Annotated in this window: 41 protein-coding genes and 1 riboswitch; of the genes, 18 read left to right on the forward strand and 23 right to left on the reverse strand. The window is 44.2% G+C overall.

Annotated elements, in window-relative coordinates:
* The first annotated feature begins 395 nt into the window (after positions 1 to 395).
* Entirely contained in the window at positions 396 to 905 is a 510-nt protein-coding gene (locus tag FFM77_RS12005; protein ID WP_137636006.1) for a VanZ family protein, read from the forward strand.
* A gap of 45 nt (positions 906 to 950) precedes the next feature.
* Here FFM77_RS12005 and FFM77_RS12010 read toward each other — a convergent pair whose 3' ends face one another.
* Positions 951 to 1,937, reverse strand: coding sequence for a serine hydrolase domain-containing protein (locus FFM77_RS12010; RefSeq protein ID WP_379893407.1), 987 nt, complete (start codon positions 1,935 to 1,937; stop codon positions 951 to 953).
* Positions 1,938 to 2,381: 444 nt separating this feature from the next.
* On the opposite strand from FFM77_RS12010, the gene pflB reads away from it, so the two are divergent.
* The 6 genes from pflB (at position 2,382) to FFM77_RS12040 (ending at position 9,556) form a co-directional block, all read left to right on the forward strand.
* Entirely contained in the window at positions 2,382 to 4,640 is a 2,259-nt protein-coding gene (gene pflB, locus FFM77_RS12015; protein WP_137636008.1) for a formate C-acetyltransferase, read from the forward strand.
* Positions 4,641 to 4,670: 30 nt separating this feature from the next.
* Positions 4,671 to 5,489 carry a pyruvate formate-lyase-activating protein gene (gene pflA, locus FFM77_RS12020; RefSeq protein WP_137636009.1) on the forward strand — a complete coding sequence of 273 codons (819 nt, stop codon included), beginning with the start codon at positions 4,671 to 4,673 and terminating at the stop codon, positions 5,487 to 5,489.
* A gap of 1,623 nt (positions 5,490 to 7,112) precedes the next feature.
* Positions 7,113 to 7,301 (forward strand): helix-turn-helix transcriptional regulator, encoded by a 189-nt coding sequence (locus FFM77_RS12025; protein ID WP_137636010.1) that lies wholly within the window; start codon positions 7,113 to 7,115, stop codon positions 7,299 to 7,301.
* Between the two features lie 2 nt (positions 7,302 to 7,303).
* The gene (locus FFM77_RS12030) at positions 7,304 to 7,834 is read left to right on the forward strand and encodes a DUF3278 domain-containing protein (RefSeq protein WP_137636011.1); all 531 of its coding nucleotides are present in this window, start codon (positions 7,304 to 7,306) and stop codon (positions 7,832 to 7,834) included.
* A gap of 126 nt (positions 7,835 to 7,960) precedes the next feature.
* Complete coding sequence (locus tag FFM77_RS12035; protein ID WP_137636012.1) at positions 7,961 to 8,881, forward strand: aldo/keto reductase; 921 nt, start codon at positions 7,961 to 7,963, stop codon at positions 8,879 to 8,881.
* 231 nt (positions 8,882 to 9,112) lie between these two features.
* Complete coding sequence (locus FFM77_RS12040; protein WP_137636013.1) at positions 9,113 to 9,556, forward strand: hypothetical protein; 444 nt, start codon at positions 9,113 to 9,115, stop codon at positions 9,554 to 9,556.
* A gap of 720 nt (positions 9,557 to 10,276) precedes the next feature.
* On the opposite strand, the gene FFM77_RS12045 is transcribed toward FFM77_RS12040, so the two are convergent.
* Positions 10,277 to 11,947, reverse strand: coding sequence for a BCCT family transporter (locus tag FFM77_RS12045; protein ID WP_137636040.1), 1,671 nt, complete (start codon positions 11,945 to 11,947; stop codon positions 10,277 to 10,279).
* Positions 11,948 to 12,925: 978 nt separating this feature from the next.
* Here FFM77_RS12045 and FFM77_RS12050 point away from each other — a divergent pair.
* Together FFM77_RS12050 and FFM77_RS14045 are read left to right on the forward strand one after the other, a co-directional pair.
* Positions 12,926 to 14,764, forward strand: a complete 1,839-nt coding sequence (locus FFM77_RS12050) for a heavy metal translocating P-type ATPase (protein ID WP_137636014.1) — start codon at positions 12,926 to 12,928, stop codon at positions 14,762 to 14,764.
* A gap of 61 nt (positions 14,765 to 14,825) precedes the next feature.
* A complete protein-coding gene (locus FFM77_RS14045; protein ID WP_171001625.1) occupies positions 14,826 to 15,002 on the forward strand; it encodes a hypothetical protein in 177 nt (58 codons plus the stop codon).
* Positions 15,003 to 15,038: 36 nt separating this feature from the next.
* Here FFM77_RS14045 and ade read toward each other — a convergent pair whose 3' ends face one another.
* Positions 15,039 to 16,712, reverse strand: a complete 1,674-nt coding sequence (gene ade, locus FFM77_RS12055; protein ID WP_137636015.1) for an adenine deaminase — start codon at positions 16,710 to 16,712, stop codon at positions 15,039 to 15,041.
* A gap of 75 nt (positions 16,713 to 16,787) precedes the next feature.
* Positions 16,788 to 16,886: riboswitch (purine riboswitch) on the reverse strand.
* Positions 16,887 to 17,477: 591 nt separating this feature from the next.
* On the opposite strand from ade, the gene FFM77_RS12060 reads away from it, so the two are divergent.
* Positions 17,478 to 18,590, forward strand: a complete 1,113-nt coding sequence (locus FFM77_RS12060) for an SIS domain-containing protein (RefSeq protein ID WP_223876836.1) — start codon at positions 17,478 to 17,480, stop codon at positions 18,588 to 18,590.
* A gap of 49 nt (positions 18,591 to 18,639) precedes the next feature.
* Here the strand turns inward: FFM77_RS12060 and nhaC are convergent, their stop codons facing one another.
* Both nhaC and FFM77_RS12070 read right to left on the reverse strand, forming a co-directional pair.
* Entirely contained in the window at positions 18,640 to 20,064 is a 1,425-nt protein-coding gene (gene nhaC, locus FFM77_RS12065; protein WP_137636016.1) for a Na+/H+ antiporter NhaC, read from the reverse strand.
* Positions 20,065 to 21,013: 949 nt separating this feature from the next.
* Positions 21,014 to 21,670, reverse strand: a complete 657-nt coding sequence (locus FFM77_RS12070; RefSeq protein WP_137636017.1) for a CPBP family intramembrane glutamic endopeptidase — start codon at positions 21,668 to 21,670, stop codon at positions 21,014 to 21,016.
* A gap of 229 nt (positions 21,671 to 21,899) precedes the next feature.
* On the opposite strand from FFM77_RS12070, the gene FFM77_RS12075 reads away from it, so the two are divergent.
* Positions 21,900 to 23,123: a peptidoglycan recognition protein family protein gene (locus tag FFM77_RS12075; RefSeq protein WP_137636018.1), complete on the forward strand. Its 1,224-nt coding sequence runs from the start codon at positions 21,900 to 21,902 to the stop codon at positions 23,121 to 23,123.
* Positions 23,124 to 23,386: 263 nt separating this feature from the next.
* Here the strand turns inward: FFM77_RS12075 and FFM77_RS12080 are convergent, their stop codons facing one another.
* Together FFM77_RS12080 and FFM77_RS12085 are read right to left on the reverse strand one after the other, a co-directional pair.
* Entirely contained in the window at positions 23,387 to 24,364 is a 978-nt protein-coding gene (locus tag FFM77_RS12080) for a 2-hydroxyacid dehydrogenase family protein (RefSeq protein WP_137636019.1), read from the reverse strand.
* Positions 24,365 to 24,425: 61 nt separating this feature from the next.
* Positions 24,426 to 25,319: an alpha/beta hydrolase gene (locus tag FFM77_RS12085; protein WP_223876837.1), complete on the reverse strand. Its 894-nt coding sequence runs from the start codon at positions 25,317 to 25,319 to the stop codon at positions 24,426 to 24,428.
* Positions 25,320 to 26,003: 684 nt separating this feature from the next.
* Here FFM77_RS12085 and FFM77_RS12090 point away from each other — a divergent pair.
* Positions 26,004 to 26,504, forward strand: coding sequence for a phosphatidylglycerophosphatase A family protein (locus FFM77_RS12090; protein ID WP_137636021.1), 501 nt, complete (start codon positions 26,004 to 26,006; stop codon positions 26,502 to 26,504).
* Between the two features lie 116 nt (positions 26,505 to 26,620).
* Here FFM77_RS12090 and FFM77_RS12095 read toward each other — a convergent pair whose 3' ends face one another.
* Both FFM77_RS12095 and FFM77_RS12100 read right to left on the reverse strand, forming a co-directional pair.
* Positions 26,621 to 27,025 carry a Spx/MgsR family RNA polymerase-binding regulatory protein gene (locus FFM77_RS12095; protein ID WP_137636022.1) on the reverse strand — a complete coding sequence of 135 codons (405 nt, stop codon included), beginning with the start codon at positions 27,023 to 27,025 and terminating at the stop codon, positions 26,621 to 26,623.
* A gap of 230 nt (positions 27,026 to 27,255) precedes the next feature.
* Positions 27,256 to 27,624, reverse strand: coding sequence for a DUF488 domain-containing protein (locus FFM77_RS12100; RefSeq protein WP_137636042.1), 369 nt, complete (start codon positions 27,622 to 27,624; stop codon positions 27,256 to 27,258).
* 39 nt (positions 27,625 to 27,663) lie between these two features.
* Between FFM77_RS12100 and FFM77_RS12105 the strand changes: the two genes are divergently transcribed.
* Entirely contained in the window at positions 27,664 to 28,299 is a 636-nt protein-coding gene (locus tag FFM77_RS12105) for a DNA-3-methyladenine glycosylase (protein ID WP_137636023.1), read from the forward strand.
* A gap of 487 nt (positions 28,300 to 28,786) precedes the next feature.
* Here the strand turns inward: FFM77_RS12105 and FFM77_RS12110 are convergent, their stop codons facing one another.
* On the reverse strand, positions 28,787 to 29,107 hold the full coding sequence (locus FFM77_RS12110; RefSeq protein WP_137636024.1) for a hypothetical protein: 321 nt from the start codon (positions 29,105 to 29,107) through the stop codon (positions 28,787 to 28,789).
* A 286-nt stretch (positions 29,108 to 29,393) separates the two neighbouring features.
* Between FFM77_RS12110 and FFM77_RS12115 the strand changes: the two genes are divergently transcribed.
* Entirely contained in the window at positions 29,394 to 30,710 is a 1,317-nt protein-coding gene (locus tag FFM77_RS12115) for a serine hydrolase domain-containing protein (protein ID WP_171001626.1), read from the forward strand.
* A gap of 253 nt (positions 30,711 to 30,963) precedes the next feature.
* On the opposite strand, the gene mutY is transcribed toward FFM77_RS12115, so the two are convergent.
* The 6 genes from mutY to FFM77_RS14050 all read right to left on the reverse strand — a co-directional run bounded on the left by mutY (position 30,964) and on the right by FFM77_RS14050 (position 34,774).
* A complete protein-coding gene (mutY, locus tag FFM77_RS12120) occupies positions 30,964 to 32,064 on the reverse strand; it encodes an A/G-specific adenine glycosylase (RefSeq protein ID WP_137636026.1) in 1,101 nt (366 codons plus the stop codon).
* A gap of 61 nt (positions 32,065 to 32,125) precedes the next feature.
* Positions 32,126 to 32,500, reverse strand: a complete 375-nt coding sequence (locus tag FFM77_RS12125) for a hypothetical protein (protein WP_137636027.1) — start codon at positions 32,498 to 32,500, stop codon at positions 32,126 to 32,128.
* A gap of 32 nt (positions 32,501 to 32,532) precedes the next feature.
* Entirely contained in the window at positions 32,533 to 33,039 is a 507-nt protein-coding gene (locus tag FFM77_RS12130; protein WP_137636028.1) for a putative immunity protein, read from the reverse strand.
* Between the two features lie 522 nt (positions 33,040 to 33,561).
* Positions 33,562 to 34,008: an Hsp20/alpha crystallin family protein gene (locus FFM77_RS12135; RefSeq protein ID WP_137636029.1), complete on the reverse strand. Its 447-nt coding sequence runs from the start codon at positions 34,006 to 34,008 to the stop codon at positions 33,562 to 33,564.
* A 90-nt stretch (positions 34,009 to 34,098) separates the two neighbouring features.
* Entirely contained in the window at positions 34,099 to 34,437 is a 339-nt protein-coding gene (locus tag FFM77_RS12140; protein ID WP_137636030.1) for a hypothetical protein, read from the reverse strand.
* Positions 34,438 to 34,630: 193 nt separating this feature from the next.
* Positions 34,631 to 34,774, reverse strand: a complete 144-nt coding sequence (locus FFM77_RS14050; protein WP_171001627.1) for a hypothetical protein — start codon at positions 34,772 to 34,774, stop codon at positions 34,631 to 34,633.
* Between the two features lie 164 nt (positions 34,775 to 34,938).
* On the opposite strand from FFM77_RS14050, the gene FFM77_RS12145 reads away from it, so the two are divergent.
* Complete coding sequence (locus tag FFM77_RS12145) at positions 34,939 to 35,577, forward strand: SDR family oxidoreductase (protein ID WP_137636031.1); 639 nt, start codon at positions 34,939 to 34,941, stop codon at positions 35,575 to 35,577.
* A 198-nt stretch (positions 35,578 to 35,775) separates the two neighbouring features.
* Positions 35,776 to 36,228 (forward strand): GNAT family N-acetyltransferase, encoded by a 453-nt coding sequence (locus FFM77_RS12150; RefSeq protein ID WP_137636032.1) that lies wholly within the window; start codon positions 35,776 to 35,778, stop codon positions 36,226 to 36,228.
* An 8-nt stretch (positions 36,229 to 36,236) separates the two neighbouring features.
* Here the strand turns inward: FFM77_RS12150 and FFM77_RS12155 are convergent, their stop codons facing one another.
* The 7 genes from FFM77_RS12155 to FFM77_RS12185 form a co-directional block, all read right to left on the reverse strand.
* Complete coding sequence (locus FFM77_RS12155; protein WP_137636033.1) at positions 36,237 to 36,863, reverse strand: uracil-DNA glycosylase; 627 nt, start codon at positions 36,861 to 36,863, stop codon at positions 36,237 to 36,239.
* Positions 36,864 to 36,995: 132 nt separating this feature from the next.
* Entirely contained in the window at positions 36,996 to 37,886 is an 891-nt protein-coding gene (locus FFM77_RS12160) for a DMT family transporter (protein WP_137636043.1), read from the reverse strand.
* 172 nt (positions 37,887 to 38,058) lie between these two features.
* Positions 38,059 to 38,751: a VIT1/CCC1 transporter family protein gene (locus tag FFM77_RS12165; protein WP_379893412.1), complete on the reverse strand. Its 693-nt coding sequence runs from the start codon at positions 38,749 to 38,751 to the stop codon at positions 38,059 to 38,061.
* A 24-nt stretch (positions 38,752 to 38,775) separates the two neighbouring features.
* On the reverse strand, positions 38,776 to 39,453 hold the full coding sequence (locus tag FFM77_RS12170; protein WP_137636035.1) for a VIT1/CCC1 transporter family protein: 678 nt from the start codon (positions 39,451 to 39,453) through the stop codon (positions 38,776 to 38,778).
* A 220-nt stretch (positions 39,454 to 39,673) separates the two neighbouring features.
* Positions 39,674 to 40,660 carry a choloylglycine hydrolase family protein gene (locus FFM77_RS12175; RefSeq protein ID WP_137636036.1) on the reverse strand — a complete coding sequence of 329 codons (987 nt, stop codon included), beginning with the start codon at positions 40,658 to 40,660 and terminating at the stop codon, positions 39,674 to 39,676.
* A 709-nt stretch (positions 40,661 to 41,369) separates the two neighbouring features.
* Entirely contained in the window at positions 41,370 to 43,424 is a 2,055-nt protein-coding gene (locus tag FFM77_RS12180) for a heavy metal translocating P-type ATPase (protein ID WP_379893395.1), read from the reverse strand.
* 176 nt (positions 43,425 to 43,600) lie between these two features.
* Entirely contained in the window at positions 43,601 to 44,032 is a 432-nt protein-coding gene (locus tag FFM77_RS12185; protein ID WP_137636037.1) for a CopY/TcrY family copper transport repressor, read from the reverse strand.
* 248 nt (positions 44,033 to 44,280) lie between these two features.
* Between FFM77_RS12185 and FFM77_RS12190 the strand changes: the two genes are divergently transcribed.
* Together FFM77_RS12190 and FFM77_RS12195 are read left to right on the forward strand one after the other, a co-directional pair.
* A complete protein-coding gene (locus FFM77_RS12190; RefSeq protein ID WP_137636038.1) occupies positions 44,281 to 44,931 on the forward strand; it encodes an EAL domain-containing protein in 651 nt (216 codons plus the stop codon).
* A 39-nt stretch (positions 44,932 to 44,970) separates the two neighbouring features.
* Complete coding sequence (locus FFM77_RS12195; protein WP_137636039.1) at positions 44,971 to 46,101, forward strand: GGDEF domain-containing protein; 1,131 nt, start codon at positions 44,971 to 44,973, stop codon at positions 46,099 to 46,101.
* Positions 46,102 to 46,186: the final 85 nt, after the last annotated feature.

The raw sequence follows: 46,186 nt of genomic DNA on the forward strand, positions 1-46,186 counted from the left end.
GACCCTACACATTTGATTCGTCGAAACTTTGTTCAGTTTTCAAAGGTCTAAGTTCGTTCGTTGATTTCCTCAACGCAGCTTAATTATCATAACATCTTAAGTATTTCATGTCAACATCTTTTTTTCAAGAAGCAACAACTCAATTTGTTATGTGTTGCCGTTGCGACAACAGAAACTATCTTACCAATTATTGAAGTGGTTGTCAACAACTACTTTCAATTAATTATTTTCAAGCTTTTGCCCTGCCGTAGCAGCAACGTGTACTAATATACCAATTACAGAGAGACCTGTCAACGGTTTTTCACAACTTTTTTCATAAAGCCACTGATACCGGTCGCATCCCAGCGCTCGGTTGCTTATAATAGTACCTAATCTAGTCTAAGGAGTCCACTGCTATGCTCGCTTGGTTACCATTCTTACTATTATCTTGTTTTATGATTGGTCTCACTATTTATCTTTGGCAACAACCTCAATCAGCTTTAAAAAAGTTAAAACAACTTGCCTTGCTCGGATTCATCTGGGTACTTACAGCCTTTTGCTATACACCGACTGCCTACAACTTCGGTGGTAACGTCACGTTGCAATACATTCAGTGGGGACCCGTTAAACTAATTCTTAATCCTTTCCGACATCTTGACCTTGAATTTTGGCTCAACGTCTTATTAACTATGCCGCTTGGTTTTTTAATTGGTTGGAACAAGCCGACTTGTACTTGGCGGCGACTCATCTCGCTCGGACTGCTCACCGGACTATCTTTAGAGACCGGTCAGTTCATCTTAGACTGGCTAGTAAATCTGCAGCGTTGGGTTGAAGTCGATGATGTGTTGACTAATTGGACCGGTGTCATCATCGGATTTGCCGTCTATCAATTGCTGCATAAGCGATTACGCTGGTCTTGGTTGTAGCAAAAAAACGTTTAGCTTCTATATAAAGAAGCTAAACGTTTTTTATTATGCTTCATCGAAAAATAAGTTAAAGACATGGGCACGATCGCGATTCCAAATCTGATTATCACTCGTTGGATAAACGCGATTTGTTAACACAACCAACCCGCATTGACGATCTAAGTCAAAGGCAATTGCCGGACCAGTATAACCAGTATGGAAGTACTGATGTTTACCAGCTCGACGTTCCCAGCCAAGGGTCCGGCCTTCAACATCGTATTCGCCTAACCAATCAAAGACGTTTTCATCCAAAACCCGTTTGCCTTGGTACTCACCAAAGTTCAACATCATTTCAACAAAGACGGTTAAATCAGTTAGTGTTGAGAATAGACCAGCATGACCACTCTCGCCATTCAACAAGAACGCTTTATAATCATGAACTTGGCCTTGGATTTGTCCCCGGCGTGGATCGAACTCAGTTGGCACAAACCGGATCTTGGGCCGATTCAAATTATACCCAGTATTAGTCATCGCCAACGGATAACAAACATGATCCTGGATGCTACGCGCCAAAGCCCCATCGACCGTACGGATAATCCAACCTAAAATAATGTAACCCAAGTCGGAATAAACGACTTTTTCACCTGGTTTGTTAATCAGCTCGGCATCATAGACCGCCGTAATCAAGTCTTCACGATTCATCGCCGTCAAATTATCAATATCAGCTGGTAAGCCACTATTATGAAGCAAAAGTTCTTTAATCGTTATTTCAGTATGCTTAAACCCAGGTAAAAACCGGGCTACGGAGTCATCTAAGCGAATCGTATGATCGGATAATAGCTGGAAGATCCGGGTCGTCGTCGCCACGACTTTTGTGACAGACGCCAAATCATAAATCATCGACGCATCTAAACCGATACCAAACTCGGCGTTACCTTGTTTACCATGGTAGTACTGATTAATCCCTTGGGGCGTAATAATCCCCACTGAAGCACCATAAATGTCGCCAGCTTGAATACAACTGTCAATATATTGTGTTAGTTTCTCAATCACTAGTCTGAGCCACCCTTTCATCATTGCACATTCGCAAAAGCTGAATGCTTGCAGACTGTTGTCCCCCTTTATCATAACGAAATTCATCACAAAAGCAACGGCAAACCGCTCTGGATTAAAAATCAATTCAACTTGTTAATCAAATTATTAATCCCCCATTCGATTTCTATATTAAATTATTGATATCTAAAATTGGCATATTATCAACACTTTGGTCAATATAATTTCTGAATTTATTTAAGTCGTCTTACGTTCTTAAATTAAGCTTATAAATCCTTGATATAGCTAAACTTAAGCGTTTTCGATAGTTTTTTATTTTTATTAGTGATTTTATTTTTAAAAATATTTCATGGAATCGCTTACAATATTGCTCAAATATGGTATGATTCAATTGTAAAAGTTTTTATATAATCCAATTGGATTTTAATTATGGAGGCGAAACAAATGATCACATTTGATAAAACTACAACTCCAAAAGCTTGGAAAGGCTTTAAGGGCGGTCATTGGCAAGAAGAAATCAACATTCGTGATTTCATTCAACAAAACTTCACACAATACAACGGTGATGAAAGTTTCTTAGTTGGACCAACTGCAGCAACTAAGACTTTGAATGACAAAGTCTTAGCCTTAAAGAAAAAAGAACGTGAAGCTGGCGGCGTTTTAGATGCTGACACTAAAGTTGTTTCAACCATTACGTCACATGGTCCTGGCTACATTGAAAAAGACCTTGAAAAGATTGTTGGTCTCCAAACTGACAAACCTTTGAAACGTGCTTTCATGCCATTTGGTGGGATCCGGATGGCTGATGATGCCCTTAAGTCATACGGCTTTACTCCTGATGAAGAAAACGACAAGATTTTTAATGACTATCGTAAGACACATAACCAAGGGGTCTTTGATGTTTATACCCCAGACATGCGTAAAGCACGTCACTACAAGATTGTTACTGGTTTACCAGATGCTTATGCACGTGGCCGGATTATTCCTGACTTACCACGGGTTGCCGTTTACGGGATCGACCGCTTAATGGCCGAAAAAGCTAACGACTTCGCACACATTGGCGATGGCGAATTAACTGACAAAGTTATCCAACTTCGTGAAGAAGTTCAAGAACAATATCGTGCCTTAAACGACATGAAGAAGATGGCTGCTAGCTATGGCTACGACATTAGCAAGCCAGCCGAAACTGCTCAAGAAGCTGTTCAATGGATGTACTTCGGCTACTTAGCAGCTATCAAGACTCAAAACGGTGCCGCGATGTCTGTTGGTCGGATTGATACCACCATGGATATCTTTATCCAACGTGATTTGGACAACGGCGTTATCGACGAAACCCAAGCCCAAGAAATCATCGACCAATTCGTCATGAAACTACGGATGGTTCGCTTTATCCGGACTGAAGAATACAATGCCCTCTTCTCAGGCGACCCAATCTGGGCAACCTTATCAATGGGTGGTGTTGGTCTTGACGGCCGTCATCACATTACGAAGACTGCTTTCCGTATTTTGAAGACTTTGGACAACATGGGTGCTGCTCCAGAACCAAACATCACTATTCTTTGGACATCCAACTTGCCAGAAGACTTCCAGCGTTATGCAACGGAAGTTTCAATCGACAGTTCAACCATCCAATACGAAAATGATGACTTAATGCGGGTACAATGGGGTACCGACTACTACGGCATTGCTTGCTGTGTTTCTGCACAACCAGTTGCCGATGGGATTCAATACTTCGGTGCACGGGCTAACTTAGCTAAGGCCATCCTTTACACCATCAACGGTGGGAAAGATGAAATCGCTGAAGCACAAGTTGGACCAGCCTACGAACCAATTACTTCAGAATACATCGATTACGATGAATTCATGAAGAAGTTCGACAAGATGATGGATTGGTTAGCTGACGTTTACGTTAACTCACTGAATGCCATTCACTACATGCATGACAAGTATTACTACGAAGCTGCTGAAATGGCTTTGAAGGATACTAACTTAGACCGGACCTTCGCTACTGGGATCTCTGGCTTATCACATGCTGCCGACTCAATCTCAGCTATCAAGTATGGTCATGTTAAAGTTATCCGGGACGAAAAAGGCATCGCGGTCGACTTCAAGGCTGACAACGATTACCCACGTTATGGGAACAACGATGACCGTGTAGATGACATTGCTAAATGGTTAGTCAAAGAACTTTATACGAAGATGAACACCCATCATCTCTATCGTGGGGCTAAACTTTCAACTTCAGTTCTGACCATCACTTCAAACGTTGTCTATGGTAAGAACACTGGGACTACGCCTAATGGCCGTCAAAAAGGCGAACCATTCTCACCAGGTGCTAACCCAGCTTACGGCGCTGAAAAGAACGGGGCTTTGGCTTCACTCCTTTCAACTGCTAAGATCCCTTATCGTTACGCAACTGACGGGATTTCAAATACCTTTGGCGTTACACCTAACACCTTAGGCCATGATATGGAATCACGTAAAGACACCCTTGTAAACATGTTAAATGGTTACATGGATAACGACGGGATGCATTTGAACATCAACGTCTTCAATAAAGCAACTTTGATTGACGCTCAGAAACACCCAGAAGAATACCCTACCTTGACTGTTCGGGTTTCCGGCTACTGTGTCTACTTCGCCGACTTAACCAAGGAACAACAAGATGATGTTATTTCACGGACATTCTTCGAAACAATGTAATTAATCTTTAAACGTAAGAGGGCAAGGCTCATGGAGAATAAAACAGTTACAGCGGATCAAACCACTAATGAACCAGTCAAGGGCTATGTCCACTCTATTGAAACTTTTGGATCAGTGGATGGACCGGGAATTCGGTATGTGGCGTTCTTACAAGGATGTCATATGCGGTGCCAGTACTGTCACAACCCTGACACTTGGAAACTAAATGTTGGTGATGAAATGACCACCGATGAAATTTTAGCGGACGCGGCTAAATACCGTAAGTTCTGGGGCAAAACAGGTGGTATCACCGTTAGTGGCGGCGAATCACTGGTACAAATTGACTTTATTTTGGAACTCTTCGAAAAGGCTAAAGCGATGAATATCAGTACTTGTCTAGATACGTCTGGCCAACCATTCACCCGTGAACAACCTTTCTTCGGCAAGTTTGAACGTTTGATGGAAGTCACCGATATTTCGTTGGTCGATATCAAGCACATCAACTCCGCTGAACATAAGAAGTTGACCCAATACGGCAACGAAAATATTTTGGACATGATTCAGTACATGGCCCAACACCACGACGATATGTGGATTCGTCACGTACTCGTACCGCAACGCACCGATTACGACAAGTATTTGACTGAACTTGGCGATTACATCGCTAAGATTCCAAATAATGTCGTTCAAAAGGTCGAAGTATTGCCATACCACACTTTAGGAGTTAAAAAGTATCATGAAATGAAGATCAAATATCGCTTGGAAGGTATTGATTCTCCAACTCCTGAACGGGTCGCTAATGCTGAAAAGTTGTTGCATACTGCGGACTACACTGGCTACAAGAAGTGGATGCCATTGCCAAAACTGTGATAACCAACGTTATTCGTTAGTGAGTTTTGTCAGAATATTCGCGTTATTAAAGGAGTCGAGATTAAATTCTCGGCTTCTTTTTTTATTCCTTTATTGGGATGAGTTGGGATTGGCGTGACTTCCCACTCCGGTTGGGCTGGATTGATGCTGGAACGTGGTGGCCACGTTTTTGAGCCATGGAGCCGTCTCAAAAGCCGGGCTTTGACTAAGGCCGGGACAAATCACCCGGTCTAAGTCAAACGACACCACTGAGCATCATCCAGCCCGCCTACGCTAATCAACACTTAACTATAAACTATGGCGTTGAAATGCCTTTAGAACAAAGACACCTTAGTTACGGCTTTGAAAAGGCATTAAAACTAACTACACTGACTTGCCGTATCGACATCGACGACCCTGTCCTATTCAGCCAAGTCCAACTTAGCAAAAAATAATCGTTCATGTTTAAATACTCAGTCATTAACGCCGGGCGGTCCAGAATTGGCTCAGTGGTGTCGTTTATCTTAGTCGTGGTTTTCGACTTAGATAAAGCCCGATTTTCGAGACCGCCCTTTGGCTCGAAAACGTGGCCACCACGTTCCAGCCAATTCTGGACCAACCAGAGTGGCAATTTAATCCAACTAGTTACGACTTATTTAAAAATAAAATCATTTTAAGAACACCGGTATATCAGTCTTTCTAAAAAAATGTTAAGTCAACTAAAAAAAGTAGGGTCTTTCTATTGCAACCGCTTACAAAAACTGTTAGTATACTAAGTGAGGAAAGGAATTACAACCTCGTTAGCAAGCTTCTCAATAAAGAGTTTGATAGATGTCGCCAACACGTTAGACATCTAAGTTCCACAGGTTATGGTCGTTACCGAGACCAGTTCAGGCATTGCTTAGCGTTATCGGTTCAGCGAGTGTCGGGAGATTTGCGTTGGATGACTGAACGTTGATCCTTGAATAAACGGTAACCGCATCACGTTTTAATTGGTGTTATCAAGACTATCTAGATTTAACTTTAAGAGTTGGAAACAGGTGTCGCCGATGACCAGATTTAAGTTCCACTAGTACCATGGTTCCTGAGATTTAAGTACCATTAGTACCAGTTCCATTGTAGGCTTAGGCATTAAAAGTTTAAACGGAGGTGCATGTCTGTTACGAAGACATTACCAAGTTATAAACGCGAGTTCGACTTTCGTTAAAACCCGTTTGAAGAGTCACGAATCAAGTAAGGATTTACTTTTGATCGACTAAAGCAGATAGATACAATAAGTACGGGTTAGTCCGTTAGAAGTTGGACACACGTAAAATTGAATAGTATGAAGGTGTAACGCATTAAGAACACTGAACAACGTAATCTTGTTAACGGTGGTTATTCCTCATAAGTAGAACTCAAGTTGAGAAGCCTTGGGTTCTATTTTTTTGTGCTTAGAAACTCGATTCGGAGCGGCTAGGACCGATACTGGTTAAACTTGCCACCTCCCACTATTCAAGATACCTTGCGATTTAGTGACTTCGTGGTGTCATATATAATTGACATCATGAACACCAGGGACTACACTTTAGGCGTCAAAAAATCAGTCGCCAGCTCTCAATCAAAAAAGCGCGACTGAAACGCTGCTATCAAGGAAGTCCTGCTTTGAATCAAGTCAAAAAATATCGTCAACAATCCCACCTGACTCAATTTCAGCTCGCTCAAAAAATCGGTGTTGCTCGTCAAACCATTAATTTAATCGAAAACGACAAATATAACCCTTCACTGGATCTTTGTATTCACTTAGCTAGAATCTTACAAACAGATTTGAATCATTTGTTTTGGGAGGGATAACCATGGCAGGCAAAAAAAGTTTACGTGATACGATCGTCAAACACTGGTTTGGTATTTCTGGAACTTTTGATGAATATAAACGTCAAGAAGTGAATCGGATTGGCACGAACGCTTTTATGCTTTTGCTGCCGTTCAGCTTCATTTCACTGTTTGTCGCTGGATTGACTGTTGCCAATCGTCCACAGGATGCCATCAGCATTGTTATTTCACTTCAAGTTGGCTACTTCATGTTAGTCATTTGCCCCTACGTTCTACTTGCCTCACACCGTGCCCACATTACCGATACTGAAGTAACTACCCATGATCTCAAACAAGCCTACTTGCACATTGGACAAAAGATGAGCTTCAGTGCCGTTTACACTGGACTATGGTTTTATTTTCAAACTACCCTACTGGACCATTACTTTGATGGCACTAACTTACTTCACACACTAACACAATGGCATTATATTTGGACTGGCATTTGGACCGGCGGCATCATGGGTATCATCATTGGTATTCAGGCACTGATTCGACTAAAAAAATACCGTTAGTAACTCATAATCAATCAAATACAACATATACGTACCAGATAGTGCTAGCCTAACCATCTACTGTAATCGTTTACACAATCAGTCACAACCTTTATACTAGAGGAACTAACAAGGAGGTTTTTTAACTTGAAAACACTCAATTTAGGTCAAAGTGGCTTGCAAGCTTCCACCGTTGCCCTGGGGATTATGCGTATGAATGCCCTCACTGTGGATCAAGCCACGACTGTGTTGGAATCCACTGTTGATTTAGGGATCAACTACATTGATTCCGCGGATATTTATGGTAATGGTGACTCTTCTAAAATTTTTGGTGCCGCTTTAAAGCAAGCAAATGTTAACCGCGACAATCTTTATATTCAATCTAAAGGTGGGATTGTCCCAGGGAAACGTTATGATTTCTCCAAGCAACATATCCTTGATGCTGTAGATGGCGAATTACAACGGCTAGGCGTGGATTACCTCGACACCTTTCTCTTGCACCGTCCTGACCCATTGATGGACCCTAGCGAAGTCGCAGACGCCTTTAACGCACTACAGGCTAGTGGTAAAGTCCGCCATTTCGGCGTTTCTAACTTTAATCCCATGCAGGTTGACTTATTGCAATCAGCTTTGAGTCAACGCTTAATGATCAACCAACTCCAATTCGGCATCATGCATACTGGAGCCATTGATTTCGGACTACACACCAATATGCAAGATGACCGCAGTCTTAATCATGATGGCGAAATCATTGAGTATTCACGGTTACATCACATGACGATCCAGGCTTGGTCCCCTTATCAATATGGGATGTTTGCCGGAATCTTCCTCGATAATCCGAAGTTTCCAAAGCTAAATGCTGCCATGCAAACCTTAGCTGATGAAAAACAGACGACTAAGTCAGCCATCGCAACTGCTTGGATCTTACGTCATCCGGCTAACATGCAAGTTATCCTAGGCACAATGAATCCTAAACATCTCGCCGAGAATGCCGCTGGCGCCGATATCGACTTAACCCGTCAGGAATGGTATGACATCTACTTCGCTGCTGGTAACGATTTGCCATAATAAAAAAGGTTCGAGCCGAAATTGACTCGAGCCTTTTTTAGGTTGGAGGTAGCGCCCTAATTTCACTCAGTGACACCCTTTTTCTTAATTTTATCGCAAGATTCTTTAAATCGCGCTAAAATCAAGTTTTTATATTTCGAGTTTATACTAAAATGCGCTATCATTAACAGTATAAGACCAACTTTTATTATGCCATTCAATTAAACTGCAATTATCAAGGGGAGCCCTGCCATGTCAAAATTTAATATCTCACTCGTTAGTGCCGACCGCGCCAAAGCGATGCTAACGGAATATAAGGAACAACGTAAAAATTCCGTTCCACAGCTAACAGCACCTGGTCGCTACATTTTACCAGATTACAAAATGACGCGACGTCGGGCTGCTTTTAAAATTGTGAAGCATACCTTCTTGACGCCACACTACAAATCCTACGTTGCCCTGGACTCTGACAATGGGCACACCTTGTGGATGCGTAACTTCGGCTCATTGACAGAAGCCCTATTCTGGTTAGAAACTGGACTTAAAATCAGTGATACCGACTCCCACTCCAATTATAAAGAGTGGAGCGACAAGCACACCGCTGAAATTGCGACCTTCAAAGATCTTTTACGGCAACGTCCGAAAGCTAAGCAAAAGAAGATCGGCAAAAAAGCTGTTAAGAAACCCAATAAATAACAAAAAACGGCATCGACTTTCAAGTCAACGCCGTTTTTTTGATGTTCAATATACTGATGCCCATAATCCCCATAATTAATGGTCATTAGCTAGAACATCCCCCAAAAATAATGACTAACCCAATCTCTTTTGACCGTGGTATGCCGACCACTGATGACTTATGTTTAAAACACAGGTCAAGTATATGAGCTTGGTGTAAATCTACGACCATTTCAAAGTAAAGTTATTGTATAGATTTTGTAAAGTAGCACACTTGGGGCTAGTTAAAATTGCCGCCTACCGGTTGGTTTCTAAAACGCTGGAACGCCATGGGCCATTTTGAAGCCAAAGAACGGTCTTCAAAACTGGCCTTGGTCTAAGTCCGAGTAGACCACTCGCACTAAGGCCAACGACACGGCTGAGCATTTTAGAAACCAACCTCTCGGCTAAATGTATGGATTTAATGATAACTATCCGATAATTAACGACGGGCGGGCCAGAATTGGCTCAGTGGTGTCGTTTATCTTAGTCGTGGTTTTCCGACTTAGATAAAGCCCGGCTTGTGAGACCGCCCCTTGGCTCACAAACGTGGCCACCACGTTCCAGCCAATTCTGGGCCAACCAGAGTGACAAGTAAAATCCAACTAGCACCAAACGTAACGTACACAAAAACCCGGTTAATTGTGCCTGAAAGGCAATGCAATTAACCGGGTTTTATTGAACTTTGTTTTCAGAAACAGTCTAATCGGTTTCTTGGGCCGATGTTGACTTTCGCCGTGACCGTTCACGTGCATAATCAGTCTTCGTCGAGATTTCAACATCCCGTGCTAACTGCTTCCGTTTGGCTTTAGCCGTTGCCTTAGCGGTTGCTTTAGCAGCTTCTTCGACCGGATCAGTTGTTAAATCACGATGGATCGAATAAAGCATGATCAATACCACGGCAATCAGTGGGAACCCAGACATCGCACAAATCGACTGGATGGCTTTAAAGCCCCCGACTGTCACCAATCCTAATGAGAAGAGTAAGAAAATAACTACCCAACTCATCCGATTGAACCGACTTGGTTGTTGACCAACTTCCAACTTTTTACTAGTGAAAGATGACGTGATGAACGCAAATGATGACACGGTTGTGGCTAAGAAGATGAAGCATGATAAGCAGTAGAGTACTAACATGATCATCTTAAGCGGCAACGTCGTCAATACAGCGGCAATCACAGCAGCTTGACCTTGCGTGTTCAAGATATGGACTAAGTTGACAATCCCCATCTTTTGCAAGTACAAGGCGTAACCACCTAAAATTGCGTAAAAGCTGACACAGCCTAACGAGCCCCACAACAACATCCCACCTAAGACTTGGCGAATGGTCCGTCCGCGTGAGATCCGGGCAATGAATAAGCCCATCACTGGCATAAAGGATAACCACCAGCCCCAGTAGAAGATCGTTTGACTTTGCATGACGGTGACTTTACCGTTAGCAGCCGTATTGAAGCTCATGCTGACAAACTTATTAAGGAATAGTCCGATACTGTTCGTTTCGGAATTCAAAATGTATAACGTTGGGCCGACTACTAGTACGATGACTAAAAAGCCAATCGCTAACCAGATATGGGCGGAACTCAACCGGCCGATCCCCTTGGTTAACCCATGAAAGACCGCCGTAGCAAAGATAACGAATAAAATGGCGAATAAACCGAGTTTGAGCATCATCGTATCCGGAATCCCGGTAACGGTGCTCAACACTTTAGAAATAACTGGAATTTCCATCCCAACTGAGGTACCGACACCACCCATAATCCCAATAACGACTAAAAAGTCGACCAGGTTACGAGCAATACGTTTACCTAAGCTGTCACCTTCTAAGACAGAAATCGCAGCACTTAAACGTTGGACCTTGATATGCTTAACGTACATGGCGTACGAAATCGCAATTGTGGCGGGAGCAAACATCATCCACGCCATTGGTCCCCAGTTGAATTGACCCAACATGTGGGCATAATTATAAGCGGAATTAGAAAACGGCTTAATGCCGAATGACGGACTTTGTAAATAACGTAACGGATCAACGATACTCAACATTAAGATGCTGGCATCGATCCCCGTAGCGTAAACCATACTGCCCCAATGGAAGGTTGAAAACTCTGGCTTATCCTTGGGACCGCCTAACTTGGTTTTACCGAATTTACTCAAGCCTAAGTAAATGAAAAAGATAAAGTTGATGACATAGACCAGCATGTATAACCAGCTCATATTGCCTGTCAGCCAGTTGAGGATTGCCCCCAAACCTGCTTCCAATGATTGACCGCCGACTAATAGAAAAATCGAAGCCACTGCAAACAAACCAATTGTTGGCAAGTACACCCACCAATCAATATTCTTACTTTTTAAAATAATAAACCTGCTACTGAAAATATCCATTCGATATATCAATAAAATTCGTGGTTCTTCCTCCCAAGTTAATGGGAGTCCCCACGCGTTAATTTCCGACTAGCAATCGGTACACCCCTTCGAGTTACTCCTCGAAGCACTCAGTACCCTTAGTTTTAATAAGGTAAATCGGCTTGCAGGTCCAGTTCGGTTTGTGCTAACTCAAAATCAGTAGCAGAATTTCCTTCTTTCCGTTGGTGAACTTAGACCTGCGCCATACTGACAAACTTATTAAATTGCTTCATCTACGTTGGTACTTACCAGTTTAGCTTAGAGTGTGAGTCAGAGCGGGTTGAAACTGATCATTAGGCTAGCCAGCCAATGGTTCGGCGCTCTTCCGAACGGTTGGTTGGCGTACCTAAGCGCAGGCTTCAGCTCTGGCGAATACGTTTCGGCAAATTTGCTGAAACGTGTTCACTCCGGCAGTTGGCTCCGCTTGCTACGCTAAGTCAAGGATGCGGAAAACCACCCCATCATTGACTTAGCTAGGCAATGCTCACCAACTACCCGCCGTCGTTCACACTCTATAAATATCTTGCTAATGGATAACCCCCTTGAATTCAGATACGTCATTTGTAAAACGGTAGCTAAAATAGTCCCATAATACACAAAAAGTCGCACGGCAGGGTAACAAGTTACCACCTGTACAGCGCGACCCGTCTTATACAAATGCTGATTTCAGTATTTTTCGTCTGATATATCTGATGTTCATCTATTACTATACTAGCATTAGAAAATAATTCAAATAGCCGGTTTAACGGGAGTTTAAGCCTATCATGATAGGGATAAGACCGCTTTTTTAGCCGCAAAAACGCCGATTTTTCTGAAAATTAATCGGTTTTTCCGCAAATTATTAATTTTTATTTAGAATCATTCTAAACTAATTGAATTTATTTTTGTTAGTGTTATTCTAATGATAACAGTAAAGGAATCGGTTACACAGTAAAAAGGAAGGTGCTTTTTATGCGACATTACTACAAATTGATTTTAACCGTTAGTATTGGGATTTTAGCGCTAATCTTAGAATTCGGCTTCCATTGGCAACTAACCGCGCAAGTCATCATCACCGTGATGGGCTCGATTATGGCGCTATCAATGTTAGTTGAAATGATCAAAACCTTGCGTTCTGGCAAATACGGGGTCGACTTATTAGCCATCACTGCCATTGTTGCAACATTAGCGGTCAGTGAGTACTGGGCGGGACTAGTCGTTCTAATTATGCTGACCGGTGGCGATTCATTAGAGGATTACGCCGCCAAACGGGCGAATACAGAACTAAAAGCCCTCTTAGATAATTCCCCACAAGTCGCCCATCGGCTCGTTGATGGCCAGCTTGCTGATATTGACGTTGACGCTGCCCAAGTTGGCGATCAATTAGTCGTTAAGCCTGGCGAGCTCGTCCCGGTTGATGGGCATTTGATCCAAGGAACCGCCTTATTCGACGAATCTTCCTTAACTGGTGAATCCAAACCCGTTGAAAAAACGCTTGGCGATGACCTGATGTCTGGGGCTGTTAACGGTGATAGTGCCGTGACGATGGTCGTCGATAAAGTTGCTGCTGATAGTCAGTATCAACAATTAGTGAAGTTAGTTCAAGAATCCGAAGCCCGACCGGCGAAGTTTGTTCGTTTGGCTGACCGATACGCGGTGCCTTTTACCTTAGTTGCCTATGTGATTGCTGGGGTAGCCTGGGCACTTAGCGGGGACCCGCATCGCTTCGCCGAAGTTCTCGTCGTTGCTTCACCGTGCCCTTTGATCTTGGCAGCACCCGTTGCGTTAGTCTCTGGGATGAGTCGCTCCAGCCGCAATGGGATCGTGGTTAAGACCGGTGATATGCTTGAAAAGATGTCGCTAGCTAAGTCCGCCGCCTTTGATAAGACTGGGACAATTACTAGTGGCCAATTAACGGTTAACCAAATCCAGCCACAAGCTGAATTTACCGCCGCGGAAATCTTACATCTAGCTGCTAGTGCGGAACAAAATTCCAGTCATATTCTGGCCCGTTCCATCGTTAAATATGCAGCCGACCAGCCACTTAGCGCTGCGAATAATTTGGCCGAAGTTACCGGTAGTGGGGTCACTGCCACCGTTGATGACCATCTCGTTAAAGTCGGCAAATTAGCATTCGTCGATCCTGACACGACTGAACAACCATTAGCCCAGACCGCCATTTACGTCGCGATTGATGGCCACTACGCCGGGGTCATCACCTTTATTGATAATGTCCGGCCCGAAGCTGCTACGACCTTGCAGGCGTTACATGCTGAAGGCGTTCAAAACGTGATGATGCTCACGGGGGATCAACGGGCGATCGCCGATAGTATTGCCGCTGAAGTTGGGATTGATACCGTTCAAGCTGACTTACTCCCAGCTGATAAGATTAAGAATTTAAAAGCTGTTCCAAATGATCAGCGTCCCGTCATTATGGTCGGCGATGGCGTGAATGATGCCCCTTCGCTAGCCGTCGCCGATGTTGGGATTGCCATGGGCGCTCATGGATCAACCGCCGCCAGTGAATCCGCTGACGTCGTAATCTTAAAAGATGACCTCAGTCGCGTGGTAACCGCAATTCAAATCTCCAAAGACACCTTGAATGTGGCTAAGCAAGCAGTCTGGATTGGGATTGCCATCTGTACGATTCTTATGCTCATTGCTAGTTCCGGGATTATTCCCGCCTTATTTGGGGCGATGCTACAAGAAGTTGTCGACACCGTTTCAATCCTTTGGGCCTTGCGGGCTTTACGGGATCGTTCCCAAACGAAAGCCACGACTAAGAAATCGCCAAGCACCACTCAGAATTAAAGCGTTGCCAAATCAGATTTGTTAGTGCTATGCTGAGGGGAAATGAAATGGATGTGATACCATGCCGCAATGGGTCTTGGATTGGTCCAAAGAATCCCTGATTTTCATCGTTGTCCTAACCTTTGTCACGGTGGTCTTGATGAAGATCGACCTCCGTCAAGCGATTCTGGTCGACTTTGGTTATATGATTCTAGCGTTGCCTTTAGCTTATCGAAATCGCAACCGCCGCAAAAAATAAAGCAACCCCAATTCGGGTTGCTTTATTTTATGACTATTATTTATCGACCGAAATAAAATCAAAACTGTCATAGTCGAACAATCCTCGATCGGTTAATTTTAACGTTGGAATCACTGGTAACGTTAGAAAAGACAAGGTAATAAACGGATCAAAGGCAATCGGCTGATCACATAATTGATTATAAGCCGTCTTAATCTCGGCTAACTGTTGTGCGACCGTCTCATAGCCGGCGGCGGATAATAGGCCCCCAATCGCTAACGGCAACGTCGCCGTCACTTGTTGATCATCTGACACCGCGATGCCGCCATTAGTATGCGTAATCTGCGTGATAGCGCGTAAAATTGCCAAATCCGAGGTCCCGACTGCCACAATATTATGGGCATCATGCGCCACTGAACCAGCAACTGCCCCGTGCTTCAATTGAAAGCCATGTACCAAGCCAACGCCAACCCGACCGGTATGACGATGCCGCTCCACAACAACCATTTTTAAAATATCCTGGTCCAAATCCGTCACAAATTGACCTGCAACCACTGGCACTTGCTTAATCAGGTGATCTGTTTCAATATGGTTCGGCTGCACACCAATCACGTTGGCCTTTCCCGTAGTTAATGGTAACGCCAAGTCCGCGAGCGTGGCGTGCTGCTGAATCCGAGTCGCCGTAAAGGCTAATGGTTTGGTGGTTGCTTCTTCGTCAATCCATATTCCGTTCTTCATCGTTCGGCTAACCTTGACTTGGTCAACATCATCTAAAACCACTAGATCTGCTAATTTACCGGGCGTCAAACTACCCCGATCGGTTAAACGATGGGCGTTAGCAGCATGATAGCTGGCCATTGTATAGGCTAATGCTGGCCGAATCCCGCTAGCAATGGCCAGCTTAACGTTATAGTCAATCGACCCTTCCGTCATTAAATCCGCAATCGTCTTATCATCAGTACAAAAGGCAAACCGACTGGCATTCGCTTCCGTGACAGCGCCAATGGTTCCCTGCACATCGCGTTCAACAGTCCCCTCTCGTAAGAAGACAAACATGCCTGCCTTAACGCGTGCTAACGCTTCTGGGACCGTCGTACATTCATGGTCCGTATCTAAACCAGCATTGCGCATCACGTTCAACTGATGCGCATCTAAGCCGGCCGCATGCCCATCAGCGTGATAGCCATGGGCGTTGGCATCGCGAATCTTAGCCAGGGTATCGGCATCCCCACGTTCAACGGCACCATAATCCATCACTTCCGCGAGTCCACGTACTTCCGGCTGCGCATATAACGGTCGTAAGTCAGCCGCATGCAATGTTGCCCCATTATCATCAAATGGTACACAAGGGACTGAAGATGGCAACATGAAGAAAACATCGAGTGGTGTCTGGCGCGCATCATCAATCAAATATTGGATTCCCGCGATTCCCGCCACATTAGCCAATTCATGCGGATCAGTCGCAATCGCGGTAACCCCATGTTGTAACAGGACTTTACCTAGTTCACTCGGCGCCACCATCGCACTTTCCATGTGTACATGGGCATCAATCATGCCCGGGACAATCCATTTGCCGGTTGCATCAACCTGTTCACGGGCCTGGTACGGTTCATCTTTTAAATTACTAATAATATGGCCATGATCAATCCACAGACTCGTGGTTTCAAATTCACGAGTCAACACGTTTAATACTTGGGCCCCGGTAATAACCATATCCACTGTTTTCGTCAAAATGTTCTCCTTCTGCCTATCATATCAGGAGCAAAAAATCGACCGACGCCACCACAAAGCGAGTTGTGGTGGTATCGATCGACTCAATTCGCTTATAGTCCAGTGTTTACGGCACTGGGTAGAAACTCGCCATCCATATCATGGCATTATATAGGCAATTCATTTATTTTTGATTGTCCGTAACTTTAGCAGATTTCTAGGGTAAATGCAAATTGGGTTGTCGGTTGGTAAACCTCTATAGTCGTTGATTGACCGTCTTCGTCGATTAGGACAACTATTGTTAGGTTTATCGATAATCCTATCTTTCGGATAATTAGCTGGTCAAAATAAATCGTTATCACGCTTGATGTTAATTACCGCCTACCGATTGATTTCTTAAACATTGGAACGCCATGCGCCATTTTAAAGCTAAGACTGAACATTTTAGAAACCAACCACTCAGCTAAATGACCGGACTAAGAATAATCAACAGTTAACTTTTTAATACCGTTATTTAACGTCGGGCGGACCAACATTGGCTCAGTGATGTCGTTTATCTTGGTCGGTAGTTTTCCGACCTAGATAAAGCCCGGCTCTTGAGACCGCACTATGGCTCAAAAACGCGGCCACCACGTTCCAGCCGATGCTGGCCCAACCAGAGTGGCAAGTAAACAACCAATAAACTCATCAATTATTTGGTTCACGTTGATTTACAACGGATTACCGGTTATCATGAAAGCGATGTCTTAACTTATTAACTAAAAAGAGTTCAAGGGGTTCAATACTATGATGATGATGAATAATCCAACCATGCTTTCTTATATCCGTCGTGAGCAGTCCGTGCTCAATCAAATTCTAGATGCTTATCCAGATCAAACCGGCGCAGCACTGGCACAAGCGTCAACTGACACAACCCACTGGTTAATCTTAACAACTGCTTCCAGCCTCAATGCTGCCCAAAGTGCCCGCTTTTATATGGAAAAGGTTGCTGATGTCCAAGTCGAAGTTCAAGATGCCCAACTATATGCGAACTATGCCCGCGTCAATCCAAACGTCGATACGGTTATCGGTATTTCACTTAGTGGTCAAGATCCAGAGACTTTAGCAGCCATGCAAAAAGTTAAAACCGAATCAAATGCCTACACGATTGCAATGACCGCCCAAAAAGAGTCAACGCTAACGACCTTAACCGATGCTACTTTTGATATTTTAACCGGTAAAGAAACAATTCCTTACATTACGTTAAGCTACAATGCTATCGTCTTATCCCTGATGTTCTTGGGGTTACGCAGTGCTGTTGACCGCAAGCTAATGCCAACACTAGCTGCGAATCAAGAACTTGATGAATTTGGGCTCCTGATCGAACACATCAACGAAACCATCCAACGGTCCAATGACTATTACCGGAAGTTCACGATTGACTTTGGATTAGCCCAACAATTCACGGCAATTGGGTCGAATATTGTTGCCGGAACTTTAGCTGAAATGCAGACGAAATTCACTGAAATTGTCCGCGTCCCAACTCATGGCTACACCTTAGCTGACTTTACCCATGGTGGCTACCTAGGCGCCCACGAAACCCATCGGCAGTTCTATATTGAATTGAACACCCCAAAGACAGCCATCATGCAACAACTTCAAGCCGTCAAAACTTATGAGTCACACCTGACACCACACATTTACACGATCAGCTTTACCGGCGAGCACCCCGCCATCAATGACGGTCAAACACTCCAATTGCATCAAGTCGATGATCCTTTAAAAGCCCCATTATTAGCCATTATTCCGTTCCAAGTTTTAGCTTGGTTTATCGCTAAAGCTAAGGGTATCAATTTGAATCATCCGATTTTTACCAACTTTCAAGACGCGATTAAGATTCCCACCAACATTACTGAATAACAAAAAAACGTGCCTGACCTCATCGTCAGACACGTTTTCTTATAATCAATTAATTTAATTCGGCCGCTTGATGGATTTTAGCGGACTTAGTTTGATGAACATGAGCCAACCCAATCCCAGTAAAGCCACTAATAATTGAAATGACCGGGCAAAGTAAACTGAAGAAGGCGAATGGTAAGTATTGAATCGTTGGTACCCCTAACGTGGTCGTCAAGAAGACCCCACCAACACCCCAAGGCACTAAGTAGTTGATGACGGTCCCGCCATCTTCCAAGACACGACCTAATGATTGGTTATCTAAGCCGCCGTTGTTAAAGGCTTGTTTGAATGCCCGTCCAGGTAAGATGATGGATAAGAATTGTTCGCCAACAAAGACGTTGACACCGATACAAGTGATAATTCCAGCCGTAATCAACTTGCCATCACTCGTTAAGTGCTTGGCAACTGGCGTCATAATCTGACCGATTAAGCCAAACTTCATGAGCAACCCGCCTAGTGATAACGTGACCACAATCAAGGCCACCATACTCATCATACTGACAATCCCACCACGCGATAATAAGGTATCGACACTCGCATTACCAGTTTTTGAAACGAAACCCGTGTTAATAATTGCGGTTAACTTGGTCATCGTGGTTTGGGGTTGTTCGAATAAAATCAGCCCAGCGGAAAGAAATATATTGAGTAACATCGTTGGAATCGCTGGCATCTTGAAGCCCGCGCAGACAAAGACTAAAACGATTGGTAACAAGGCCAACGCCGAAACAGTAAAGTTGCCATTTAACACCGCAACCGTCTGATGAATCTTCGCTAAGCTGGTACTCGTATTGTCATGGCCTAACATGGCGAATAGCCCTAAGGAAATTAACCCAGCTGGTAATGTCGTCCATAATAAGTGCTTGATGTGGGCAAATAAATCCGTGTCAACCACTGCTGACGCTAGGTTATTGGTTTCAGATAAAGGTGATAATTTGTCACCGAAGATTCCGCCACTAATAATGGCCCCAGCAACTAATGCGGGATTCAAATTCATCGTGACGCCCATCCCAAAGAACGCAATCCCAACTGTTGAGGTGACCGTAAAGGCACTACCAACGGCGGCGCCCACTAACGTACAAACGATAAAGACAGATGGTAAGAACCATTGAACATTGATTAATTTAAAACCAATCACCATCAACGTTGGAATCGTTCCGGCCGCAATCCAAGTTGAAATCATCGCCCCAATCAAGATAAAGATAAAAATCGGAATAATCCCTTGGTCAATTCCTTCCTTGATGCCGGCATTCACTGCCGACCAAGGGAAGCCACGTAACATCGCCCAAGCGGTAACTACGCCCATAGCTAAGAGCACGGGAACTTGTGGTGATAAGCCAAAACCAATGACGCCCAGACTCATAATGCCTAGGACAACCAACAATACGATTACTGCTTCTAATGTGCTAATTTTAGGGGTGCTTTTTGTTTGCTTCATACGTCATTACTCCTCGTAAAAACTGTCTTCAGTAACGCCAACTATTAGCACTCGCAATATCGAGCAATCCCACCACAATGTCTGATCGTCATCCTAATCATCCTCTTCTATATAAAAAATCGTCCCCATTGTTCACTAAGAACAACAGGGACGATTAGACTAGTCGCGGTACCACCCAGGTTGAGGATTGATGAAACAATCCCCCACTCACTAGAAGATAACGGTTCTAGTTATTACCCGTTTCAAGTTTGAAAAGCCGTTACCGTATTTCAACCACAGCTCCTGATCGGTTCGCAGCAACCACCGACTTCCTGACACCCAGACCTGCATCTACTTGATGTAACGTTCAACGCTCAATATATTAACTTGCCATTAACAATACCACCGTTTATTTTAATCGTCAAGACATTATTTTAATTATATTCTCATTTACTTTAGTCGCTGTAAAGTTAACTTTTAAGTAACTCGCTCATTGACCGTCTTCGTTGACCAACAGGTTAGTGGCATACCATTTACCAACAATATTACGCTTGGTGTTAGTTGAACTTGCCGCCTACCGGTTGGTTCCTAAAACGCTGGAACGCCATGGGCCAACGACACGGCTGAGCATTTTAGAAACCAACCTCTCGGCTAAATGAGTCGGTTAAATAATTTAACATTAATTGACAATTTTCCAGTAGTTAACGTCGGGCGGGCCAGAATTGGCTCAGTGGTGTCGTTTATCTTAGTCGGTGATTTTCCGACTTAGATAGAGCCCGGCTTCCGAGACCGCACTGTGGCACGAAAACGCGGCCACCACGTTCCAGCCAATTCTGGCCCAACCAGAGTGGCAATTTAAGCCAACTAGCACCAAACGTAACAATATTAAATAAGCCAGTTAGCGGGGACTGGGCTGGATGACGTTCAGCAGCATCATTCCAGCCCAACCGGAGCGGCAAATTAAATCAACCTAGTTAAATAAAAACACCATGCTATTCCATGCAATATGTAGGAACATCGACGGCCAAATACTGTGGCTACGTTGATAATTCCAACCGAATAATAACCCCAACGGGAATACACAGGCAATATTACCAAGCCAAATTAACGAACTGTAACCCGCAACTAAGTAAAGTGGAAAGTGGATCACTTGAAAAGCTACTGCTTGCGCAAGATTCACACGCCAAAATGGACCAGTCTTCAATAAGCTATTCGTTAAAAAGCCACGGAAAAACCATTCTTCAAATAAACCGGCCGCTAAAGTGACATTTAGTAATTGTCCATTCTCCCGAGTTAATAGGTTCGGATTCAATCTAAATGGCTGGGCCTGCCACGATTGCCCGACACTTTGGATACCGATTAAAACTAACAAACTGATCCAGAAGACTTTGGTCAGCTGCAGGTGCCATAATTGCCGCGGCTGATCGGTTAATTGATCACGAAAGACCCGACACCCCCACCAGGTTAAAACCGTCCATGGTATTGCTTTGACCATAACTGTTAGGAAATCAAAACGCCATCCAGTCACAACTGTAGGTAACCAACCGTGAATCACCGGTGTTAGGAAACTCCATAACCCCAGTAGCACCAAATAGACCCACCACACTGAGTTAACTTTTGATTTCAAATTCACTCGCCGCCTTTTATTAATTAATCAATAAGGTTAATCTTAAAACTGGATATAAATTTCGTAATGTTAACTGGTTGTAATCGATTTGCAACATTGGCAAGGTACACTTGGTGTTTGAATGATACCGCCAAGTTGTTTAAATAGTGGTATTCTAAAAAGTGGACAGTTTTTCAGATAAAAAGGATAGTTCAACTCTTCAGGAATTGATGGAAAGGTCGCATATTTAATGAAGTTAGTCTCAACGGGGTCATTTATCAGACGTACAATCGTGGCTGGCGTCGCCTTGTTCGGTATCGGTGTCGCATTACAAACCACTACCGCCCACGCTGAAAGTGTCAACAGCTATATTAGTAATCAAAAAGTGGGACATGCCAAAGTCACCACGGCAATTTGGGGCGGTTTTCCTAAGTATAAATACCGTCACGGTGTTGGTAAACCAGAAGGTGTCGTCGTTCATGAAACGGCTAACCCGACCTCAACAATTTATGGTGAAATGGCCTATATGAAGGCCCATTACAATAACGCGTTCGTGCATAGTTTCGTGGACGCCTCACGCATCATCAACATTGCCAATACAAATTATTTAGCTTGGGGCGCCGGTCCCGCTGCCAACCAACGCTTTGTTCAATTTGAACAGGTCGAAGTTCACAGCAAGTCCGCCTTTGCCCATCAGATCGCTAATTCAGCCTACTACACGGCTTATATTTTGAACAAATACCATCTCAAGCCCAATGATGCGGCTTACGATGGTAAAGGAACAGTTTGGTCACACGCATCCGTTTCTAAGTTCTTGGGTGGCTCAGACCATAGTGACCCGACCGGTTATTATGCCTCAGCTGGTCGGAAGTACTTTGGGCAAGCGTATACAATGGCGCAATTCTACCAACAAGTGAAACGGCAGTATAATCTGATTCATCATGCCGCTTACGAAAAAGCCACTTACCGCAAAGGATCGGGCTCCGAAACGGCTAAGCTCAGCAGCCGTTATACGAGCTACCGTCTCTATAATCACATTAAAGGGACCCGAGCAACCAAGAAATACACTTGGAAACGGTCAAAAGCTTACACTGGCAAGCGCGTTTATATTGATGCAATCGGGACAAAGACAACTAAGAAGTCAAAATGGTATCGCATTCGCTTTAAGAAATCGACTTCAGCCCAACGTTACTGGGTCTACAGTAAAGCTTTAGACTTTGGCACGTTAACCTTCAATAAGAACTTAACGCTTCAAAAGACAGTCAAGGCTGATAGTAATACGACCTATTACGACCATATTCCGAATACGTTATATGTATCAAAGCCAGTCGGTAACACCAGCAGCTTGCGCGGTCAAACCGTAGCGGTTAACTGTGAAGGCTTCCGGACAATTGATGGCGTTCAAACCCAATGGTACCGGGTCGTTCCTACTAGCGGGACGCCTTATTGGATCAACGCGACGGAATTTGACTAAATAACTGGACTTAAAATAATCAATCGTTATTTTTTTAATTCCCGTTAGTTAACAACGGGCGGCCCAAAATTGGCTCAGTGGTGTCGTTTATCTTAGTCATGGTTTTCGACTTAGATAAAGCCCGGCTTTTGAGACCGCTCTATGGCTCGCAAACGTGACCACCACGTTTCAGCCGATTCTGGGCCAACCAGAGTGACATTTCACACCAAACGTAGTGGTTATTAAAAAGAGCTGATTCGCGTCAGCTCTTTTTTAATACCAATTTATTTAGGTTCTACAACGCCATTCACTACCGCGGTTGGTGCTTGCCCGTCTAAAACGGCCAGTGCATTGTCCGTCACAATCTTCGCCATGGCATCGCGTGCTTCAACGGTAGCATTGCCAATATGTGGCGTTAAGATGACATTCTTCAGCTCTGCAAAACCCGGCGTCAACTTAGGTTCAGTTTCGTACACGTCCAGTGCCGCGCCAGCTAATTGACCGGCCTTCAACTGGGCTAACAAGGCATATTCATCAACTAATGGGCCCCGCGCGGCGTTGATCAAATAAGCACTCGGCTGCATCAAGGCTAGTTTGTCAGCATTTAATAAATGCTGCGTTGCCGGCGTTAATGGCGCATGTAAGCTCACCACGTCAGCGGTCTTCAGCAGTTCATCTAAAGTTAAATAAGTCGCATCGGTCTTGCTCTGCGTAAAAACGTCCAATTGGTGACGCTGGGTATAGACAATATTCATGCCAAATGCATGCAACCGTTTGGCAACGGCTTGCCCAATCTGACCCATCCCAATGACCCCTAGTGTCTTACCAGCCAACTCATGGCCTAAGAAGAACAACGGGGCCCAACCATCAAAACCAGTTGTCCGCATCAGACGATCCCCTTCGACCATCCGATGCATTAATGCTAAGACTAAGCCAACTGTGACTTCCGCCGTACTAGCTGTTGAGACGCCAGGCGTATTCGTCACCGCAATGGCTTTGGTGGCAGCATAGTTAATATCAATATTATTAAAGCCCGCGCCAAAGTTTGCAATCAACCGTAATTTAGGTGCCGCATCAATAACGGCCTTTGTTACGGGGGTCGATAATGGGGTAATCAAAACTTCGGCGTCAGCAACCCCCGCGATCAATTCAGATGGGGTAATTAACCCAGTCCCTTGATAGACTGCTGGTTCATAACCGGCTTGTTGCAATGCTTGAATCCCACTTGTTGGAATCTGAGCGGAGATAAAAATTTTTGCCATGTCCTAACCTACTTTCTAAACAACGAAAGGGCAGAAGATTCACATCTTCGCCCTAACTTAATTACCATAAGAATGAAATCATCGAGCGCGCGACTGCTGGATTTTGATTCAGTGCACAATGCGCAGCATCCGCCCCACTATAAAATTCTTCACGATAGCGGGCCAACTTGTTCCGCAATAAATAACTAACTGACCGCGCTGACGCGACCGCTACATAGCCATCATTGTTAAAACCACTGTTCGTATCACCAATCACATTCAACATCTGCACGTGCTTCGGAAAATTCGCGCGCTGTTTTAACATCGCCGCAAAATGTCGCGTAAAACGGGTTGGCTTGGCAGCGACCGCTTGCACATGCCGTTCCGTTTCGGCATTCAGGTAGCCGGTCAACCCATCAAAAGGCCCGGCAATCGTGACAATTTTACGTAACTTAGGCAAACGATGGTCATGACCATAAGTTAGCGCCTGATTGACAATATCATTAGACCCTAGTGAATGGCCGACTGCATTGTACTTGGTCACACCATATTTAGCTTTTAACTGTACCAATACCTGATGTAACCAATAAATTTGCGTTTTCTGCGTGGCATGATTGTCTTGAAAGACCACCTGGACCATCGGATTTTTAATCGATTTTTTCCAATACCCCTTAAAACCCATCACACCGTTTTTATAAACGTTAACCACTAGCGCTTTTTGGGCCGCACCAGCTTTTTCCGCTTTTTTAATTAAGTAATCAGTCGAATAGGCGCCACCATTATACCCATGTAAAAAGATCGTTGCCGTTTTCGACTGTTGGTACTGACTGTTAATCGGCTGGGTCGGCATCGACCGCAACTGACTAGTTACTTTCGTAATTTTGGTGCTGTTACCACCGGCACCAATTAAGACAACCGTAGCCCCAATTACGAAGGCAAGTAGCAGAAATTGCAGTACCGTTTTGAATCGTTTCACCAAAATTCACCACTTTCCCCGTCAAACTCCACTAGTCTATTTTACCCGTTTCCCTTAAAACCGCAATTAATAATCAAAACGACCACTTATTTGGTGGGACCTTTAATTCGGTTTTAGATTGAAGACTAGTATAATAAGGAACGTAACCTTAGTGAACGAACTTAATATTACTGGTGGTTACAATAATCGTCAAAAACACTTCAGTTAGATCGAACTTACCACTCTGGTTGGGTCAAAATCGGCTGGAACGTGGTGGCCGCGTTTGGAAGCCAAAGAGCGGTCTTTACAAGCCGAGCTTTATTTAAGTCGGAAAAACACCGACCAAGATAAACGACACCACTGAGCCAATTCTGACCCGCCCGGCGTTAATTAACCGATATTTTTAAGTTTACTATAACCAGTAGGCAGCAGTTTTAACTCAGAGCCAACGGAATCAATTTACTAGCTGATTAAGCAATGAGAAAACTAGTTTGAGTCGTAGTGATCAGTCTGTTCGCCGTGTCGAGACACTTAGCTGGGTGATTTTTGCCCAGGTTAGTGTCTGGGCCGACTTTTAAGACGTGGTTTTTGGCTTGAAAGCGCCCTGCAGACCGCAGTTTGGCTGCAGGGTCCGCCCCACCGCGAACAGACTGATCAACGGAGACGGTTATTAACCTAATTAAAATAATTCATTGGAGGATGACCATGTATAATAAAGCATTTAAATATCCAGACAAAGCAGCTTACGAATTCGTTGTGCAGGCACTAGCCGCAAAAGGGATTACGTATCATGAAATCGCGCAGATTACCTTCAAACTGCAGACTAAATATGTGCCTGACTTAACGATTGCCGAATGCGAAGCTGAAACTAAAGAAGTCTTGCATAAACGAGAGCTACTGAATAATGCCATGGTCGCCCTCGAACTTGACCGTTTAGCGACTGCTGGACAATTGAGTGAACCACTGCAAACGATTGTTGCCAACGATGCCGGGGTCTTCGGCGTTGATGAAGGCTTGGCCCTCAATATGGCTAACATCTACGGGACTATCGGCGTGACCAACTATGGTTATGTTGATAAAGTTAAAGAAGGCGTCATTAAAAAGTTAGACACCGACAAATCCGGGGTCGTTAATACCTTTATTGATGACCTCGTAGGTGCGATTGCGGCGGCTGTTGCGGCCAAAGTTGCTCATAAATACGCCTAAAAAAGCAAAAGAGTGCTAACTGCCGATATCAGTTTAATCGGACAGTTAGCACTCTTTTTTAATTTTAAATTAACTATTGGCCCTCAGCCGATCCAGACACGCTTAACTTGGTCGACTTACGCCATCTGATGTTCAGCCAGCGACTTCATCTTTCGGACACGTTGGTCGCGGGGAATGAACATCCGAATTTCGTCTTGATTAAAGCCACATAACAAACGATGATCATCAAAGATAATCGGCCGTCGTAATAATTGCGGTGTTTGGCTCAAGACATGTACAGCTTCACTCAATGGCATATCTTCAATTGGTGTCGTCTTACTTAATTGTCGATATGCGTTAGATTTGGTACTAATCAAATCATCGATACCATCATAAGTATATTGAAGCAAATGTTTAATCTCAGCTTCCGTCAAAGGCTGAGCATTCATATTCCGTTCATGGAACGGAATCCGATGCTCGAGTAACCAGCGATGGGCTTTGCGACAACTTGCGGTACTTGGTAACACACATAAGTTTATCATAATATTATCCCCAATCTTGCTTGCCTAACAATGCAACCCCCATTATTGTGCACTGTAATAGTTGACGTCATTAATTAACACCCTAATCATAGCAAAATTCATCACTAATTGCTAGCGTTTTCAGGAAAATATTTAAAATAATTTGATTGTCGCAGTTTATTAACAAATTAATTCCGAACTTGGTACGTCCGGGATTAATTTTTTTATCTTTTTAACCTGGTGATACACACCTAATCTAGCCCTAATTGTTCCCGTAAATAGGCATTTAGAACGACTGCTTGGTTGTGTTGTTCATCTTTAGCGCCGTATAATAAAATTACGTTGGTCGTTTTAAGTTGTTCGGCAATCTGATTAATAAAATCAACAGTAATCGGATTAGCTTTGAGTTCAGCCAAATAACGGGTCTTAAATTTGGGATACTTAGCCGGTTCATGATTGAACCATTTGCGTAATTCGGTTGATGGCCCAATCTCTTTGACCCAGTCATCTAGCCGCGCATTAACTTTTGAGATGCCACGCGGCCACAGTCGATCAACTAACACCCGATAACCATCCAAATCGGCTGGCTTAGTATAGATACGTTCCAACTTTAACACTATCTCATCATCTTCAATCTTTAGAATTCGAGGTCTTACCTTATGACAACTTCTAAGTTCGCCACCGCCGACTTTTTCACCGGTCGGCCCACCACTGAAATCGCCCAAGCCTTATTGGGCACAACTTTATTATATCGCAATCCAACCGGGACTGTCGGCGGTTTAATCGTCGAAACGGAAGCCTATTTAGGCGCTAACGACACCGCCGCTCACGCCTTTAACGGCCGACGAACAGCCTTTAGTGAACCACTCTATCGCGATCCCGGGACTTTGTACATTTATCGGCTGCGGGCTAATTACTTACTAGATATCGTCACCCAACCCGCGGAAACTCCGGAAGGCGTCTTAATCCGGGCGATTGAACCGACTCTAAATATCGATCAACAATTAACTAACCGTGGTAAAACCGGCGTCCAAGTCACCAATGGCCCCGGTAAATTAATGCAGGCGTTAGGAATTCAAGATCAGGATATGAACCTAGCTCCCATTACGGACAGTGCCATTGCAGTTGATTTATCTCAACGACGAACCCCACAACAAATTCAAGCACTACCACGGGTCGGGGTTAATGCTGAAGCAGCTAGTGGTCAACTGCCACTGCGGTTTGTTGTTGCCGGAAATCCATACATTAGCGACAGCCGGAAACGTGATTGGCACGCGGACCATGGCTGGGCATAATTAAGCAATCAGGAGATAACTAAAAATAGTGATTCAGAGTCATTTAAAACGCTCTGAATCACTATTTTTATCATCAGCACACTTGGTGCTAGTTGGTTTAAATTGCCGCCTGCCGGTTGGTTCCTAAAATGCTGGAACGCCATGGACCATTTTGAAGCCAAAGTTCGGTCTTCAAAACTGGCCTTGGCCTAAGTCCGAGCAGACCACTCGCACTAAGGCCAACGACACGGCTGAGCATTTTAGGAACCAACCTCTCGGCTAAATTTGTGGTCGACAATAGATCATCATTAATTCACGTTAATTAACGACGGGCGGGCCAGAATTGGCTCAGTGGTGTCGTTTATCTTAGTCGGTGATTTTCCAACTTAGATAAAGCCCGGCTTTCGAGACCGCACTGTGGCTCGAAAACGTGGCCACCACGTTCCAACCGATTCTGGACCAACCAGAGTGGCGATTTAAACCAACTAGCACCAAGCGTATCGTCAACCTATTCTCCAATGACCAACTCAACCTGGCCACGTTTGGGAACAAAATTAATATTAAAGATCGGTTCCCGCAAGATTTTTTCATATTCGTCCAACACATCGTTGGGTAGCGGCGTATGGTCAGCTAAGGCCTTCGTTAGGTCATCAACGGAATAAATCTCGTCCATATTAATAAAGATCCGCATGTTGCTAACGACGTCATTCAGTAATTCCGTCAAGACCGCATTCGGTTTCCCATTGCCATCGGTGACCACAACTTGGTTACTATCAAGCTCTTTATGGTCAATCTCAGTTAACTTAACGATATCAAATACATTTAGCATCTTTATTCCTCCGTTAATTTCTAGGTTGCTTGCCACGCACAACCGCCCGCAACATCATTTTTCACTAGTTTACCACAAACCCCAGCATTGCAAAGCGTAAACTTACCCGCAAGTCGCACTCACTTAACAATCTGTTACGGCATCTAAATTTAATCGTTTTGACACAAAGCTAATGAATGCCCGTGGCTATTAGGTTTAAGTTCGTGTACATGCAACGAATAAGCTTGTTTCAACTACACATTGAAGGTATGATTTAATCACTAAAACGATTATGGGGAGTTTTATAATGAAAAAAATGGCCACTATTTTGGGGTTAGCTGGCACCGTGGCAGCAGTCGCGTTCACGACGCCGACCATTGCCCATGCTTACGACACCATCAGTAATCAATCTACGCAAAACTACACCGCCCGTTTTGTGAATCAAGCAAAAACGAACGATGGTATTTATAAATACGGTATCTATAATACCAGTCGATCAACGACCACTCGTGATTTAAACGGTAGTAACTGGGAGCATAGCTTCATTAAAGTCACCCAACAAGCGACTACGGCTAGTGGCACTTGGGTCAAGTTCAGCTATTATGGTAAGAATATTGGCTGGGTCAAGAAGAGCGCCATTGAACCCTACTCCGTGAAGCAAAACGCCATTGCCTTAATTGACAAGTATCACTACCGCGGCACCGCGATGCTGATCAAGAACTACGCCAGCAATAGTGTCACCGCTTCGACCGGCTACGCCTACTACGGTGGTCGCAAGTTGAATACTAACGAGACCGTTTATCCAACCGCATCACTACAAAAAGTCATCACCGCGGCCATTATCGTCCAACTCGTTAATGAACATAAGTTAACGCAATACACTCGGCTCAGTAAGTTCTATCCGAACATCAAAACCAGTGCCAATATTACGATTCGGCAACTGCTTGACCATAATTCTGGTTTAGAACAAGAAAACGAAGAAATTGATCCTGGTAAGTTTTTAACTGAAGCACAAGCCGTTCAATATGCCATCAGTCAATTGAACGCGACTGGTGCCGGTAAGCATCACTATACCAACGCTAACTACATTATTTTAGCAGGTATCATTCGACAATTAACCGGAAAATCCTTGGAAGAAAACGTGCAGAGTCGGATTATTAATAAGCTCGGTTTAACCCACACTTACTTTTATAATACGATTCCAGCTAACTTAACCCCCGCCGTTAGTTATAAATACGTAGATGGCAAGAATTACCAATACTATCCACTAACGACGAACTTGCTCTCTTCCTTGACCGGGGCCGGCAATATGTATATGTCGCCTGCTGATTATTACACCGTTCAAAAAGGCTTGCGGAATGGTAAGATCTTAAATAAGAGCGATTATTATTACTTATCCAATCACTACAAATACGCCTACGATGGTGGCATGTGGCACATTAAGAGCAACCACATGAAATACAGTTCCGGCAGTCTACGCAACACCGGCGTGACAACCCACATGTACTTGTCCGAGGGTAATAAGACCGGCGTCATTTTCTTCTCTAATCAAAAAGGTACCGGCACCACAACTGCCGATTTGACTGAAAAAACACTTTATCGCCTCGTTCAATACTACATGTAAAGCTTTTTAGTGCTGGTGACTTAGTTGTGGGACTAACTTACCACTCTGATTGGTCCAGAATCGGCTGGAACGTGGTGGCCGCTGAGCCAATTCTGGCCCGCCCGGCGTTAGTTAACGGGAATTAATGATTATCTATTATCGACCACAGATTTAACCAACCGGCAGGCGGCAATTTCAACTAGTACCAAGCGTACTGCTAATACTAAAAATAAATCACGCGTTTCAAAGTCGATCAAACTTTGAAACGCGTGATTTATTTCGGTTGGTAACGATTCCATATTTTTTCTTGCACTTTAGGCATCGGCAAGGCTGCAAGTCGATCAGCTGACACTAGTTTACCCGGAAAGTAAGCTAGGTCTGCCTGTTCAACCTTGGCACCGAATAACTGAATCGTCCACTTTTGATGCGTAAACGTATGCTTGACTGGCTTTAAACCTAGATCAAAACTAGTGACGGTCAGTTGATACTCTTGCTGGAAATACGTTTGAATCGCTAGTTCTAGATCAGCTGGTAAGTAATTTTCAGTCAAATCTAAGTCCGCCACTTTCAGTAACGGAACTGTCCATAAGTTCGCTAACATGCCATTACTCGGCCGTTGCGTCATTAACCATTGCCTATCAGCTTGCGCCAATACCGCCACATAATCAACTGGGACTGGCCGTGGTTTCTTCGTCTTGACGGGATAATCTAATTCCTTACCATCCAGATAAGCCTGATTGAAGTCCTTGACCGGCGAATGAGCTGAATCAGGATTACGCGCGGTCATATAACTAGAACCGAGATCCATAATTGCTTGGTTAAAGTCTCCTGGCCGATCTTTAGGAATAATCCGCGCAATCACCTTTTCAAATAACTGCCGGGTCTGCGGCTTGGCAATATCAGCGTCAATCTCTAATAACCGACTAAAGACCCGGAACGCATTGCCATCGACTGCCGGGACTGGTTCATTAAAGGCAATACTAGCAATCGCGCCCGCTGTATACGGACCAATGCCGATCAATTCCGTGAGTTCAGTGGCTGTCCGTGGCCACTGACCACCGTAATCCGCCAATAATTGGCGCGCACAGCGTTGCATGTTGCGAACCCGGGAATAATACCCTAAGCCTTCCCAAGCCTTTAGCAACTGACTCTCAGGCGCCTGAGCCAAGGCCGTCACCGTTGGAAACCACGTCATGAAACGCTCGTAGTACGGGATCACCGTTTGAACTTGCGTCTGTTGGAGCATAATCTCTGAGACCCAAATATGATATGGTTCATGATCATGGCGCCACGGTAAATCGCGCCCTTCACGATCAAACCAGGTCAGTAACGTCGCCTGAAATGCCTTAATTGTTGCCGGTGACCACTCAATCAAGTAAATTCCTCCTACCTAAAAATGAGCCTGACTAGGTCGCCCTCGTCAAGCTCATCGCTAATTATTCAACATCTAGCGTACTTGCTAGATCAACTAATGTTTTTTCGTAATGATCAGTCACACTAGCATCTTGAAAGTCGGCGTTAAAGACTGCCATCGTCAAATATTCTGGATACTTGACGATGACCGCTGCTAACCGGTCGTTACTTTCAGGATACTTCTGATCTTCGTTATTTAAAATATCTAAGCTTGCTTGATAACACACATTTGCTAAGAACAAATAATCGACAAAATAATTAAAGCCCAACTGATTTTTTAACTTAAAATGTGCATCGGCATCAACGGTCTCGTAGACGTTATCCATATACTTCGACACGATCTCTTGATACTGACGCAACAACTCTGTCTTGGCCTGCACATGATTTTCGGCTGCCATCTAATCCCCACCTAACTTTGTACCTGTAGGCATTATAGCATATGGCGTAACCCCAAATTGATGTTTTGAACCAATCCGGCCAATTGTTGGTACTGCCACTGGCGTTCAGCCGTGACCGCTGCTTGGTCATTGGGTTGGGTCAAGTTGACTAATTTAATCGCTTGGTCGGCTGCTCGTAAGGCATTCTCATCGACATACGCCGAGGCAATTGCCCAACTAATACATTCTAACGCCGCCGCCCCAATCGAACTGGTACTATTAGCGCCCATCGCCTCAACTTTAGCACTGGCTTGGCGCACTTGGTAGACACTAGCTAAATTAACCTGCCACAATTCATTGGCATCAATCGCCAACCGTAATTGACGATCATGCTTCTGATTGTCATCGACATACTGCATCGCTTTTTTCGCGATAATCAACGCCCACTTGGCGAGTTGCTGTTGGGAGAGTTCACCGGTTAAACTTTCGATTTGGCTCCGTATTCCAGGGTCATCGTCAATCGATATTTTAGGGTGACTCGGTCTAAAACCTTCCGTCATCACACATTCCTACTTTCTTACTAATCCTACGACTGTTCAAACTATACAGCAATGTTAGTATTGCACCTATTACGACCCGGTTGGCGTGGCGACGTCCCAAGGATTGCACGCTCATCCTGGTACCTAGCGAATCAAGACTTACTTGCGCACACGTCAAAGACAAGCGACTTCGTCTAACCAACCATAACCTAACGTTGCTTAATATCGGTCATTAATTACCACTACCTAATCTTGAATGACCCAGTGATTAGTGCAAAACCGGCACCTAGCAACACCGTTGATTGTCACCACAACCTAGTCATTATCAACTTGTGACGCCATTTAACGACGCCACATTTGGCAGTCTAAAATAACATCCGATATTACTGAATTGTAACAGAAAATTGGCCAATAAGGTCCAATCAACTACTAAATTTCGGAAAATATTTATATCTATCAGTCGAACACCGCTTAAAAAAAGACGGTGCGCAAGTCTCATTCAACTTGCATCACCGTCCAAGCGAAACTAACTCGCCTTAATCCTTATTGAATTTCAATGTGATGAGTATCGGCCGCAGCCTTTTTCGGCAAGGTCAAGCTCAAGACCCCATTATCATAATGGGCAGCAATCTTTGTCGCATCGACGTCAGGTAATGAATATTCCCTGCCAAAACGGCCCGTTTGCCGTTCACTAGTGATGATATTGCCGTCTTTGTCACTGTCATCACTAAGGCTTTCGCGCTTCACACCAATCGATAATCGGCCATCGCGATACTTCAAGGCAATATCAGCCTTCTGAATGCCGGGAACATCGATTTGCATGGTGTACTGCTCATCATTTTCTTTAATGTCAGTCTTCAACAAGGCACTATCATGGCCCGTCACGTTAGCGACTGAACGGCCTAGCCCGGTTAATAAATCATCCATCTTAGAAAAATCATTCAATCGATCAAATAAATCATGGTTCCAATTCAACATATCATTAGCCATATGCTAATCACCCTTTCAACTTGTTTACAGTTTCTATTCTAAGCGTTCACCGATTAAGTTCAACAATTTAGCACTCTTGTATAGCGAGTGCTAATTTAACTTGTAATCCTGCATATCAACGGGTACTACTCGGACAACTTTATATGGTGTGATCGCCATGGCCTTAGTCATCGTCGTCCGTGGCCATTGCTGTTCTGGCACATCAGCTAGTTCAACCCCCACCAATGACCGAATGCGATCCAAAATATCAGCTACCCCAAAGTCATTGTCGCCTTGATTGAAGGACGTTTGTAACGTCGTCAGTTCGACTTGTAAATGCTGATGCTGAAAGCTAAACGTGACTGGTACTTGCACCAAGTTTGCTGGTGACAGCTTTTCTTGGGCTAAACTGTCATCTAAGCTAGCAATAAAGGCTGTAAATTGCGTCATTATGACCACCTCCATCAATTTGCTCATATTATACTGCACCCATCTAGTAAGCGCTATCTAATCGATTGAGTTCGTTTTATTTTCAGCTAAAAAACAATTTTTGAATTAAAAAAGCCTACATTCAAAAAATGGTAAAAAAAAGCTGTCAACAATCAAAGATTGCCAACAGTTTCTTTATTAGAACGTTAAAAGATTAGTTTTTAGCTAACTTTTTAGCATCTTCGTCGATGGTTTCAAAACCGGAAACACCGCTCTTTTGCTTTGGATGCTTTGCACGTTCTTCTTCAGCTTTTTGAATCATAGCTTTCTTTTGTTCCTTGCTAAGCTTTTGTGCCATGATAATCGCCTCTTTTATGATGGAAACGGAACCAATGTCCGTTACAAGTTCATTATAGTGCTAAAACGTCTTAATGGCGCATTTTTGTTTTAAAAATTTTGAAACGCTTAACTTGCATTCTGTAATAATAAGATTTACAGTTAAGACATTCAGGAGGGGATCATATGACAAAAGTACTTATTCTCGGCGCTGCCGGCCAAATTGCCCAGTTAGCTGAAACGCAATTTTTAGGTAATACCGATGTTGATTTGACACTTTACTTACGCAACGCGCAACGGCTCAGTGACTTAGCGTCAGCTCGGGTCACCCTGATCGATGGCGACACGACTGATGCTGACAAGCTAACTAGCGCGATGCAAGGTCAAGATGTCGTTTACGCCAACTTAGCTGGTCAAAATATTAAAATTCAAGCGGAAACCGTCTTGAAAGCCATGCATGCCGCACACATCAAACGGTTAATCTGGATCTCAACGTTAGGAATCTATGATGAAGTGCCTGGTAAGTTCGGCGAGTGGAATAACGCCACTTTGGGTAGCTACTTGACCCGTTATTACAGTGCCGCTGAAGTCTTAGAAAACTCCGACCTTGATTACACCATTATTCGGCCTGCTTGGTTGACTAATAAAGATGAGATCGACTATGAAACCACTGGCCGCCACGATGCTTTTAAAGGGACTGAAGTATCCCGTAAAAGTATCGCCGCGTTAGTCGTGAAGTTAGCGACCAATCCCACTGAAAGTGTCCGGGAATCCTTAGGGGTCAACAAACCTAACACTGATGGCGATAAGCCCGCCTGGTATTAAAATTTAATCACAACTCAAAAAATCAGCGACTAACTTCGCTGATTTTTTAATACGCTTTTCATTTTTAACCCCTTCAAATTAGGCTTTTAAAATCACGAACCTTTTGCGTTGACCCTACTAAACTGCGGTGTTAAATTTAAGACTCATTTTGAAAATAACTCGGGTTTTCTGACCCAGTTTTCAAGGAGGCGCCACCTAATGAAATGGTTCGTAAAAAAGTTCACCGGTCTAACGACCACCCAACTACACGACATCTATCAACTACGCGCTAAGACGTTTGTTCAAGAACAAGCCCGTAGCTACCAAGATCCTGATAATACCGACTTTGACGCCCGCCATATCTTTGCTTACGATGGCAATCAACTGGTGGCTTACGCGCGCATCTATGAACATGACGGTCTAGTGACTTTCGGCCGCATTACGACTGATAGTACCTATCGTGGAACCGGCCTTGGTAAACAATTGATGAATCACGTCATGGCAATTTTAAAAACCCACTACGCCAATGCCACGATTGAAATCGACGCCCAAACTCAAGTCCAGCATTTCTATGAAAAATTTGGGTTAACCGTTGCTGGTGACCCCTTCATGGACCTCGGTGCCCAAGTCATCAAGATGCAGGCACCAGCTCGTGCGTTAGTTTTAATTTAAAAAATAATCTAATCCTGTGAATCGAGAATCTGTTTTAGCGCGGCTAAATCAGCATTAACGGTTGGCAGGATTTTTTTGAACCGTCGACTATATGACGGATGATACAACGGAAAGAGGCGGTAATTGACCGTGGTTAATTCAAAACGCTGGTCAGCTGTTGACCATTGGCGAATCGGCTGGGTTAATAATTGGCCATGCACCGCACTGATTTTGACTTTGGGTCCCAATAATCGCTGTAACCCGGTATTCCCCAATGGCACCAGTAGCCGATCTGGCAACTGCTGTAATTCAACATCTAGAAGTGGCGCACTGGCTGCAATCTCGGCTGGTGTTGGGCGCCGATCCCGTTTTAATCCCGTCGGTCCTAACTGGTAAGGCCGTGAACGAACTGCACCAGTTAAATAGACTTCTGAGCGCGTCAACCCAAGTGCCGCTAACCAGCGATCCAATTCTTTGCCAGCTGGGCCTTGAAAGGGGTGGCCAACCTGGGCTTCCACTTTTCCAGGCGCCTCTGATACCATCACTAAAGCTGGGGTTAAACTCCCCTCACCTGGCACAAACCCTTCTAAATGGTCAAATTGCGTTAGTAAAGCACGCCCCTGTGCTTGCTGTGTGGTTGTTAAAAAACTAGTCATTTGAATCCCTCCGATTGTTTACTTCATCCTTCTAATAATATTGCGATTATCCGGAAGTACCTGTTTACGATACTACAAAGCCCTACACCGTTCATAGTTGCGTAAACGGGTAGGGCTTTCGTCTTAAAGTGACTATTCTATTCCAGGTTCACTCCGGTAACGTTGCAAGATATAAATCGCCAGTACCACTAAAACAGAACCAATGATCTCAACGACACTAACCTTTAGATTCAAGAAAATAATGCTTAAGACAAATGTCACGACTGGTTGCACGGCATCCACAATGCTAACAACCGCAGAAGGCGCGTATTGCAAACTGTGTAGTAGGGATAAGAATGCAAAAATCGTCCCAATCAACACAATCGCCCCAATTGAGATCACTAGTTTCGGTGTAATTGCTGGCGCTCCAATCCATAACGGATGATAAGTATTGAATAAAATTCCGGCAATCAAGGTCCCCCAGCCTAGAATGACGACTGGCGAGTTTTCAGCGACAATTTTCCGTGGTAACACCACGTATAACGCGGCTGTAACCCCTGATAAGATTCCCCAGACCAATGCATCGGTCGGAATAGCCAACTCATGGATATTCCCCCGCGTAATGGCTAAGAAGACCCCTAGTAAGGATACCCCGAAAGCTAGCATATCTGTTCGTAAAGGCAGTTCCCGTTTAAATACCAGCGTTCCTAACACGATGAATAATGGACTTAAGTATTGCAGAATTGTAGCTGCCGCCGCGGTTCCACGTTCAATACTGACATAGAACGTATACATATTCGCCATCAAGCCCAATGTCGCATACGCAACTAATTGCGCGATTGACCACCATGACTTAAAGACTTTAAAGATGCCACGCCCTTGTTGCATCGCACCGATTGCTAACAAGATGACCCCGGCAGATAAGGTCCGGACCGATAAGAACCAGTCAGCCGGAATGGCTTGGTTCTGAGAGACAAACTGCATGACCGTCCCCGAGATTCCCCATAAAGTCGAGGCGAGCATCGCCCACATGATACCCTTCATATAACGATTAGTTGTTGTTTGCAATTTTCATGACCTCAATCTAATTAATGGCAATATTATACCGGGGCTTGATTAAAGTTTCCTGAAAATTATCGTTTTATTTTCAACAAAAAAATAGCGGGTACCGCCATTTTTGACGTCCTACTATCATTACAGAATTGATAATTATAACCTAGAACAAAGTCCCAATATAGTAGTGAATAAACATCGTAATAATCCCGACAATCACGTTACGAATAACGGCGGTCTTAACATTGCCTTTACCCAAAACTGCGGATAAATAACCGGTCAGTGCCACTGATAGCGACACGGCTAGAATGGTGCCTGGCCACTTCATCGCATTCGGCAAAAACGTCATCGCCACTAATGGGAAGACGCCTCCCGCTGAAGCCGAGAATAATGATGAAAATGCGGCGTCCCAAGGATTCATATAATGGCCTAATTGCATATCATATTTAATACTGATCATGGTTTCAAGTGGCTTCTTAGCTAACAGATCATCTGCAATCGCCAATGCAGTCTTTTCGGTCACGCCTAGCGTCATATAATGCCGTTTAACCGCGGCGACTTCATCAGCATAATTCGTCTTCAGTAGCTGGCGTTCCTTTTCAACCACGGCTTTTTCCGTATCCTTTTGGGTACTAACAGACGCATATTCCCCACCAGCCATTGAAAACGCACAGGCTAATAGGTCTGATAACCCAGCAATAAAAATCGTAAATTGATTACTCGTTGCCGCGGCAACACTAAATAACACGCCGACAACGGTTAAAATGCCATCATTGGAGCCCAATACACCAGCACGCAGTGTATTGAGCTTTTCGTCCATCGTTTGTTTAGCCTTTTTAGGCTTTGATTTTGACATTAACATGTAATGATCCCCCTCAACCTATGCGAACAAGTGACCAATAAAGTAAGTCACCAGCATCGTCAACAATCCTGAAATCACGTTGCGGACAACACCATGCCGCCAATCAGAATTACCCAACTTGGCCGCCACAAATCCCGTAATCGATAACGCAATCGCCACCGCAATAATCGTTGCTAAGATCTTAACTTGTGGTGGAAAGAACGTAATCGAAACTAGTGGCAAGATTGAGCCGGTTGGAAATGAAATCATCGAGGCGATCCCAGCCGCATAGGGACTGATAAATTGGCTTGGATTAAAACCATACCGTTCACGCACGGTCGTGACTAACGCATCTTCTTGCATCATTTCTTGGGTCGCCTGTTGCGCTAACGGGGTACTAATCCCTTGATCCACATATTTTTTAGTGACCATTGCGACTTGACCGTCATAGTCCGCTTTTAAAGCGGCCCGTTGATGACTAATGGCCATCTTTTGCGCATCTTTTTGCGTATTGACGGAGACATACTCGCCCATCGCCATCGAAATCGTCCCAGCCAACATCCCAGCTAAACCAGAAATCAAGATTGAGTAACTGTTGGTTGTCGCACCCGCGACCCCGACAACAATCCCGGCTACGGATAAGATCCCATCATTTGCCCCCATCACGCTCGCCCGCAAAATATTGACGCGTTGTGCCAAGGTCATTTTCTTTTTCATACTGCCGCCCCCAAGTAACTACTTTATAATCATTATCATGTAATACATGTTATTCCTTTAGTGGCTGAATTGCAAGCCTAATACCAATTAACTAATTAACTAAAGTTTTGTATCCCTAAAACTAAACCTAGTGTAACATCAATTTAAAAGTAACGTTATGTAAACATAACAAAAAACCAACTAACTTTACACAAGTCAGTTGGTTTTAACCAATAGTCATCTAATTAACATTATTAAATTGTTGTGCCGTTGCCAACGTAAATTCAGTTGGTTGCGCTGCGGTCATCAATTCTGGCGTCAAGGCAACCCGCGTGATCGTTTGGTCGTTGTAAGGTTGCATATAAAAAGCCGGTTCAGACATGCTCATGTACGACCGATATTGCGTATAATCCACTGAGCCATCCGCTTTAATCTTAACACCCTTTGGAATTTCGACCGAGTTCAACATATGTGACAGCGCGTTAACTGCGGCACTCGTTGTCGCGACTGCTTCCGTATGTTCACGCATAAAGACCGTCCGCACAAAACGAGATGGTGACGTAAAATCACCCGGCATTCCTAATGCACCCGTACCAGGACCAAAGGCATTAACCGTTAAATCGCCATATTGACGATTGGCATGCTGTTCAGGTTGTAATTGAACATAGTTACTTAAGTTCTTTAAATGCCAACCGAAATCAGGTGAATTCGTCATCACACCAACTGGATTCTTCATGTAGTGCATGCCATCAGATTGTTGTTCCAAAACGTAAGTTGCACCACTCTTGTCACTGATAATCCAGTGTAAGGGTACGACAATGTTCAATAATGGGGCTTTAGCTTCTACGATCGTTAAGTTAGCTAAGCGGTCCCCAAGTTCTTGGGTACTCTTAACATTACCTAAAATCCACATCAAAACTTCATGCGGTGCCAGATTAATCTGACCATCGACTGGAGCGGCAGCATAATGCGCTTGCCCAGCAAAGTATAAAGCCGCTGCGCTGACGCCATATTCATTGACCCCGTCGACATGAATATAGCCATCTAAATTACGCCCGGTACCGACAAAACTATACGGTGCGTCAAATCCGGTCTGATTAGTAACACTGCTAAAATGATGGTGGCGTGGCATCGCAACCGGGCGACCACCCAATTCAAAGCCAAAATCCATCGTCCGAGCTAAGAACTGGTCACCGCCCGTCGTTTGATACGTTAAACTAGTACACATAGGGACTCACTTCCTTGATTTGAATACCTTTATTTTAGCACCCCAAACCCGTTAAAACACAGATTTGCGCTAAATATTTTACTATTATCAGTTTATTCTGTGGCTTTTCGTTTAGCTAGACTAAATTAGATTGCCGCTACGGGTGGGCTGGCTTGACGCTGGAACGTGGTGGCCACGTTTGGAAGCCATAATGCGGTCTCCCAAGCCGGGCCTTGACTAAGGAATTCACCCGGTCTAAGTCAAACGACACCACTGAGCGTCATCCAGCCCGCCCTGCGCTAATAACAACCGAAATTGTGATGTGGATTCAACCAGAAACAGTTTTCTGCAAATTTATTTGAACGTGCTTATGCCAAAATATTAATCACTAATCACTCACAAACACTACCATCCTCAATCAATAATTCTTTCACCTATACTTGAACAGTTCTTTTTAATCCATAATTATCGATTAGACAACCACTACGCTCCAGATTCACTACAATTAACTAACGCCGGGCGGGCCAGCATTGGCTCAGTGGTGTCGTTTATCTTGGTCGGTGATTTTCCGGCCTTAGATAAAGCCCGGCTTTCGAGACCGCACTGTGGCTCGAAAACGCGGCCACCACGTTCCAGCCAATGCTGGCCCAACCAGAGTGGCAACCTTCATCCATCCAATAACGACAAAAAGGGCCTATCCTAATCACGGATAAGCCCTCCATCAATTCATTTATGCTTTCTTTAAATGCAACGTCATTGCGTTAATCGCCACAATCACAGTACTGAGGGACATAACCACGGCCCCGACCATTGGGTTCAATAAGAAGCCCCACGGCGCTAAGATTCCGGCCGCCAATGGAATGGTAATGACGTTGTACCCAGCGCCCCACCAGAGGTTCTGAGTCATCTTGCGGGTCGTATTGCGCGCTAACTCTAAGAACTCAACCACATCATTGGGATTGCTTTTGACTAAGACCACGTCCGCAGAATCAATCGCGACATCAGTCCCTGAACCAATCGCCACACCAATTTCGGCACTTGCTAGACTTGGCGCATCGTTAACGCCATCCCCAATCATCATGACATGACTGCCATCAGCTTGGTATTGTTTCACCAATTTAGCTTTATCTTCTGGCAACAAACTAGCATGAACTTCAGTGATGCCAAGTTGTTTCGCCACCACTTGGGCGCTTTGCGCATTATCACCGGTCAACATCACTGGCGTAATATGTTGGGCCTTCAAACTGTCGATTAAGTTCTTCGCTTCAGGTTTAAGCTGATCCCCTTGAGCGGCGTAACCTAAGACTTGTTGGTCTTGGATCAAGTAGCTGACCGAGTTTCCAGCTGAAGCTAGCCGATCAAAAGCGACTTGGTCGTAAACTAACTTTTGCCGATCCAAGTAAGCCGCGGAAACAACTTGATAAGTTTGACCAGCTACCGTCCCACTCAAGCCAACTCCCGTTAATTGTTCACTATCGGTGGCTTCAGCAGGCGTCAACTTTTGGGCTTTAGCGGCCTTTAAGATTCCGACTGCTAACGGATGACTAGAACCCGTTTCCAGACTGGCCATAATGCTTAAGACTTGGTCAGCTGTATATTCTGAATTGAGACTTTGATATTCAGCGACTTTAAAGTTACCGGCCGTTAACGTCCCCGTCTTGTCCATTAGGGCATAGTTCAACTTTTTGACTTGTTCCATCGCATCACGGTTCCGAATCAATAGCCCGTGACTCGCCGCGATTGCTGTGCTTCGAGCAATAACTAATGGTACCGCTAAACCTAAAGCATGGGGGCAAGCAATAACTAAAACCGTCACTGCAATAGATAAGGCTAAAGCCAAGTTACCAACTAACATCCAGACGATAAATGCGACAATGGCAACGGTTAAGGCTGCATAGAACAAGAGTCCAGCAACGCGGTCAGCCATATTTTCTTGGGCCGACTTGGCAGCTTGCGCATCTGAGACTAACTTCATCACTTGCGCCAAATACCCATCTTCACCGGTCCCAGTAATTCGCATCTCAAAGGTACCTTCACCATTGACCGACCCACCGACAACCTGAGCATCGACTTGTTTTTCAACTAACCGTGCTTCACCAGTGACCATGGCTTCGTTAACACTCGTGGCACCACTAACAATCACCCCATCAGCCGGAATCTTTTCACCAGCTCGTACTTGTACATGATCATCAGCTGCTAATTCCGACACATCAACATCACTCACTTGCCCAGCGACAACTTTATGCGCACTGCTTGGTAAAAGTTTGGCCAAATTATCGACCGCGGAACCCGCATTCATGACGGTATCCATTTCGATCCAGTGCCCTAGCAACATAATATCAATCAAAGTTGCTAGTTCCCAGAAGAAGTCGGTCACTGGCGGTGTCACTTGTAACCAGTTATTCGCCACGACTGCGTAGATACTATAGACGAACGCGACACCAATCCCCATGGCAATCAAGGTCATCATCGCCGGCTTGCGATTAGCTAATTCAGCTTTGGCCCCACTGAAGAATGGTTGACCGCCGTAGATAAAAATCACAGTCCCTAGAATGGCCGCTAAATAATCAGACCACGGATGAAAGATCAATTGAAACGGTAGCTGCATCCCCATCATCGGACTCATGATAATCAGCGGTAGCGTTAAAATCAACGATACCCAGAACTTGCGCTTTAGATTACCCATATGCATCATTTGGCCGTTCCCCATGTCCATATCCATATCATGCATATCCATGTTGCTCATGTCTTTTGCTGGAGCTTCAGTCATTGCCATCTTTTTCATGATACCCATCCTCCTCAAACGTTTCTCTCTTATTGTTTACATTTGTAATTTATAGTTACAGTTTACAATCGTAAACGTAAAAAGTCAAGCATTGCCATCAACTTCGTAAAAATACAATAGCGGCATCCCCAGTTTTCTTGGCATGCCGCTACTTCTCAGTTATTTAGTTCACCGGCTTAGCAGTTCATTTCACCGGGCAAGCAATCACAGTCCACCGTTTCCGGGGCTGTGGCGGCCTTTTCTGCGAGGACCGTTTGTAGCTTCGTAATATCAGTTTGACTCAAGTCTAACTGGCCGACTAGATCCGTTAACGTCTGACCGACCCGCATCTGACACAGGTGGCCAAATAAAGTCGTCACGGCTTCGTCCATCGACGGTTGTTCATCGACCGTTGGATAATAAGTAAAGGCGCGACCATGCTTTTCAGCGCGTAAGGCTCCTTTCTTAATCAAGCGGCCGAGCAACGTCTTGACAGTCGCCGTCTTCCAGCCCATCTTTTCAGCCATAATTTCGGCCATCTGACTACTGGTCACGTGTCCAAGCGTCCAAGTCACCCGCATAACTTCCCATTCAGCATCACTAATTTCAATCTTGGTCTGTGCTTCCACTTAATTAGCCACCTTTCTTTAAAGTTTTATCTAGTTTACAATCGTAAACACTAAATTGCAAGCAATCGTTCTCAGCTATTAGTGTCTATCAATTTTAATTTTACCACGTTTACGCTGATATAAATGTGTTTATATTCAGGCCTGAATTCAGGTCGCTACATTGATAACGTTATAAATGTATACTAAAATAATAATAGACAGATTTGAGCAATAACTCAATGACTTTGCTAAGTTAGGAGGAGATTCTCATCTATAAATTTTTTGTACAGCCGCAGATTAATGAGCAAGATCATTCAATTTACGGCTACGAAGCGTTATTACGCAAACGCCAAAAGGATACTTGGACGTTACCCACGAACTTCTCCGAGATTTCGTTGGATGACCAGACCAAGCTGATCGAGCAAACGGCGGCTGATTTAAAAACATCCTTGACTAATAAAGTGATTGCTTTCAACCTTAACCGTGAACAGATCGACGACCCGTTAGCGTTAGGTGCGATTGTGGCATTAAAGAAACGCCTCAATCCAGCCGCCTTAACCATCGAATTGACTGATGCGCCCACTTTGGATGAAATTCAACGCTACAGTTTGTTACTACATCAATATGGGATGAAATTAGTTTTAGACGACGTCGGCACGGGGACCAATACTTACGACAATATCAAGAATCTATTACCCTTCGTTGACCAGATTAAGTTTGCCATGCAAAATTTGCGCATGAGTGGTCAGGCGAACCAGATTCCCGAATTGTTGGCTTTTTGGACCAATATTGCGCGCCAATATCACTTAGAGATGGTCCTCGAAGGCGTTGAAGATCATCACGACCAATTATTGGCCGATAAATATGGGATTAAGATTCACCAAGGTTACCTTTATGGCAAGCCTACAATTCCAGTTTAACTAGTAAAATCTACATCGCCGGATGGGAGGCCGATAAAGATGACACTAACTCACTGGTACGTGCCTTCATTGGTGACTAGTATCTTTTTCCTTTTAGGAATGATCACGTTATATTGGACCTTGGCGGATAAGGCGATCCGCTATTTCGAAAAACGTGGCAAAAAATTTGATCAAGAACAGGTGCGGACAGTCGTCGGCTTGTTGTACATGGCACTCTTTGTCTTAGGTCTGCAACTAATTGTTAGTCAGCAGAATACGACTTGGGTCTTTATGAATTTTCAGCTTTTCGCCGTTGTGTTCGTTAGTTATTTTCTTTTACTTGGTATCAAGCTATGGCAATGGGTCATTACCGCCATCTTATTCATGCTAATCAACGGGACGATTACGCAGACGCTCTCTTGGCTGTATACCGCGATTTTCGTAGCCTTTTTCTTCATTATGAAGCTGTTAAAACGACACCGTCACTATGATCACTGGGATTTTTGGAAATACATTGTCGTGGCGATGCTCTTCTCCACCGCACTATGGACAGTGGTTGCTTTCCGATTACATCTGACGCAAAACTTAGTGCTGCAGGAATTACTGTACATGGCAATTATGTTGGTAACCGTTTATTTCTACGTCAACCTTCTGTACCGCGATGCCGCCACGTTGGCTCAGCTCACGTACAATACGAACTTTGATGAACTAACCCATGCCAAAAACTTTTTTGCCTTTCGCTCCAAGTATAGTCAAGCTTTTGACCGCAATCGAGCTGAACAACAGCCATTTACGGTGATGTTATTCGATATTGATCACTTTAAATCAATCAACGATACTTATGGTCATCTAGCAGGCGATTATGTCTTGGAACGACTTGCGCTATTGATTGAAAAATACTTAAATAGTGTCGACAACAACCTCGTCCTTTATCGAACCGGGGGCGAGGAATTCACAATCTTGTTCAATGATTATGAACTTGCGGATGCCGTTAAACACGCCGAAAAGATTGCGAATATGATCCGCGATGCCGACTTTCAATACGACACCCAGACCATTCACATCAGTATCTCCATTGGGATGACGCAACAGCATCCTGATGATGAAGATAGCACTCATCTCTACAAGCGCGCTGATGGGTACTTGTACCACTCTAAAAATAATGGCCGTGACCAGATTACGGCTGAGTAAACAAAAACGGCTCTTTGTCAACGGCTGTTGATGAATGATCCTATGAGAAACCAATTCATTTTCGAATTGGTTTCTTTTTTGTAAT

Source organism: Lactiplantibacillus songbeiensis, assembly GCF_005405125.1.
GTDB lineage: Bacteria > Bacillota > Bacilli > Lactobacillales > Lactobacillaceae > Lactiplantibacillus > Lactiplantibacillus songbeiensis.

Bases quoted from the DNA above. Each gene is read 5' to 3' on its own strand.
- FFM77_RS12005 (WP_137636006.1), top strand. From the start codon at position 396: ATGCTCGCTTGGTTACCATTCTTACTATTATCTTGTTTTATGATTGGT.
- pflB (WP_137636008.1), top strand. From the start codon at position 2,382: ATGATCACATTTGATAAAACTACAACTCCAAAAGCTTGGAAAGGCTTT.
- pflA (WP_137636009.1), top strand. From the start codon at position 4,671: ATGGAGAATAAAACAGTTACAGCGGATCAAACCACTAATGAACCAGTC.
- FFM77_RS12030 (WP_137636011.1), top strand. From the start codon at position 7,304: ATGGCAGGCAAAAAAAGTTTACGTGATACGATCGTCAAACACTGGTTT.
- FFM77_RS12040 (WP_137636013.1), top strand. From the start codon at position 9,113: ATGTCAAAATTTAATATCTCACTCGTTAGTGCCGACCGCGCCAAAGCG.
- FFM77_RS12050 (WP_137636014.1), top strand. From the start codon at position 12,926: ATGCGACATTACTACAAATTGATTTTAACCGTTAGTATTGGGATTTTA.
- FFM77_RS14045 (WP_171001625.1), top strand. From the start codon at position 14,826: ATGCCGCAATGGGTCTTGGATTGGTCCAAAGAATCCCTGATTTTCATC.
- FFM77_RS12060 (WP_223876836.1), top strand. From the start codon at position 17,478: ATGATGATGATGAATAATCCAACCATGCTTTCTTATATCCGTCGTGAG.
- nhaC (WP_137636016.1), bottom strand. From the start codon at position 20,064: ATGAAGCAAACAAAAAGCACCCCTAAAATTAGCACATTAGAAGCAGTA.
- FFM77_RS12075 (WP_137636018.1), top strand. From the start codon at position 21,900: ATGAAGTTAGTCTCAACGGGGTCATTTATCAGACGTACAATCGTGGCT.
- FFM77_RS12080 (WP_137636019.1), bottom strand. From the start codon at position 24,364: ATGGCAAAAATTTTTATCTCCGCTCAGATTCCAACAAGTGGGATTCAA.
- FFM77_RS12090 (WP_137636021.1), top strand. From the start codon at position 26,004: ATGTATAATAAAGCATTTAAATATCCAGACAAAGCAGCTTACGAATTC.
- FFM77_RS12095 (WP_137636022.1), bottom strand. From the start codon at position 27,025: ATGATAAACTTATGTGTGTTACCAAGTACCGCAAGTTGTCGCAAAGCC.
- FFM77_RS12105 (WP_137636023.1), top strand. From the start codon at position 27,664: ATGACAACTTCTAAGTTCGCCACCGCCGACTTTTTCACCGGTCGGCCC.
- FFM77_RS12110 (WP_137636024.1), bottom strand. From the start codon at position 29,107: ATGCTAAATGTATTTGATATCGTTAAGTTAACTGAGATTGACCATAAA.
- FFM77_RS12115 (WP_171001626.1), top strand. From the start codon at position 29,394: ATGAAAAAAATGGCCACTATTTTGGGGTTAGCTGGCACCGTGGCAGCA.
- FFM77_RS12125 (WP_137636027.1), bottom strand. From the start codon at position 32,500: ATGGCAGCCGAAAATCATGTGCAGGCCAAGACAGAGTTGTTGCGTCAG.
- FFM77_RS12130 (WP_137636028.1), bottom strand. From the start codon at position 33,039: ATGACGGAAGGTTTTAGACCGAGTCACCCTAAAATATCGATTGACGAT.
- FFM77_RS12135 (WP_137636029.1), bottom strand. From the start codon at position 34,008: ATGGCTAATGATATGTTGAATTGGAACCATGATTTATTTGATCGATTG.
- FFM77_RS12140 (WP_137636030.1), bottom strand. From the start codon at position 34,437: ATGACGCAATTTACAGCCTTTATTGCTAGCTTAGATGACAGTTTAGCC.
- FFM77_RS14050 (WP_171001627.1), bottom strand. From the start codon at position 34,774: ATGGCACAAAAGCTTAGCAAGGAACAAAAGAAAGCTATGATTCAAAAA.
- FFM77_RS12145 (WP_137636031.1), top strand. From the start codon at position 34,939: ATGACAAAAGTACTTATTCTCGGCGCTGCCGGCCAAATTGCCCAGTTA.
- FFM77_RS12150 (WP_137636032.1), top strand. From the start codon at position 35,776: ATGAAATGGTTCGTAAAAAAGTTCACCGGTCTAACGACCACCCAACTA.
- FFM77_RS12155 (WP_137636033.1), bottom strand. From the start codon at position 36,863: ATGACTAGTTTTTTAACAACCACACAGCAAGCACAGGGGCGTGCTTTA.
- FFM77_RS12160 (WP_137636043.1), bottom strand. From the start codon at position 37,886: ATGAAGGGTATCATGTGGGCGATGCTCGCCTCGACTTTATGGGGAATC.
- FFM77_RS12165 (WP_379893412.1), bottom strand. From the start codon at position 38,751: ATGTCAAAATCAAAGCCTAAAAAGGCTAAACAAACGATGGACGAAAAG.
- FFM77_RS12170 (WP_137636035.1), bottom strand. From the start codon at position 39,453: ATGAAAAAGAAAATGACCTTGGCACAACGCGTCAATATTTTGCGGGCG.
- FFM77_RS12175 (WP_137636036.1), bottom strand. From the start codon at position 40,660: ATGTGTACTAGTTTAACGTATCAAACGACGGGCGGTGACCAGTTCTTA.
- FFM77_RS12180 (WP_379893395.1), bottom strand. From the start codon at position 43,424: ATGAAAAAGATGGCAATGACTGAAGCTCCAGCAAAAGACATGAGCAAC.
- FFM77_RS12195 (WP_137636039.1), top strand. From the start codon at position 44,971: ATGACACTAACTCACTGGTACGTGCCTTCATTGGTGACTAGTATCTTT.